The sequence below is a fragment of the Streptomyces sp. NBC_00704 genome (assembly GCF_036226605.1).
Classification (GTDB): Bacteria; Actinomycetota; Actinomycetes; order Streptomycetales; family Streptomycetaceae; genus Streptomyces.
This window is the reverse complement of the sequence record NZ_CP109000.1, coordinates 1490861-1548531: the sequence shown is the minus strand read 5'-3', so window position 1 is coordinate 1548531 and position 57671 is coordinate 1490861. Positions and strand designations below refer to the sequence as shown.

The following is a 57671-nucleotide window of genomic DNA, read 5'->3' as shown; positions in this document are numbered from 1 at the left end:
CCCGAGCTCCTCAACAAGTACGTCGGCGAGACCGAACGCCAGATCCGCCTCGTCTTCCAGCGCGCCCGGGAGAAGGCCTCCGAGGGCACCCCCGTCATCGTCTTCTTCGACGAGATGGAATCCCTCTTCCGCACCCGCGGCTCCGGCGTCAGCTCCGACGTCGAGAACACCATCGTCCCGCAGCTCCTCGCCGAGATCGACGGCGTCGAAGGCCTGCAGAACGTGGTCGTCATCGGCGCCTCCAACCGCGAGGACATGATCGACCCCGCCATCCTGCGCCCCGGCCGCCTCGACGTGAAGATCAAGATCGAGCGCCCGGACGCCGAAGCGGCCAAGGACATCTTCCAGAAGTACCTCACCGAACGCCTCCCCCTGCACTCCGATGACGTGGGCGAACACGGCGGCGACAGGACCACCACCGTCCAGAGCATGATCCAGACGGCAGTGGAACACATGTACGCCGAATCCGAGGAGAACCGCTTCCTGGAGGTCACCTACGCAAACGGCGACAAGGAAGTCCTCTACTTCAAGGACTTCAACTCCGGCGCCATGATCGAGAACATCGTCGGCCGCGCCAAGAAGATGGCCATCAAGGACTTCCTCGACAAGAACCAGAAGGGCCTGCGCGTCTCCCACCTCCTCCAGGCATGCGTGGACGAGTTCAAGGAGAACGAGGACCTCCCCAACACCACCAACCCCGACGACTGGGCCCGCATCTCCGGAAAGAAGGGCGAACGGATCGTCTACATCCGCACCCTCATCACCGGAAAGCAGGGCGCGGACACCGGACGCTCCATCGACACGGTGGCGAACACCGGACAGTACCTGTAAAAACAGGGCGGCTGCGGGTGCCCACCACGGGTACCCGCAGCCGACTGCTTTCCGGGCCACGGCTGGAGCAAGGCAATGACGCAAATGATCTCCCCACCAGCGCAGAGGCGTTCTAGGCTCTTCCGTACCGCCGGGTCGCTAGTTGCGGGGACGGGCACCGCACACGCACCGGAGCACCACCGGTATCTGAGCGGCGCCCACGACCGAGGGTGCCGCCGGGCAAGGAGGGCCGCATGACCGTACGGCGAGTAATGGGCATCGAGACGGAGTACGGCATCTCCGTCCCCGGCCACCCCAACGCCAATGCCATGCTCACCTCGTCCCAGATCGTCAACGCCTACGCGGCGGCGATGCACCGGGCCCGCCGGGCCCGCTGGGACTTCGAGGAGGAGAACCCGCTGCGGGACGCGCGTGGCTTCGACCTCGCCCGCGAGACCGCCGACTCCAGCCAGCTCACCGACGAGGACATCGGCCTCGCCAACGTCATCCTCACCAACGGCGCACGCCTCTACGTCGACCACGCACACCCCGAATACAGCGCCCCCGAGGTCACCAACCCCCGCGACGCCGTCCTGTGGGACAAGGCCGGCGAACGCATCATGGCCGAGGCCGCCGAACGGGCCGCCGCGCTCCCCGGCGCCCAGCCCATCCACCTCTACAAGAACAACACCGACAACAAGGGCGCCTCCTACGGCACCCACGAGAACTACCTGATGAAGCGGGAGACCGCCTTCTCGGACATCGTGCGCCACCTGACGCCCTTCTTCGTCTCCCGCCAGGTCTTCGCCGGCGCGGGCCGCGTGGGCATCGGCCAGGACGGCCACGAACACGGCTTCCAGCTCAGCCAGCGCGCCGACTACTTCGAGGTCGAGGTCGGCCTCGAGACGACGCTGAAACGCCCCATCATCAACACCCGCGACGAACCGCACGCCGACGCCGAGAAGTACCGCCGCCTCCACGTGATCATCGGCGACGCCAACCTCTCCGAGATCAGCACCTACCTCAAGCTCGGCACCACGGCCCTCGTCCTGTCGATGATCGAGGACGGCTTCATCGCCGTCGACCTCGCCGTCGACCAGCCCGTCCGCACCCTCCACCAGGTCTCCCACGACCCCGGCCTCAAGCGCCTGGTCACCCTCCGCAGCGGTCGCACACTCACCGCCGTCCAGCTGCAGATGGAGTACTACGAGCTGTCGCGCAAATACGTCGAGGAACGCTTCGGCGCGGACGCCGACGACCAGACCAAGGACGTCCTCGCCCGCTGGGAGGACACCCTCACGCGCCTCGAGAACGACCCCATGAGCCTCGCCGGCGAACTGGACTGGGTCGCCAAACGCGAGGTCATGGAGGGCTACCGGCGCCGCGACGACCTCGACTGGGACGCCGCCCGCCTCCACCTCGTCGACCTCCAGTACGCCGACGTCAGGGCCGAGAAGGGCATCTACAACCGCCTCGTGGCCCGCGGCCGCATCAAACGCCTCCTGGACGAGTCCGAGGTCGACAGGGCCGTCTCCAAGCCCCCGGAGGACACCCGCGCGTACTTCCGCGGCCGCTGCCTGGAGCAGTACGCCGACGACGTCGCCGCGGCCTCCTGGGACTCCGTGATCTTCGACCTGCCCGGCCGGGACTCGCTCCAGCGCGTCCCAACCCTGGAACCCCTTCGCGGAACGCGAAATCACGTCAAGGAGCTCCTGGACCGCTGCCGCACCGCGGAAGACCTGGTCAGGGTCCTGTCGGGCAGCTGAACCGTGACCCGGACGGAACCTGCCCGACGGGTGGGACGCCTCCCGTCCGGGAATCATCGAGATGGGCCTCGTACGTTGACGCAACTGCGGGGCCGATGTCGGACCGGGCTTGTAGGGTCTGATCATCACCGATCGGCAGGAATGCCGACCTGTCGACCATGTCGGGCGAAAGAGCGGGGTGAGGGTAATGGCGACCAAGGACACCGGCGGCGGCCAGCAGAAGGCGACGCACTCCACGGAGGAGGTCGAGGAGCAGGCCGCGGAGACGCAGGGCTCCGAGGACCTCAAGGAGCGCCACGAGAAGCTGAGCGACGACGTCGACTCGGTTCTTGACGAAATTGACGATGTACTCGAGGAAAATGCCGAGGATTTCGTTCGAAGTTTCGTTCAAAAGGGCGGCGAGTAGCCTTCGAATCGAAGGTTGCGGGGGACTCTGGGTTGGCAAGCGAAGAAGGTGCGAAGCGTTGCTCGCGGTGCAATGAGATCAGGTCGCGAGCAGCCTTCGCCAGCAACAAAGCAGCCCGGGACGGGTTGCAGGCCTATTGCCGTGAGTGCTGGGCGGCCTACCACCAGGCCCGGCAGGTGGCCCAGGGAAGGAATGTGCGGCCCCGCGTGGATACGCCCGAGGGGAACAAGTTCTGCCGCAGCTGCGAGGAGGTCAAGCCGCACCGCGAGTGGCACCGCAACGCCACGGCGTCCGACGGCCTTGCGACCTGCTGCAAGGCTTGCAAAGCCGTCAAGGGGCGGCGTGGGCATCTGAAGCGCCAGTACGGCATGACCGAAGCCGAGCGCGACGCCATGGTCGCCTCCCAGAAGGGGCTCTGCGTGATCTGCCTGAAAGCCCCGGCCGTCCATGTGGATCACTGCCACGAGACGGGTAGGGTCCGAGGCGTACTGTGCTTCAACTGCAATTCGGCCATCGGCAAGTTGGGAGACGACCCCGACGCTGTGCGTCGGGCAGCCGCCTACCTGGAGGGAACTTCGTGGAAGCCAACACTCGTAGCACCGGGCGTCTACCAGCTGCCTTCCTGACGCCTGGGTCCTCGTCCTTCATGGACTTCCTCTCCGAGCACCAGCCGGAGATGCTGCCCGGCAAGCGGCAGCTGCCCCCGACGCAGGGTGTCATCGAGGCTCCGCACGGCACGACGATCGTGGCCGTCACGTTCCCCGGGGGCGTGGTGCTCGCCGGTGACCGGCGCGCCACGATGGGCAACGTCATCGCGCAGCGGGACATCGAGAAGGTGTTCCCGGCCGACGAGTACTCGGCCGTGGGCATCGCCGGCACGGCGGGTCTGGCCGTGGAGATGGTGAAGCTGTTCCAGCTGGAGCTGGAGCACTTCGAGAAGGTCGAGGGGGCGCAGCTCTCGCTGGAGGGCAAGGCGAACCGGTTGTCGGCCATGATCCGGTCGAATCTGGGCATGGCGATGCAGGGTCTGGCGGTGGTGCCGTTGTTCGCCGGTTTCGACGTGGGCCGGGACCGGGGCCGGATCTTCTCGTACGACGTGACGGGCGGCCGGTCGGAGGAGCATCACTTCGCGGCGACGGGTTCGGGTTCGGTGTTCGCGCGGGGGGCGATGAAGAAGCTCTACCGGGACGATCTGTCGGAGGAGCAGGCCACGACGTTGGTGGTGCAGGCCCTGTACGACGCGGCGGACGACGATTCGGCGACGGGTGGTCCCGATGTGGCGCGCCGGATCTTCCCGATCGTCACCGTGATCACCGAGGACGGTTTCCGTCGGCTGACCGACGATGAGTCGTCGGCGATCGCCCGTTCCATCATCGAGCGTCGTCTGGAGCAGCCGGACGGCCCGCGTGCCGCTCTGCTGTAGTCGGCGGGCTTGTTCTTGTCCCAGGTGATCCAGTGACTTCGACAGAAAGGGACGGTTAACCGGTGTCGACGCCGTTCTATGTCTCTCCCCAGCAGGCGATGGCGGATCGCGCGGAGTATGCGCGCAAGGGCATCGCCCGTGGCCGCAGCCTGGTCGTGCTGCAGTATGCCGACGGGATCGTGTTCGTCGGTGAGAATCCGTCCCGTGCCCTGCACAAGTTCAGTGAGATCTATGACCGGATCGGTTTCGCGGCCGCCGGGAAGTACAACGAGTACGAGAATCTGCGGATCGGTGGTGTGCGGTATGCCGATCTGCGGGGTTACACCTATGACCGTGACGATGTGACGGCGCGTGGTCTGGCGAACGTGTATGCGCAGACGCTGGGCACGATCTTCTCCTCGGCGGGTGAGAAGCCGTACGAGGTGGAGCTGGTCGTCGCGGAGGTGGGTGAGACCGCGGACGGTGATCAGATCTACCGGTTGCCGCATGACGGGTCGATCGTGGACGAGCACGGTTCGGTCGCGGTGGGTGGCAATGCGGAGCAGATCAGCAGTTTCCTGGATCAGCGTCATCAGGACGGGATGAGTCTGGCGGACGCGTTGAAGCTGGCCGTTCAGGCGTTGTCGCGGGACACGAACGGTACGCAGCGGGAGATTCCGGCGGAGCGGCTGGAGGTGGCGGTGCTGGACCGTACGCGTCCGCAGCAGCGGAAGTTCAAGCGGATCGTGGGGCGTCAGCTGGGCCGGTTGCTGGAGACGGACGGTGCGTCGACGGAGGCGGAGAGCTCCGACGAGGAGTAGGCGGCGTCGGGGGCCCGTCCTGGTGTCCTGGTCCGTGTGCGTTTCTTGTTCCTGTGTGCCCCGGTCGGGTCGTCGGCCGGGGCACAGGGCGTTCAGGGGGCGCTGGGCGGGGCCGTGGAGGCGCGGACGACGAGGTGGACGGGGATGTCGGTGTCGTCGGGTGTGCGGCCTTCCAGGACGTCGAGGAGGGCTTGCATGCCGCGTTCGCCGAAGAGCTCGGCGTCGAGCCGGACGGTGGTGAGTTCGGGGTCGAGGGCGGTGGCGAGGGCGAGGTCGTCGAGGCCGGTGACGGAGACGTCGTCGGGGATGCGCAGGCCGAGGCGGCGCAGGGCTTTGTAGGCGCCGGCGGCGAGTTTGTCGTCGTCGCAGATGACGGCGGTGGGGCGGGGGCCGGGTGCGGCGAGGGCGTGCTGGGCGGCGGTGCGGGCTTCGTCGATGGAGATGGGTGCGGGTGCGGTGCGCAGGGTGGTGCCGGGGGTGGCGGTGATGCGGGTGGTGAGGGCGTGGGCGCGGACGTCGAAGGTCCAGGAGGGGACGTCCGCGGCGAGGTGGAGGAAGTGGCGGTGGCCGAGGGTGAGGAGGTGGTCGGCGAGTTGGCGGGCGCCGTCGGCGATGTCGAGGTTGACGGTGGCGGCGCCGAGGCTTCCGGCGGGGTCGCTGTCGAGCATGACGAGGGGGAGCTGGTCGCCGCGGAGGGCGGTGAGGGCGTCGGCTGCCATGGAGGAGGCGAGGATGCCGTCCAGGGCGGCCTGGGCGGAGGCGAAGGGGTCGCGGGCGGGGCCGATGCCTTCCGGGGAGGGGTAGAGGACGACGCCGAAGCCGTGTGCGGCGGCGACGCGTGCGGCTCCGGTGTAGACGCCGGCGAAGAATTCGGTGGTGAGGGCGGGGACGACGAGGAGGACGGTGCGGGTGCGGCCGAGGCGGAGGTTGCGGGCGGCGAGGTTGGGGCGGTAGCCGAGGTCGCGGGCGGCGTCGCGTACGCGCTGGGCGGTGGTCTCGGAGACGCGGCCGCGCCATTTGTCGCCGAGGACGAGGGAGACGGCGGCCTGGGAGACGCCGGCGGCCTGGGCGACGTCGCGGCTCGTGGGGCGGGTGCTGCCTCGTGCCACGGTGGGCCTGCGCTTTCGTCTGGACTGGCGAACAGCGCACATGGTACGTATGACCAGACGCGTTATACGTAAAACTTCGGGGTGGCTCACTGCCTCGGGCGAGGTGAGGGGGGCGGGCCATGGCCGCGGGGTACGGGGAGATCCTCAGGACGAGGCATGCGGCCCGGTTGCTGGCGGGCACGCTGGTGGGCCGGTTGCCGAACGCCACGGCCGCGATCGCGATCGTGCTGTTCGTGCGGGCGGAGGGCGGCACGTACAGCCTGGCGGGGGCGCTGGCGGCGGTGTACGGCGTGGCGAACGCCGTGGGGCAGCCGTTGCTGGGGCGGCTGGTCGACGTGTACGGGCAGCCGCGGGTGCAGTTGCCGGCGGCGTCGGCCTCGGCGCTCGCGATGGCGGTGTTCGCGTTCGCGGGCACCGGTTCGCCGCCGGTGGCGTACGGGGCGGTGGCCGCGGCGGGGCTGTTCACGCCGCCGCTGGAGGGCGGGCTGCGCGCTCTGTGGCCGGCGGTGCTGCGGCGGGAGGAGCAGGTGCACACGGCGTATGCGATGGACGCGGTGGCGCAGGAGGTGATGTTCACCGTCGGGCCGTTGCTGGTGACGGTGTGCGTGTCGGTGTGGTCGGCCCAGGTCGCGCTGCTGGTGCTGAACGGGCTGGGGGTGCTGGGCGCGCTGTGGGTGGTCGTGTCGCCGCCTTCGCGCGCGTGGCGGTCGGCTCCGCGTGAGGCGCACTGGCTGGGCGCGCTGCGGTCGCCGGGTCTGCTGGCGCTGCTGGGGGCGTTCCTGTTCGTGGGGGTGGCGCTGGGGTCGATCACGGTGGCGTCGGTTCCGTACGCGGACGGTCACGGCGGGGGCGCGGTGTACGGCTGGCTGATGGCGGCGCTGGGGCTGGGCGCTCTGGTGGGCGGTGTGGTGTACGGGGCGCGGCGGTGGGCGGGGTCGCCGGAGCGGCGGCTGGTGGGTCTGGTGGCCGCCCTGGCGGTGTGTTACCTGCCGTTGATGCTGATGCCGGGCGCGGTGGCGATGGTGGCGCTGACGGCGTTGGCGGGGGTGTTCCTGGCTCCCGCGATCGCGTGTGCGTTCGTCATCGTGGACCGGCACGCGCCGCGGGGGACGGTGACGGAGGCGTTCTCGTGGCTGGTGACGACGTTCACGGTGGGCGCGTCGGTGGGGACGGGTCTGGCGGGTCCGGTCGTGGAGGCCGGGGGCGCGTTGTGGGGGTTCGCGGTGCCGGGTGCGGCGGGGGCCGTGTCGTTGGTGGTTTTGCTGGCCACGGGGCGGGTAATGGGAGTTCCGGCCGGAAGCGGGGTGGTTGCGGCTTCATCGGAAAATGATCCGAACCGTGCTGCCGAACCCCGTTTCAGTTCAGGGGATCGGGCGTAATGTTCACTCATGGACCGCCGCATTTTCGGGCTGGAGAACGAGTACGGCGTCACATGTACGTTCAGGGGACAGCGTCGGCTGTCTCCCGACGAGGTGGCGCGGTACCTCTTCCGCCGTGTCGTGTCATGGGGCCGAAGCAGCAATGTCTTTCTGCGGAACGGCGCCCGCCTCTATCTCGACGTGGGTTCGCATCCGGAATACGCGACACCGGAATGTGACAACGTGACCGAGCTGGTCACCCACGACAAGGCCGGCGAGCGCATTCTCGAGGGACTCCTGGTGGACGCGGAGCGACGCCTGCACGAGGAAGGAATCGCGGGCGACGTCTACCTCTTCAAGAACAACACGGACTCGGCGGGCAACTCCTATGGTTGCCACGAAAACTATCTGGTGGCGCGGCACGGGGAGTTCTCCCGGCTCGCGGACATCCTGATCCCGTTCCTGGTGACCCGGCAGTTGCTGTGCGGGGCGGGCAAGGTGCTGCAGACGCCTCGCGGGGCGGTGTACTGCGTCAGCCAGCGGGCCGAGCACATCTGGGAGGGCGTGTCCTCGGCGACGACGCGCTCGCGGCCCATCATCAACACGCGGGACGAGCCGCACGCGGACGCGGAGCGGTACCGGCGGCTGCACGTCATCGTGGGTGACTCGAACATGTCCGAGACGACGATGCTGCTGAAGGTCGGCGCGACGGATCTGGTGCTGCGCATGATCGAGGCGGGCACGGTGATGCGGGATCTGACGCTGGAGAACCCGATCCGGGCGATCCGCGAGGTCAGTCACGACATCACGGGCCGGCGCAAGGTGCGGCTGGCGAGCGGGCGTGAGGCCTCGGCGCTGGAGGTGCAGCGGGAGTACTACGAGAAGGCCGTGGACTTCGTCGAGCGCCGGGGGATCCGTACCGGCACGGTCGACCAGGTGCTGGAGCTGTGGGGCCGCACGCTGGACGCGATCGAGGCGGAGGATCTCGACCGGATCGGCACCGAGATCGACTGGGTGATGAAGTACCAGCTCATCGAGCGGTACCGGGCCAAGCACAACATGACGATGTCGCATCCGCGGGTGGCGCAGATAGACCTCGCCTACCACGACATCCACCGTCGTCGTGGTCTGTACTACCTGCTGGAGCGCAAGGGGCAGGCGGCGCGGATCTGCAACGACCTGAAGATCTTCGAGGGCAAGTCGGTGCCGCCGCAGACGACTCGGGCGCGGTTGCGCGGTGACTTCATCCGGCGTGCGCAGGAGCAGCGCCGGGACTTCACGGTGGACTGGGTGCATCTGAAGCTGAACGACCAGGCGCAGCGCACGGTGCTGTGCAAGGACCCGTTCCGTTCGGTGGACGACCGGGTGGAGAAGCTGATCGCCGGCATGTGAGCGGGGGTTGCGCGCGCGTGCTCCGCGCGGGCGCGGAACGCAACACGGGCACCGTACGTTTCCCGTACGGTGCCCGTTCCACGTCGTAGAGTTGCGCGCACTCCATCCGAAGATCGACCGATTACGAGGCTTTCATCGTGCGCCGACGCTCCCTCATCCTTGCCGCCGTTCCCGCGGGACTGGTCACGCTGTCCGCGTGCGGTGACGACAAGTCCGATTCGAGCAAGGCGAGCGACAAGGCGTCGCCCTCGGCCTCGGGGCCGTCGGCGCCGCCTCCGCCGAAGATCGTGGACGGTCCGCTGCCGGCGATCACGGCGGGGGTGAAGTTCGGTGAGAAGCCGACGGTGGCGAAGGGTCCGGGCAAGCCGTCGGATCAGCTGGCGGTCAGGACGGCGATCGCGGGCAGCGGGAAGACGGTCGCGGAGAACGACTACATCCAGGCCGACTATCTGGCGCAGGTGTGGGACACGGCGAGGGTCCTCACCAACACCTACGACCACAAGGTGCCGCTGCTGACGCAGCTCGCGCAGGGCAGCACCCTGGAGGGCTGGCGCTATGCGCTGACGGGGAAGAAGGTGGGCAGCCGGGTGGAGTTCGCGGTGCCGCCGGCCTGGGCGTTCGGCAAGCAGGGCAACCCGCAGCTGGAGGTGAAGGGCACGGACACGCTGGTGTTCGTGTTCGACATCAAGGACTCGTTCGGCGCGAAGAGTTCGGCCAAGGGCAAGGACGTGCCGCAGGACACGGCCGGTGTGCCGAAGGTGGGCACGAACACCGACGGCAAGGCGCCCTCGATCGACGTCCCGAAGACGAAGGCGCCGGCGAAGCTGGTGTCGGAGTACGTGATCGAGGGGGACGGGCCCGTGGTCGGGGCGGCCGACACGGTGCTGGTGCAGTACAAGGGCGTCCTGTGGGACACGGGCAAGGAGTTCGACTCGACGTACGGCCGTGGTGCGCTGACGTCGTTCTCGTTGCAGCAGGTGGTCAAGGGCTGGGCGCAGGGACTGACCGGCAAGAAGGTGGGCAGTCGGGTGCTCGTCGTGGTGCCGCCGTCGCTGGGTTACGGCGACAAGCCGCCGAGCGGCAGCGGTATCGAGAAGGACTCCACGATGGTGTTCTCGGTGGACCTCCTCGCGAAGATGTGAGGTCGCCGAAGGTGTAAGACTGTCCGTGTTGTTGCCTTTACGTGAGACGTGCAGGAGCCAGTGACGTGAGCATTGACAAGCCCGAGATCGACTTTCCCGGCGGCGAGCCCCCGGCGGACCTGGAGATCAAGGACATCTGGGAGGGCGACGGCGAGGTTGCGCAGGCCGGTCAGAACGTCACCGTCCACTACGTGGGTGTCGCGTTCAGCACCGGTGAGGAGTTCGACGCCAGCTGGAACCGTGGGACGCCGTTCCGCTTCCCGCTGGGCGGCGGCCGGGTCATCAAGGGCTGGGACCAGGGCGTGCAGGGCATGAAGGTCGGCGGGCGCCGCCAGCTGACCATCCCGGCCCACCTCGCCTACGGCGACCAGAGCCCGACGCCGGCGATCAAGCCCGGTGAGACGCTGATCTTCGTCGTGGACCTGCTCGGCGTCTGACCGGTGCACATGCGGTCCGCGCCGATCGCGGTGTGACCGGTGCCGATCATCCGGGGCCCATGCCTGCCCGGGCATGGGCCCTCGGCTTTTGTCCGGGCACCGCGGGGCGGTACGGTCTCGATCGTAAGCACCATAGGGGAGGCGAAGGGCGTCGATGGCCATTGCCAAGGCCGAGCGGCTGATGAACCTGGCGCTGTGTCTGCTCGGGACGCGCCGGCCGCTCAGCAAGCGTGAGCTGCGCGACTCCATCGAGGCGTACGTCGAGACGTTCCGCGCCGGCGCCGGGGGTACGGGCTCGGACGACTCCTTCAACCGGATGTTCGAGCGCGACAAGGACGATCTGCGCGAGCTGGGCCTGGTCATCGAGACCGTGGAGAGCCTGGACGGCGAGATCGGCTATCTCGCGCGCCGTGACAGCAACCGGCTGCCGCCCATCACCCTCGACGCCGAGGAGGCCGCGGCCCTCGGACTGGCGGCCAAGGTGTGGCAGCAGGCCCGGCTGGCGGGCGCGGCCAGCGGTGCGCTGCAGAAGCTGCGGGCGGCGGGGCTGCCCGAGGACGTGGACCCCTACGAGGCCCATGGCGCGCTGGAGCCGCGGATCCCCGTGCACGAGGCGGCCTTCGAGCCGTTGATGCTGGCCTGCCGGGACCGCCGGCCGGTGGTGTTCGACTACCGCAAGGCCACCGCCGCGCGCCCGGAGCCGCGCCATGTCGAGCCGTGGGCGCTGGAGTGCTGGCGCGGCCACTGGTATCTGGCCGGTTTCGACCGTGACCGGGGCGCCGAGCGGGTGTTCCGGCTGTCGCGGATCACCGGCCGGGTGCGCTCGCGGGGAGCCGCGTTCACCGTGCCGGTTCCCGACGTCGTCACCGTGCGGGAGACGGTCGCGAGCTGGGCGGGGGAGACCGCCGACCGCAGCGCGCTGATCCGGCTGCGGACGGGTTCCGGGTACCCCTTGCGGGCGAAGGCCACCGCGGTGCGGGAACTCGGGGACGGCTGGGACGAGTTGGAGATTCCGTACGGGCACGGCCTGGACGCCTGGCTGGTGGAGTTCGGGCCGGACGTGGTGGTTCTGGAGCCGGCCGAGCTGCGGGCGGACGTCGTGGACCGGCTGCGGGCCGTGGCGAAGGGCTGAGGGGGAGCGAGCAACACAGTGGCAGGCAAACCGGTCAGGCCGGCGAACGCGATCGACCAGACCCGGCGGATGCTCTCCCTGGTGACGTATCTCAGGGAGCGGCCCGGCGCGCGCATCGAGGACGTGGCGCGCGCCTTCGGCATCACCGAGGACGAGCTGGTGTCCGACCTCGACGTGCTGCCCATGTGCGGGACGAGTTTCCGCGGCGGCGATCTCCTCGACATCGACACCGACGGCGAACGGATCTGGTGGCACAATCCGGCGGCGCTGGGCGCGGACGCCGCCGAGCCGCTGCGGCTGGCCGCCGACGAGGCGACGGCGCTGCTGGTGGCGGCCCGCGCCGTGGCCACGCTGCCGGGGCTGCGTGAGGGCGACCGTCAGGCGCTGCTGCGGGCCACGGCGAAGGTGGAGGCCGCGGCCGGCGAGGCGGCGGGGGCGAGTGCGCGGTTGTCGGTGACGTTCGAGTCGGAGGGCGGGGTCTTCGCGGACGTCGACCGGGCGATCTCCGAGCGGCGCAGGCTGTGGATCCGCTACTACTCGCCCGCCCGCGACGAGCTGAGCGAGCGCGAGATCGACCCGATCCGGCTGGTCAGCGTCGGGCACACCTATGTGGAGGCCTGGTGCCGCCGCTCGGAGGCGCGCCGTACGTTCCGGCTGGACCGGGTCGCCGAGATCAAGATCCTCGACGAGCCCTCGGCGCCGCCGGAGATCGAGATGCGGGACCTGTCGGAGGGGCTGGTGCAGCCGGCCGCGGAGGATCCCGAGGTCGTGGTCGAGGTGGGGCCGGGCGGCCGGTGGGTCGCCGAGTACTACCCGCACGACAGCGCCGATGAACTGCCCGAGGGCGGTCTGCGTATTGCCCTGCGTACGCCCGATCCGGCCTCGCTTCGACGGCTGGCCCTGCGGCTGGGCCGTGACGGCCGGATCGTGTCGCCGCCGGAGCTCGCGGACAGCGCCCGCCGGGCCGCCCGCGAGGCGCTGACGGCGTACGACGGGATCGAGGCGGGCGGCGCGCGGGGCGAGCCGGTCGCGGTGCCCGGCGAGAGCCGGTCCGAGGAACGGGAGCAGGGGGAGTCGTGAGCGAGTCGACGGCGTCCGGTGTACGGGGCATCTCGGTGGCTTCGGCGTTCGCGGGGATGCGCAGCGCGGCCCCGGTGCGGTTCAGAGCCGGGTGCCCGGACTGCCGGGGCGCCTTCGAGCTCGCCGCGAGCGCGCTGCGGCTGGCGATCGGCGCGTCGAGCCGCACGACCTTCTACTCGTTCACCTGCCCGGACTGCGGGGCGGCGGTGCGCAAGCCGGCCGGCGAGCGGATCGTGGAGCTGCTGGCCGGGGGCGGGGTCAGGACCCTGCGGCTGCACTCCCCGTAGGGGTCTAGGCTCGCCTCATGTTCTGGGCGATGTGCGCGATTGCGCTGGGTTTTGCAGGTCTCGCCGTCCTGGCGGTGTTCGCCGCGCGGGTCTTCGTCGAGGCGCAGCGGCTGGGGCGGCAGGTCGCCGAGTCCGCGCGCCGTGTCGACCGGGCCGCTCAGGATCTGGAGCGGGCGGCGGTGAGCGCGGCGCGGGCCGTGGACACCTTGTGAGGCCGTGGCGGCGGGATCCCGCGGGCGCACGGGAGCGCGGGACCGCTCCGGCGGGTCACGGGGTCCGTGTGTTTCGGGCCGCTTCGCCCTCCCGCGCCGACAGCAGCGGCAGGTACGCTGCTGGTCGCGGCTCGGAGAACGAGGCCCGGACCGCAGAGCGGGAGTACGCACGGGGATTGCCTGACGTTTACCCCTGAGCGTTACGATCGCTGTCAACACGATCGTTCGGACATGTGTCCGACCGGTCGGACGGCAAACCGCCCCCGCAGCCTCGGTGAGAAGGTAAAGACTTATGTTCGGAAGGCTCGGCGCCCCCGAGATCATTCTCATCCTCGTCGTCGTCATCCTGCTGTTCGGCGCGAAGAAGCTTCCCGACATGGCGCGCTCGCTGGGCAAGTCGGCTCGCATCCTCAAGAGCGAGGCGAAGGCGATGAAGGAGGACGGCGGCAGCACGACCACTCCCGCCGGCCCGCCTCACACCGACGAGCAGACCCCGGCGACACGCACCATCCAGGCCGCTCCCGGCGACGTGACCAGCTCCCGCCCGGTCACGGAGCCGACGGACACGACCAAGCGCTGACGCAGGGCCGGTGACCTCCGGCCCGCCGCACGAGATGGGAACGTGGGTTGCTGAAGTCTGCCCGCAAAGAGGAGAAAGACCCGGAGGGGCGGATGCCCCTCGCGGATCACCTCCGTGAGCTTCGCAACCGGCTCGCGAAGGCGATGCTGGCGATCATGGTCGGCGCGATCGTCGGCGCGATGTACTACCAGGACATCATCAACCTGCTCACGGACCCGATCCAGCAGTCCGTGGGATGCACCAAGCCCTTCACCGAGCTCGCCAAGCAGAGCGACGGGGCCTGCGGCAACATCACCATGTCGGGCCTCATGGGCCCCTTCACGTTGATGATCAAGGTGTCCCTCACCGCCGGTGTGGTGGGCGCGAGCCCGGTCTGGCTGTACCAGCTGTGGGCGTTCGTCGCTCCGGGGCTGCACCGCAGCGAGAAGAAGTACGCCATGGCCTTCGTCGCGGCCGGCTTCCCGCTGTTCATGGCAGGCGCCTGGTTCTCCTACCACGTGCTGCCCACGGCCGCCGACGTGCTGCTGGACTTCACCCCCGACAACGCCGTCAACCTGCTGCCGCTCGACGATCTGCTCGACCTCGTGACCCGCATGGTGATCGTGTTCGGCCTCTCCTTCGAGCTGCCGTTGCTGCTGGTCATGCTCAACCTCACCGGAGTCATCCGCGGCCGTCGGATGCTCGGCTGGTGGCGCGGCATGATCCTCGGGGTCACGATCTTCGCGGCCTTCGCCACGCCCACCGTCGACCCCGTGTCGATGCTGTCGCTCGCGGCGCCGATCGTCGTGCTGTACTTCCTGGCGGTGGGTTTCTCCCTCATGAACGACAGGCGCAAGAGCCGGCGCGAGGCCATGGGACCCGCCGACGACGAGGCGTCCGAGCTGGACCTCACCCCCGAGGACATCGGCGCGGTCGAGACGGTGGCCGCCTCGCGGGCGCTGCCGGAGCAGTCGAGCACGGACCGGGTCAACGGTTATGACGACGTGACCTGACAGACGTCGCCGAACTCGTAGGGTCGTCCTCGTGACCTGCGAGATCACCCTCTTCGTCAATCCCGCCGCGGGCCGCGGCCGGGGCGCCCGGGCGGCGCTGCCGGCCGCTTCCGCGTTGCGGGCGGCCGGCTACCGTGTGCGCACGATCGTCGGGCAGGACGCGGGGGACGCCCTGGCCCGGGCGCGCGCGGCCGTCGCGGACGGCACCGGGGCCCTGATCGCCGTCGGCGGGGACGGGCTGGCCCACCTCGCGCTCCAGGCCGTGGCCGGCACCGACACCCCCCTCGGGCTGGTCGCCGTCGGCACCGGCAACGACTTCGCCCGCGCCCTCGGCCTGCCCGTGCGCGACCCGGCGGCCGCCGCCCACCTGATCGCCGACGCCCTGAAGGCGTCCCGGATCCGCGAGGTCGACCTCGGCCGGGTGGGCGAGCGCTGGTTCGGCACCGTCCTCGCCTCCGGCTTCGACTCCCGCGTCAACGACCGCGGCAACCGCATGCGGTGGCCCGCCGGACGCGCCCGGTACGACCTCGCGATGCTCGCCGAGCTGGCCGCCTTCCGCCCGTTCGCGTACCGGATCACGCTCGACGACGGCGCGGTGCGGGAGGTCGAGGCGACCCTCGTCGCCGTGGGCAACGGCCCCTCCTACGGCGGCGGCATGCGGATCTGCCCCGGTGCCGACCTCGCCGACGGCCTGTTCGACGTCACCGTCGTCGGGGACTGCGGCCGGGCCACCCTGCTGCGGGTCTTCCCGCAGGTCTACCGGGGCACCCACGTCGACCACCCCCGGGTCACCGTGTACCGGGCCGCCCGGGTCGAGATCGCCGCCGAGGGCGTCTCCGGGTACGCGGACGGCGAGCGCCTGGCGGCCCTGCCGCTCACCGCGCGCTGCGTGCCCGGCGCGGTGCGCGTCGTCGGACCCTGAGCCGGGACGGGCCGGCCGGCCCCGCAGCCGGGCGGGAGTGCCCCCGTGAGCTGGGCGTACCCAGGTTTGGACGTACCCGATCCGGATAATGATCGTCCTGTTGTCAGTGCGGCCCGGTACGCTCGAAAGCACGATGACAGAGGATCTCTCACCGGCCGAGCGGTACGCGGCAGCACGTAAGCGCGCTGTCGAGCAGGCCACCGCACTCGCGTCCTTCCGCGAGATGTACGACTTCGGTCTCGACCCCTTCCAGATCGAGGCCTGCCAGGCGCTGGAGGCGGGCAAGGGCGTCCTGGTGGCCGCCCCCACCGGCTCGGGCAAGACGATCGTGGGCGAGTTCGCCGTCCATCTCGCCCTCCAGCAGGGCAAGAAGTGCTTCTACACGACGCCCATCAAGGCGCTGTCGAACCAGAAGTACTCCGATCTGTGCCGCCGCTACGGCAGCGACAAGGTGGGTCTGCTCACCGGCGACAACAGCGTCAACTCCGAGGCGCCGGTGGTCGTGATGACCACCGAGGTGCTGCGGAACATGCTGTACGCCGGTTCGCAGACGCTCCTCGGCCTCGGCCACGTGGTGATGGACGAGGTGCACTACCTCTCCGACCGCTTCCGCGGCGCCGTGTGGGAAGAGGTGATCATCCACCTGCCCGAGTCGGTCACCCTGGTGTCGCTGTCCGCGACCGTGTCCAACGCCGAGGAGTTCGGCGACTGGCTGGACACCGTGCGCGGCGACACCGAGGTGATCGTCTCCGAGCACCGGCCCGTGCCGCTGTTCCAGCACGTGCTCGCCGGGCGGCGGATGTACGACCTGTTCGAGGAGGGCGAGGGCCACCGCAGGGCCGTCAACCCCGACCTCACGCGCCTGGCCCGCATGGAGGCCTCCCGGCCCTCCTACCAGGACCGCAGGCGGGGGCGCAGTCTGCGCGAGGCCGACCGCGAGCGCGAACGCAGACAGCGTTCGCGCGTGTGGACGCCGGGGCGGCCCGAGGTCATCGAGCGGCTCGACGCCGAAGGGCTGCTGCCCGCCATCACGTTCATCTTCAGCCGCGCCGCCTGCGAGGCCGCCGTCCAGCAGTGCCTGTACGCCGGACTGCGGCTCAACGACGAGGAGGCGCGGGCCGAGGTCCGCGCGCTCGTCGAGGAGCGCACGGCGGCCATCCCCCGCGAGGACCTGCACGTCCTCGGCTACTACGAGTGGCTGGAGGGCCTGGAACGCGGCATCGCCGCCCACCACGCGGGCATGCTGCCGACGTTCAAGGAGGTCGTCGAGGAGCTGTTCGTGCGCGGGCTGGTCAAGGCCGTCTTCGCGACCGAGACGCTCGCCCTCGGCATCAACATGCCGGCCCGGTCGGTGGTGCTGGAGAAGCTCGTCAAGTGGAACGGCGAACAGCACGCCGACATCACCCCCGGCGAGTACACCCAGCTCACCGGGCGCGCGGGCCGGCGCGGCATCGACGTCGAGGGGCACGCCGTCGTGCTGTGGCAGCGCGCCATGAACCCCGACCACCTCGCCGGACTCGCGGGCACCCGCACGTACCCGCTGCGCTCCAGCTTCAAGCCGTCGTACAACATGGCGGTCAACCTCGTCCAGCAGTTCGGGCGGCACCGCTCGCGCGAGCTGCTGGAGACGTCGTTCGCCCAGTTCCAGGCCGACCGGTCGGTGGTCGGGATCTCGCGCCAGGTGCAGCGCAACGAGGAGGGCCTGGAGGGCTACAAGGCCTCCATGACCTGCCACCTCGGCGACTTCGAGGAGTACGCGCGGCTGCGCCGCGAACTGAAGGACCGCGAGACGGAACTGGCCAAGCAGGGGGCGGCCCAGCGGCGCGCGGAGGCCGCCGTGGCGCTGGAGAAGCTCAAGCCGGGCGACGTCATCCACGTGCCCACCGGCAAGTACGCGGGCCTGGCGCTGGTCCTCGACCCGGGCCTGCCCGCCGGACGGGCCAACGGGCACCGCGGCTTCGACCACCACGACGGGCCGCGTCCGCTGGTGCTGACCGCGGAACGGCAGGTCAAGCGGCTGGCGTCGATCGACTTCCCGGTGCCGGTCGAGGCGCTGGAGCGGATGCGGATCCCCAAGACGTTCAACGCCCGCTCGCCGCAGTCCCGCCGCGACCTCGCCTCGGCGCTGCGCACCAAGGCCGGGCACATCCCGCCGGAGCGGGCCCGCAAGCAGCGCTCCCAGGCCGCGGACGACCGGGAGATCGCCCGGCTGCGCACCGAGATCCGGGCGCATCCGTGCCACGGCTGCTCGGAGCGCGAGGACCACGCCCGCTGGGCCGAGCGCTATCACCGGCTGCTGCGCGACACCTCGCAGCTGGAGCGGCGCATCGAGGGGCGCACCAACACCATCGCCCGCACCTTCGACCGGATCGTGGCGCTGCTGACCGAGCTGGACTACCTGCGCGGCAACGAGGTCACCGAGCACGGCAAGCGGCTCGCCCGCCTCTACGGCGAACTCGACCTGCTCGCCAGCGAATGCCTGCGCGCGGGCGTCTGGGAGGGGCTCAGCCCGGCCGAACTCGCCGCCTGCGTCTCGGCGTTGGTGTACGAGGCCCGGATGAGCGACGACGCGATGGCGCCCAAGCTGCCCTCGGGCAAGGCGAAGGCCGCGCTCGGCGAGATGGTCCGGATCTGGGGCCGGCTGGACGCGCTGGAGGAGGACTTCCGCATCAGACAGACCGAGGGCGTCGGACAGCGCGAACCCGACCTGGGCTTCGCCTGGTCCGCGTACATGTGGGCCTCGGGCAAGGGACTGGACGAGGTGCTGCGCGAGGCGGAGATGCCGGCCGGCGACTTCGTGCGCTGGTGCAAGCAGGTCATCGACGTCCTCGGGCAGATCGCGGCGGCGGCCCCGGCCGAGAGCACCACGGTCGCGAAAAACGCGCGCAAGGCGGTCGACGCGCTGCTCCGAGGCGTCGTCGCCTACTCGTCGGTGGGCTGAGAGCGGACGCACGGCGGGGACGGGCGGCGGGGAGGGCGGAGGGGACACGCGCAGCACGGCTGCGTCGACGACTTCCCCGCCGAGGGGGCGCCCCCGTCGCTCGCAGGGGGCGCGCTCGAGATACGGCCTCGACGGGCGCGACCGCGTCCCCGACCCGCCGGGGAAGTAGGACACCGGGACGGGGGCGTCTCGTTCGGCGCCCGGGGTGACGCTGCCGCCGGAGCCCCTTCGAGCCGATGACGTCGAGGAAGCCGTCCGCGCGGACCCGCCCGGCCGCGCACTCACCTGCCCGCCAGGCCGCGCACCTGCCCGGCCACGTGTCGCGCGGTGCCCGGCCCGCGGAATCCCGCCGCGCTCGGAACTGACGGCTGCCGCTGGGAAGTTGCCCACCGCTTGTGGTCAGGTCGCGCCTTCGCGACCTCCTCCGCGACCTTCTTCGCCACACGGGCCCGCCGCCGAGCGCTCGCCGACACGGCGGCCATGCGCCCCTTGTCCAGTGCGGTGCCGAGTGCGTGGGGTGTGCCGGGCCTCCCGGCCGCTCAGTGGCACCACGGGGCGGGCGAGGAGGAACTGCCCTTCGCACTACCGGAGTCGAGGGTCCCCTCCTCGGTCGCTCGCCCGTGCGGGTGAATTCCTCGCTGATGGCGTGAGGCCTGCCGCGGCCCGGCTCCGGGAGTCGTGTCGCGCCGACCTGGAGCCGTCGTGCGGCGGTTCCCACGTGTTCGACGGCCTGGACCTGCTGCCCGACGCGAGCAGCGAACCTTTCGCCGGGTTCCATGCCGTGCGCCGAACTCAACGACGATCGTGGTGGGTTGGGCCGAGTGCCGGCGTATGCCGTGGCCGACGCGGTCCTGCGGGTCGTCCGGCTTCAGGCGTTCCGGCCACGGCGGGTCATCGTCGGCCCGCGGTCTCCTCATCCGTTCCGGTGAATTGATTCGCACACCCGTGCGGCGTCACCTGGCGCGTTCGAATCATCGCGGAGCGTGTAAACGAGCGAGGTTACTCCACGTGCGGAAGCGGTTTCAGGCGGTTGCCGAATATGACACGGCGATGATCCTGTCGGACTAAGCTCGCCCGCGGCGCACCGAGTTGAGGCGTATTCGTGCGCTTGTTCCCCAATATCCCGAAGATGCCGACAGATCCCTACAGAGGGTGCCCACATGGTGAGTGTTCAGTCCCCACCCGGTCGCCGAGAACTTCCCTACGCGCGCGTGCTGTTGCTGCCGGCGATACTGATGGCCGCGGCGACCGGAGCCGCCGTCGCCCTGGTGGCGACGCATGCCCGGCTCGCCGTCGGCGTCTGCGGAGCCGTCGCGACGCTCCTGGTGATCGCGGTGGGAGCCGAGTCGGTGCGCCGCGGCCGGCGCCTGAGGGAACTGCGCGCGCAGACCGACCAGCGCATCGCCCACCTGGAACGGCGCGTCGCCGACCACGCGCAGGAGAACCGCCGCCTCGCCACGGAGCACGTGCCGAGCGCCGTGGCCTGGCTGCGCGCCGGGAACTCGCCCCGGGAGGTGATGCGCGACCTCAGTCAGAGCGACCCGGCCTTCCGCGCACTCGACGACGCGCAGCGCGCCGTGGTCCGCACCATCCTCGACATCGTCGACCACGAGGAGTCCCTGCGCGACTCCGCCCAGCGCTCCTTCGTCAGCATCGCCCGCCGCGTCCAGGCCATCGTCCACCAGCAGGCGGCGGAACTGCGGGAGATGGAGGAGGACCACGGACGCAACCCCGAGGTCTTCGACGACCTGCTGCGCATCGACCACGGCACCGCGCTGATCGGCCGGCTCGCCGACTCCATCGGCGTCCTCGGCGGCGGCCGCCCCAGCCGCAACTGGCCGCAGCCCGTCCCGCTGTACAGCGTGCTGCGCGGCGCCATGTCCCGGATCCTGGAGTACCGGCGCATCCAGCTGGACTCCATCGCCAAGGTCAACATCCGCGGCCTGTCCGTCGAGCCGCTCATCCACGCGCTCGCCGAACTCCTCGACAACGCCACCCGCTACTCGCCGCCGAACAGCAAGGTGCACGTCAACGCCGTCGAGGTGCAGACCGGCATCGCCGTCGAGATCGAGGACGCCGGCGTCAGCCTCAGCGAGGAGGCCCGCGCCAAGGCCGAACGCATGCTGGAGCAGGCCATGGCGGGCGTCGACATCCAGGACGTCGGCGGCACCCCCCGCCTGGGCCTCGCGGTCGTCGGACGACTGTGCACGTCGTTCAACCTCCAGGTCTCCCTGCGCACCTCGGCCTACGGCGGCGTCCGTGCCGTCCTCATCGTGCCGAGCGAGATGCAGACCTCCGACCCCGCCCCCGGCTTCGCGCACGGCATCGGCGCCACCGCCGTCCCGCAGATCGACCTGAGCCAGATCGGCGAGGGCCCCAAGCGCCCGCCGAAGAAGCGCCGCCCCACCAACGCGCGCATCCCCGCCGGAGTGTCCCTGACCGACGACGAGGTGCCCGAGGTCACCGAGTGGACCGAGCAGGGCCTGCCGCAGCGCCGCAGCAAGACCACCATCTCCATCGCCCAGCGCTACCGGGAGGCGTACGCCGCCCAGGACGCCGCACGCGAGGGCAAGCCCGACCCGTTCGCGCGGCCCGAGCCGGAGCCGCAGCCCGAGGAGAAGCGGCGCGAGCCGGGGCTGGCCTTCGAGGCCTTCTGGGAGGGCCTGGTGAAGGCGGCCCCGCCCGGAGCGCACCCCACCGACTTCACCCGCAATCCCACCGCATACCTGCACCTGCTCGAAGACAAGGCCGAGACCGAGGCCGACGATGAAGGGGACCTCACGTGATCCAGCAGCGGCAAAACTTCGACTGGCTGCTCAAGGAGCTCTATGACGGGGTTCCCGGCATCGAGATGATCGTCGTGCTCTCGGCCGACGGACTGCGCATCGCCCGCTACGCGGGCGACCCCGACGCCGCCGACCGCGTCGCCGCCGCCTGCGCCGGCCTGCAGAGCCTGGCCGCCGCCGTGGGCCAGGAGATCCACTCCAGCAGCGGCGAGATGGACATGGTCGTCATCGACCTCAGCGGCGGCTACTTCTACATGATGTCGGCCGGCGCCAACGCCTACCTCGCCGTCCTCGCGGACGTGCGCTGCGAGGCCGGCCGGATGAGCGGCATGATGCGCGACCTCGTCGTCCGTATCGGCGCCCATCTGACCAGCCCGCCCCGCCGCAACGGGCAGAGCGTATGACCCCTCCGCAACGCCGCCGGCGACAACCCCTGCCCCAGTCGTCCCCGCCGCCCCCACCGGCCCCGCAGCCCGCGCCGCCCCCGGCCGACGGCCAGGACGGCGGCGAGGGGGAGGGCAAGAACCCCGAGCGGCTGTACATCATCACGGGCGCGGACGGCGAACGCGCGCCCGTCGACCTCGTCACCCTGATCGTGGCGCGCGCCGAGGCGCCCTCGTCGGCGCCGCCGGAACAGTCGGCGGTGCTGCGGATGTGCGCCGCCCCGCTGTCCGTGGCCGAGATCTCGGCCTACCTGCGCCTGCCGTTCAGCGTGGTGACGGTCCTGCTCACCGAGATGCTGGCGGCCGAACTCGTCCAGGCGCGGGCCCCCATCGTCCGGCAGCAGCTCCCCGACCGTTCCCTCCTCGAAGCGGTGATGCATGGACTTCAACGGCTCTGACACGATCCCCGGCCCACGGGCCGAGGACCACCTGCCGCACACCACGACGGCCGCGGCGAAGATCGTCATCGTGGGCGGCTTCGGCGTCGGCAAGACCACCATGGTCGGCTCCGTCAGCGAGATCAGGCCGCTGACCACCGAGGAGACCATGACCCAGGCGGGCATCGGGGTCGACGACGACTACGGCTCCGAGACCAAGACCGCCACCACCGTGGCCATGGACTTCGGCCGCATCCGCATCACCGAGCAGGTCGTCCTCTACCTCTTCGGCACGCCCGGCCAGGAACGCTTCTGGTTCCTGTGGAACGGGCTGTTCGAGGGCGCGCTCGGCGCGGTCGTCCTCGTCGACACCCGCCGCATCGAGGTCAGCTTCGAGGTGATGGGCCGGCTGGAGGAGGGCGGGGTGCCGTTCGTCGTCGCCGTCAACACCTTCCCCGACGGGCCCCGTTACCCCGTCGAGGACCTGCGGGCCGCCCTCGACCTGCCGCCCGAGATCCCCATCGTGGAGTGCGACGTCCGCCGGCGCGCCTCCAGCCGGGACGTCCTGATGACCCTCATGCGCTTCCTGCACTCCCTGGCCCTCAGCCGCAGCCTCACCTGACCCGCACGGCCCCACCGACCACCGGCACCGGATCCGGCACCACACCGGGTCCGGCACAGTTTCGGAGCGACCCCCTGTGACTCCCGAACACCCCACCCCCACCGGCCCGCACGACCTCGCCCTGGACCCGCCGTCCGGCTGCCCCGCCCACCACCGGGGCCCCGGCGGACTGGCCCGCCTCTACGGCCCCGGCGCGGAGGACCTGAACGAACTCTACGAGCGGCTGCGCGAGGAGTACGGCCCCGTCGCGCCGGTCCTGCTCCACGACGACCTGCCGATGTGGATGGTCCTCGGCCACGCCGAGAACCTGCGCATGGCGCGCACGCCCTCGCTCTTCACCAAGGACAGCCGCATCTGGTCGCAACTGCTCCAGGGCAGGGTCCGGCCCGACCACCCGCTCATGCCGCACATCGCCTGGCAGCCCATCTGCGCGCACGCCGAGGGCGAGGAGCACAAGCGGCTGCGGGGCGCGGTCACGGCGGCCATGGCGACCATCGACGACCGCAGTGTGCGCCGCTACATCAACCGCTCCACCCAGCGCCTGGTCAACCGCTTCTGCGAGCTGGGCCGCGCCGACCTGGTCCGCGACTTCGCCGAGCACCTGCCGATGGCCGTGATGTGCCACATCCTCGGCATGCCGGACGAGTACAACGACACGATGGTGCACTCCGCCCGCGACGCGCTCAAGGGCAGCGAGACCGCCGTCGCCAGTCACGAGTACGTCGTCGAGGCGCTGGCCCGGCTGACCGCCCGCCGCCGCGCCGAGCCGGAGGACGACTTCACCAGCCACCTCATCACCCACCCGGCAGGGCTCACCGACGACGAGGTCAGGGAGCATCTGCGCCTGGTCCTGTTCGCCGCCTACGAGAACACGGTCAACCTGCTCTCCAACGTCCTGCGCATGGTCCTCACCGACCCGCGCTTCCTCGCCCGGCTCAACGGCGGGCAGATGACGGTGGCCGAGGCCGTCGAGCAGTCCCTGTGGGACGAGCCCCCGTTCAGCACCATCTTCGGCTACTTCGCCAAGCAGGACACCGAGTTGGGCGGCCAGCGCATCCGCCGGGGCGACGGCCTCTTCTTCGCGCCCGCGCCCGGCAACGTCGACCCCCGGGTGCGCCCCGACCTGTCCGCGCACATGCAGGGCAACCGCTCCCATCTCGCCTTCGGCAGCGGTCCGCACGAGTGCCCCGGCCAGGACATCGGCCGCGCGATCGCCGACGTCGGCGTCGACGCGCTGCTGACGCGACTCCCCGACGTGCAACTCGACTGCCCCGAGGACGAGTTGCGGTGGACGATGTCGATCGCGTCGCGGCACCTCGTCGCGCTGCCGGTGCGCTTCGAGCCCAGGGACCAGCAGGACGTCAAGCACAAGCCGAGCCACGCCCCGATCCCGCCGCAGCGTCTGACGCCTCCGGCGCCCGCGCCCGTGCGGTCCGCCCCGGCAGCGGCCGCCGAGCCGCCGGCCGCTGCGACGCCGACGCCCGTCCACGCGCCGATCCCGACGGCGCCGACGTCCGCGCCCGTGCCCGGCGCCGCGCCCGCGTCACCGTCCGGACCGGACGTCCCGCACCCCGCCGGGCCGGTCCGCCGGCCGAACGCCTGGCGGCGCTTCCTGGCCTGGTGGCGCGGTTACTGAGCCGCTCCCGGCCGCGGCGCGTCCGGCGGCCGCGGGCCGGCGGCCCAACGGTCGTACGCGGTCCAGGCCTCCAGGACGCGCCCGCTGCGCAGCAGGTGCCGCCTGCCCGTGACCGGATCGGTGAACTCCAGCTCCCGCGCCAGCAGTTGCAGCGGCCGCCGGAAGTCGCCGGCCGGTCCGGGACCGGCCACCACGGGGTACAGCGGATCGCCGAGGATCGGCACGCCGAGCGCGTTCATGTGGACGCGCAGCTGATGGGTCTGGCCGGTGGCGGGCAGCAGCCGGTACCGGCCGAGCCCGCGGGCCCCGTGCTCCACCAGCTCGACGCGGCTCACCGCGTTGGGCTCGCCCGCCACCTCGTAGGCGGCCAGGACGCCCCGCTCCTTGACGATCCGGCTGCGCACCGTCCGCGGCAGGGCGAGCGCGGGATCGTACGGCGCGACCGCCTCGTACACCTTGCGCACCCGGCGGTCGCGGAACAGCGTCTGGTACGCGCCGCGGTCCTCGGGACGCACGACGAACAGCACCAGACCGGCGGTGAGCCGGTCGAGCCGGTGCGCGGCGCCCAGCGCGGGCAGGCCCAGTTCGCGCCGCAGCCGGGCCAGCGCGGTCTCGACGACATGGCTGCCGCGCGGGGTGGTCGCCAGGAAGTGCGGCTTGTCGGCGACGACCAGGTGCTCGTCGCGGTACACGATCTCCAGCGGGAACGGCACGGGCGTCTCGGGCGGCAGCTCGCGGTGGTACCAGACGAACGTCCCCGGCGTGTACGCCGTCTCCGCCGTGACCGCCCGTCCGTCGGCGTCGACGACCTGCCCGGCCTCCAGCATCGCGTCCACGACCGGGGCGCGCGCCGCGCCGAGCCGCTCGACCAGGTGCTCGCGCACGGTGGCCCAGGAGCCCTCGCCCGGCAGCCGCACCCGCACCGGGTCGACGCCGTCGCGTTGCGGTAGGGGAGGGGGCGGGGGCGGCGTGCGGCGTCTCATCGGGGTCCAGCGTACGGCGGGGGAAAACCCGTTGACTCCTCGTGAGCCGTCGGCAGGATGCGGATCATGCCCTACACAGTCGGCCCCGTCCTTCCCGCCGGAACCCTCTCGAGCGTGCCGCAGCCCGTGGTCCCCACCGGCGACGGCCTCCTCCTGCGCCCCTGGCGGCCCGACGACGCCCCCGCCGTCCACGACGCCTTCCAGGACCCGGCGATGCACCAGTGGCACGTCCGGGCCGCCGACTCCGTGGAGGAGGTGGCCGGCTGGATCAGGGAGTGGTGTGCGGCCTGGGAGGAGGAGCGCAGCGTCCAGTGGGCCGTCGTCGACGCCGGCGCCGGCGAGCTGCTGGGCCGGGTGGCGCTGCGCAGCATCCTGCTCGACGAGGGCGTCGCGGAGGTCGCGTACTGGACCGCGAGAGCGGCGCGCGGCCGGGGGGTCGCTCCCCGGGCCACGGCCGCCCTGGCCCGCTGGGCCCTCGACGAGGTCGGCTTCCACCGGCTCGAACTGCATCACGCCACCGCCAACGAGGCCTCCTGCCGGGTCGCCGGCAAGGCCGGTTTCACGTTCGAGGGCATCCGGCGCAGCGCCTGCCTCCATCCGGACGGCTGGCACGACATGCACCTCCACGCGCGCGTGCAGGGCGACTGAGCGGGGCGACCGGACGGGTCGGCCGAGCGGCCGTGCAGCGGGTGAGCCTCGCACGCACGGGTGCACGCGCGCGCGTGCGTGCGGGCCGGCGCGGGGCCGGTACGGGTGGGTCGTCCTGCCGGCGTTCGGCGTTCGGCTCGCGGCCGGGGCGGGTCACCGGTGCGCGGGACGCGGGACGTTGGGGAGACGGCCCTCGGGGAGGGCGAGGGCGTTCGGCCGGGACATGGGGGGGGCCGGGGGCCGGCGTACCGTGCGGCGGCCGGGGCGGTCGTGGGCGGGGTGCGCGCCGGCGGGCGCGGGGGTTCGGCAGGCGCGGCGGGCGGCCCGCCGCTGCGGGTGCGGGCCGCCGTCCGCCGGGGTCACGCGGTCGGCGTCGCGCCCTGCCGCTCCTGCTCCTGCTCCTGCTCCGGTTCCTGTTCCTGCTCGACGCGGGCGTTCCACTCGCGCTTGGTGGCCTGCCAGCCGTCCTCGTCGTGGCCGAGCCGCCAGTAGCCGGAGATCGACAGGTCCTCGCGGGGGACCGCCCGCTCGACGCGCAGCAGCTTGCGCAGCTCCTTCACGCAGGCGGCCTCGCCGTGCACGAACGCGTGCAGGCGGCCCTCCGGGAAGGGCAGCGCCCGCACGGCCTCGACGAGCCGTTCGCCGGCCGGCCGCCCGCCGCGGTGCAGCCAGACGACCTCCACGTCGGACTCGATCTTCTGCTCCTCCTCCGGGCCCGCCACCTCGATGAAGGCGTGGGCGAGGGCGCCGGCGGGGAGCGACTCCAGGGCGGCCGCGATGGCGGGCAGGGCGCTCTCGTCGCCGGCCAGCAGATGCCAGTCGGCGGCCGGGTCGGGCGCGTAGGCGCCGCCGGGGCCCATGAAGCGGACCGTCTCGCCGGGCCGCACGCGCGTCGCCCACGGTCCGGCCAGGCCCTCGTCGCCGTGGATCACGAAGTCCAGGGTCAGTTCACGGTGTCCGGCGTCCCAGTGGCGCACGGTGTACGTCCGGGTCACGGGCCAGTGCTCGCGAGGGAACTCGGCGCGGATCCGGTCCAGGTCGAACGGCTCCGGATAGGTGACGCCCTCGGGGCCGAAGAGGAGTTTCACGTAGTGGTCGGTGCACGTGTCCGCGGCGAACCCGGCCAGGCCCTCGCCGCCGAGGACGACGCGCTGCATGTGCGGGGTCAGCCGTTCGGTGCGGACGACCTGCGCGGAGTGAGGCTTGCGCGGCTTCCGTGCCGGACGTTCTGCCATGACGGCCTCCCATGTCGATGTAGTTAGGTTAACCTAAGTTAGCATCGCTTTCGGGGTGCGCCCCCGTTCAGGACGCCAGGGTCGTCAGCAGCCGCTGCAACGATCCACCGAGCCCCCAGCGCTGCGCCAGCGCCTCCAGTGTCGCCCCGTCCCGCGGCGTGCGCGGCAGCGCGGTCGTCACCTCCGGCAGGGGCACGTCGCCGGCGACCTTGACCACCTTCGGCGCGACCGCCACGTACGGCCGGGCCTCGTCCAGCCGCTTGCGCTGCGACGGCGTCAGCCTGGCCCCGCGGTCGTCGACGGCCGCCATGATCCCGGCCAGGTCGCCGAACTCGGCCAGCAGTTTCGCCGCGGTCTTCTCCCCGATCCCCGGCACGCCCGGCAGTCCGTCGCTCGGGTCGCCGCGCAGCAGCGCCAGGTCGGCGTACCCGGGACCGTCGACGCCGTACTTCTCGCGCAGCCACGCCTCGTCCGTGATCTGCAACGTGCCGACGCCCTTGAGCGGGTACAGCACGCGCACCCCGCGCGCGTCGTCCACCAGCTGGTACAGGTCGCGGTCTCCGGTGACGATGTCCACCGGGCCCTTGGCGATTCCGGTGAACGTGCCGATCACGTCGTCCGCCTCGTAGCCCGCGACGCCCACGCGCGCGATGCCGAGCGCGTCCAGGACCGCCTCGATGACCGGCACCTGCGGCGAGAGCGCGTCCGGCACCTCCTCCTCGTCCGGTCCGCCCGCGCGCTCCTCGGCGACGCGGTGCGCCTTGTAGGAGGGGATCAGGTCCACCCGCCACTGGGGCCGCCAGTCGGCGTCCATGCAGGCGACGAGCTCGTCCGGCCGGTGGTCCTTCACCAGCCGGTCGATGAAGTCCAGCAGCCCGCGCACGGCGTTCACCGGAGTGCCGTCCGGCGCCCGCACGGAGTCCGGGACGCCGAAGTAGGCGCGGAAGTAGAGCGAGGCGGTGTCGAGGAGCATCAGTCGTCCGGTCACGCCACGCATCATGCCGCACACGCGCACGCGTGACGGCCGTGTATTCACTCCCGTGGCAGACGTGAACGTCCGGCGCGCCTTCTGTGAACTGAGCCACTGATGCGTTTGCTCCCGGCCGGCCAGGGCAGGGGTCGCCGCGGAGCAGGGCGGGTCACCCCGCCGGCCGTCTGCGGTCGCCCACTGCTCCGGTCCCGTCCCCCACCGAGAGGCACGCGTGTCATCCAGGCTAGAGGCCGAGCATCTGCACAAGGTGTTCGGCAGACGACCGGAGCAGGCCGTCGAACGGCTCCGCGCGGGAGCCGACCGTGCGCAGCTGCGCGCGGAGGGCGCCACGGCCGCCGTCGTCGACGCGTCCTTCACGGTGCGGCCGGGACAGATCTTCGTCGTGATGGGCCTGTCCGGATCCGGCAAGTCCACCCTGCTGCGCATGCTCAACGGGCTGCTGGAGCCGACCGCCGGGCGCGTCCTCTTCGACGGCCAGGACCTCACCGCGCTCAGCGACCGCGAACTGCGCGAGGTCCGCGCGCGGAAGATCAGCATGGTCTTCCAGCACTTCGCGCTCTTCCCGCACCGCACGGTCCTCGACAACGTCGCCTACGGACTGGCCGTCCAGGGCGTCCCGCGCCGCGAGCGCGAGGAACGCGCGGCCGAGGCGCTGCGGCTGTGCGGCCTGGCCGGCTGGGAGACGTCCTGGCCGGACGAGCTGTCCGGCGGCATGCAGCAGCGGGTGGGGCTGGCCCGGGCCCTGGCCACCGACGCCGACCTGCTGCTCATGGACGAGTCGTTCAGCGCGCTCGACCCGCTGATCCGCCGCGACATGCAGGACCAGCTCCTCACCCTCCAGCAGACGCTGAAGAAGACCATCGTCTTCATCACCCACGACCTCAACGAGGCCATGCGCCTGGGCGACCGCATCGCCGTCATGCGCGACGGCCGCATCGTGCAGACGGGCACGGCCGAGGACATCCTGCTGCGCCCCGCGGACGACTACGTCTCCTCCTTCATCCAGGACGTCGACCGCGCGCGGGTGCTGACCGCCTCCGCCGTCATGGACACCGCGGTCCGCGGCGACGAGGCCGACTGCGGCTGCCGGACGGCCGCCCCCGACACCCCGTTCACCGCGCTGTGCGCGCTCAGCGCCCGTCTGCCGCACCCGGTCGCCGTCGTCGACGGCGGGCGGCTCGTCGGCGTCGTGCCGCGGCAGCGCCTGGTGCGCTTCCTGGGCGACGGACAGGACGACGAGGCCGCCTGCGCCGGCCCGCGCGGCACCGGGGAGAAGGTGACCGCCCGTGCCTAGGCTCCACCTCGGCGACTGGGTCGACTCCGGCGTCGACTGGCTCGTCACCCACATGTCCTGGCTCTTCGACGCCGTCAAGGCGGTCGTCGAAGGCATGTACGACGGCCTGGACGCCGTTCTCACCGCCCCCGAACCGCTCCTCCTGGCCGGCATCCTCGCGGTGCTCGCCTGGTGGCTGCGCGGCCTGGTCGCGGGCCTCCTGACCTTCGCCGGGTTCGCCCTGATCGACTCCCTCGCGCTGTGGGACGAGGCCATGTCGACGCTGTCGCTGGTGCTCGTCGCCACGCTGATCGCCCTGGCGGCCGCCGTCCCGCTCGGCATCTGGGCCGCCCGCTCCAGGGCCGTCAGCGCGACCCTGCGCCCGGTGCTGGACCTCCTCCAGACGATGCCGTCGATGGTCCTGCTCATCCCCGCCATCCTGTTCTTCGGCATGGGGGTCCCGGCGGGCGTCGTCGCCACCCTGATCTTCGCGCTCGCCCCCGGCGTGCGGATGACCGAGCTGGGCATCCGCCAGGTGGACGGCGACCTCGTGGAGGCGGCCGAGGCGTTCGGCACCACGCCCCGCGACACCCTGCTGCGCGTGCAGCTGCCGCTCGCCCTGCCGACGATCATGGCGGGCGTCAACCAGGTCATCATGCTGGGCCTGTCGATGGTCGTCATCGCCGGCATGGTCGGCACCGGCGGCCTCGGCGGCGCCGTCAACGAGGCCATCGGCCGGCTCGACATCGGCCTCGGCTTCGAGGCGGGCCTGGGCATCGTCGTCCTCGCCGTCTACCTGGACCGGATGACCGGCGCCCTCGGCACCCGGATCTCCCCGCTCGGCCGCCGCACCGCCGCCAAGGCCCGGGCCACCGTGTGGACGCACCGTCCGCGCCCCGCCGTCGCCGTGGTCGGCGTGGTCGTCCTCGCCCTGGTCGCCGGCGGCATGGGCGTGTTCGGCTCCCCCTCCGGCACCGCCGAGGCATCGGCCTCCGACGTCGGCAAGGGCGAGGAGATCAAGATCGGCTACATCCCGTGGGACGAGGGCATCGCCTCCACCTACCTCTGGAAGGAACTCCTGGAGGAACGCGGCTTCGAGGTCACCGCCGCCCAGTACGCCGCCGGCCCCCTCTACACGGGCGTGGCCACCGGCCAGATCGACTTCCAGACCGACGCCTGGCTGCCCACCACCCACGCCGAGTACTGGAAGAAGTACGGCGACCGGCTCGACGACCTCGGCTCCTGGTACGGCCCCACCTCACTGGAGCTCGCCGTCCCCTCGTACGTCAAGGACGTGAACTCCCTCGCGGACCTGAAGAGCCACGCCTCCGAGTTCGGCGGCAGGATCACCGGCATCGAGCCCAGCGCCGGGATGATGGGCCTGCTCAAGGACAAGGTCATGGGCGCGTACGGCCTCGACGGCGCCTACACGGTCGTCGACGGCTCCACGCCCGCGATGCTCGCCGAGCTCAAGCGCGCGTACGCCGCGAAGAAGCCGATCGCCGTCACGCTGTGGTCGCCGCACTGGGCGTACAGCGACTACGACCTGAAGAAGCTCAAGGACCCCCGGGGCGCCTGGGGCAAGGGCGACGGCGTGCACACCGTGGCGCGGCGGGGCCTCGCCGCCGACCACCCCCAGGTCGGGAAGTGGCTCAAGGACTTCCGGATGACCGAGGCCCAGCTCACCGGTCTGGAGGCGCTGATCCAGAAGGCCGGCAAGGGCAAGGAGCAGGACGCGGTACGGACCTGGCTGAAGGACAACCCCGCGCTCGTCGACCGGTGGGTACCGGTCGCCGGCTCGGGGCAGGAGAGCCGGGCGGCCCGGTGACCTGACAGCACCGCGGCCGTCCGCCGAGGGGCGGGCGCCGGCGCACGGCCTCACGGCCCGCGCCGGGGCCCGCCCCTCGGGCCGTCCGGATCCCCTCCCGCCCCCGTTCGGCGTGCTTTCGCCCAGGAGTCCGGCACGCACGCGTGCCGGGATCCGAGGGGCCCGCGCGCGGGCGGCCCGACGGGAGGAATTCGGCCAACCACGCAGAGCTACACTCATCCCCGAGCCGGTCCGCCGGTGACGCCGGGGACGGGCGGGAACACCGGGGGCCGCTCGCGCATTGAACCGGAGAACGGGAGAGCCGCGCCGCACCCGCCGTTTCCGGGCCCGGAGCGACTGGCGTGAACTGTGGGGTCCCGTGTCACCCCGTGCGTCCTCGATGTGACGGGCACATGAAACGGTTTGCCGAACATGCATAGGGTGCAGAGAACTCAGCAGTGACCTCGGCGCAGGATGTGCCCGAGGACCCGGCGGACACACGGCGTCGACGAGCGAAGGAGGGAGCCGGAGCGATGGGCGACCACAAAGAACAGCCCCTGCGGGTGGGCGCGGCCGTGCGCCGCCGGCGCCGCTCCCTGGAGCTGACCCTCGCCGTCGTGGCCGAGCGCAGCGGCCTGTCGGTGCCCTTCCTGAGCCAGATCGAGAACGACCGCGCGCGGCCCAGCACCGGTTCCCTGGAGAAGGTCGCCGACGCGCTGCGCACCACCGCGGTCGAGCTCCTCGCCGCCGCCGACCCGGCGTGCAGCGTGGACGTCGTGCGGGCCGAGGTCGTCGAGGCCGCCGGACAGCTCCCCGGGCAGACGCCCGACGCGGAGCCCCGCTCCCGTTCCCTGGTGCGCGGGCACCACCAGATGCACGCCTCCGAGTTCACCGGCGACCACGACGCCGGCCGCGAGTTCCAGTACCGCAACGACCAGTTGATGTACGTCGCCGACGGCGCGGTGGAGATCGAGGCGGAGGGCCGCGCCTACCGCCTCGGCCGCGGCGACACCCTCTACCTCACCGGCGGCGTCCGCCACCGCTGGCGGGCGACCGTGGCCGACACCCGCGTGGTCGTCGTCGCCGTGGCCGAGCACATCGAGGCGGTCCGCGACCGGGACCGGGGACGGAAGCGGTAGTGCGGGTCGTCTCCCTGGTGCCGTCGCTCACCGAGGCCGTCGCCGTCACCGTGCCCGGCGCCCTGGTCGGGGCCACCGACTGGTGCAGCCACCCGGCCGGTCTCGACGTCACCCGGATCGGCGGCACGAAGAACCCCGACGTCGAGCGGATCGCCACGCTCGCCCCCGATCTGGTGATCGCCAACGAGGAGGAGAACCGGGAGCCCGACCTGACCGCCCTGCGGGCGGCCGGGCTGCGGGTCCTGGTGACGGAGGTCCGGAACGTCCCGCAGGCCTTCCGCGAGCTGTCGCGGGTCCTCGACGCCTGCGGCGGGCCGTCCCGGCCGGACTGGCTGGCGCGCGCCGAACGGGCCTGGGCGGCGCCGCCGCCGCTCGCCGGGCGCCGTACGGCCGTCGTGCCGATCTGGCGCCGCCCCTGGATGGTCCTGGGCCGGGACACCTTCGCGGGCGACGTGCTGGCCCGTCTCGGCGTCGACCACCTCCACGCCGCTCACGCCGAGCGCTATCCGCGCGTCCCGCTCGCGGACCTGCGGGCGGCCGCGCCGGACCTCGTCGTGCTGCCGGACGAGCCGTACCGCTTCACCGCCGACGACGGCCCCGAGGCCTTTCCGGGAGTGCCGTGCGCGCTGGTCAGCGGACGGCACCTGACGTGGTACGGGCCGTCGCTCGCGGAGGCTCCGCGGGCGCTGGGCGAGGCGCTGCGAGCAGCTCACCGCTGAGCAGCCCGCGCACGGTGTGCCGGGCGGCGACGCCCCAGGCGGCGACCAGCAGCAGGTACAGCGCGCAGGCGAGCACGTCGAAGGCGACCAGCCCGGTGTGCCGGGCCAGCACCGCCGTCCCGGTCACACAGGTGCCGACCGGGAAGGTGAACGCCCACCACGTCATCGTGAACCCCATCCCGTGTCGGCGGGCCCGCGCCACATGGGCGCCGGACAGGCACAGCCACAGCAGGGCGAAGCCCATGACCGGCACCCCGTACAGCACGGCGAGACCGCCGAGCCCCGCGAGGCCGTGGCCGTCCGCCCCCGGCACCACACCGGGAGCGACCTCGGCGAACCTCCCGACGGCGGTCGTGGACTGTCCGAGCGGCCCCAGCACGAGGAACAGGGCCGGGGTGAGCGCGAGGGGCAGCGGCCCGCCGGTCAGCAGCCGCCCGAACACCAGCGGCAGCATGACGAACGTGGCCAGCAGGCTCAGCCCGAACATGGCGAGGCACGCGTACAGCAGCGTCAGCCGCGGCTGCCCGGCCGGCAGGAACGGCGCCAGCGACGGGCCGAGCGCCGCGGACACCATCGGCGCGACCAGCGGCAGCAGCCACACCGGCGTGGCCTGCGAGACCGTCACCCGGTGCCGCACGGCCATCAGGTAGGGCACGGCGACGGCGGCCGCGAGGGCGACGACCGTGCCGACGGTGAACAGCACGGCGTCCACGGCGACCGCGGCGTCGACGCCGATCCAGTCCCGGCCCACGGCGAGCGTGCCGCCGCCGACGGCGAGCAGCGCCATCGCGAGACAGCCGTAGAACGGGGCCGCCGCTGGGTCGAGGAGGTGCGCGCGGGCCTGGTCGCGATGGTGGCGCCAGTGCAGCGCGCGGGCGGCGAGCAGTGCCGCCAGCAGGGCCAGGGAGAGCGCCCAGAATCCCGCGCACAGCGGCCGCAGTCCCGGCGCCCGCACCGGCAGGGCGACGCCCGCGGTCGCGACGATGGCGGTGCCCATGACCGTGGCGTACCAGTTCGGTCCGAGGTGACGGACGGCGTCGGTGCGCGGACGGGGCAGGACGGACGAGGGCTGGGCGACGGTGACCATGCCTCCACGTTCGCCCGGGAACGCGCCCGCGACCAGGGAGGATGTCTCTATGGGGGCATAAGCTGGGCTTATGGGCAGTGTGGAGGAAGAGCGGCTGGACGGCGGTGGCTCGATCGCGCACCGGGTCCCGGACCTGGGCGCGCTGGAGCTGCTGCTGGCGGTGGCCCGGCTCGGCAGCCTGGGCGCGGCCGCGCGGGAGCTGGGCATCACCCAGCCCGCCGCGAGCAGCCGGATCCGCTCCATGGAGCGCCAGTTGGGCGTGGCGCTGGTGGACCGCTCGCCGCGCGGCTCCCGGCTCACCGACGCGGGCGCGCTGGTCACGGACTGGGCCGGGCGGATCGTCGAGGCGGCGCGGGCCTTCGACGCGGGGGCGCGGGCGCTGCGGGACCGGCGGGACTCGCGCCTGCGGGTGGCGGCCAGCATGACGATCGCCGAGTACCTGCTGCCCGGCTGGCTGCTCGCGCTGCACGCCCGACGGCCGGACACGGCGGTGTCGCTGCTCGCGGGCAACTCGGCGGCCGTCGCGGAGCGGTTGCTGGCGGGGGAGGCGGACCTCGGGTTCGTGGAGGGGCTCACGGCGCCGGCCGGACTGGACTCCGCCGTGATCGCGCACGACCGTCTCGTGGTCGTCGTCGCGCCCGGCCACCCGTGGGCCCGCCGCCGCGGGCCGCTGGACGCCGCCGAGCTGGCCTCGACGCCGCTGATCCTGCGGGAGAGGGGGTCGGGCACCCGGCAGGTCCTCGACACGGCCCTGGGCGGTCTGGCCCGCCCGCTCATCGAGCTGTCGTCGACGACGGCCGTGAAGGCGGCGGCGGTGAGCGGGGCCGGCCCGGCGGTGCTGAGCGAACTCGCCGTGGGCGAGGAACTGGCTCGGCGGCGGCTGGTGGCGATACCGGTGGACGGGGTCCCGCTGGCCCGGGACCTGCGCGCCGTGTGGCCCACCGGGCACCGCCCCGCCGGCCCGGCGCGGGAACTCCTGGCCCTGACCCGCGGCTGAGCCCCGGAACGGGGCCCGCGGCTGAGGCTGGGAGCGGAGGCCCGCACCCGCATCCCGGAGCTGAGGCCGGGAGCGCAGGCCCGCAGCCGAGACCGGGAGCGGGGACGGAGCCGGGACCGGCGGTCGGGGGCGCGGCGCCGGGACCGCAGTCCGGGGCGCGGAGCCGGGACCGGCGCGCGAGGCGGGAAGCCGGGACCGGCGCGCGAGGCGGGGAGCCGGGACCGGCGCGCGAGGCGGGGAGGCGGGACCCGCTCTCGGAGCGCGGAGCCGGGCCCCCCAGCCAGGGCCGCCGTCGTCCGGCGTCCGGTGCCGGGCCTCAGGAGGCCGGGGCTGCCTGCCGGGCGGCGGAGCGGGAGGCGGCGGCGGTGACCAGGGCGCGCATCACCCGGACGTCCTCGCCCATCTCCGGATGCCACTGCACCCCGAGCACCCAGCCGTCGGCCGAGGGCAGTTCGACGGCCTCCACGGTGCCGTCCGCCGCGTGCGCCGACGCGACGAGGCCCGCGCCCAGACGGTCCACCGCCTGGTGGTGGTAGGCGGGGACGGAGGCCCGCTCCGGGACCAGAGCGGCGTAGAGCGTGCCCGGGACCGGCTCGACCGGGTGGCGGCCGACGACGCCCACGGCCTCCACGTGCCCGTCGAGGTGCTGGGTCAGGGTGCCGCCGAGGGCGACGTTCAGGAGCTGCATGCCGCGGCAGACGCCGAGCAGCGGCAGCCCGGCCGCCAGCGCCGCGTCGATCAGGGCCAGCTCCCACGCGTCGCGCTCCGGCGCCGGCGGCCCGGTGCGGGGATCGCGCCGCGCGCCGTACCGGCCGGGTTCGACGTCGGGGCCGCCCGCGATCACCAGGGCGTCGACGCGGGCCACGGCCGCCGCCGCGTGGGCGGGCGCGTCCGGCGGAAGCATCGCGGCCAGTCCGCCGGCCCGCTGCACGAGCCGCGGATACCCGGCGGGCAGGAGCGCCGCGTCCAGCTCCCACACGCCCCAGCGCGCGCCCGGCTCCAGATATGTGCTGACGCCGATCAGCGGCCTGCCGCCCGCCGCTTGGCCGGTCCCGGACGCCGTCGCCCGCGCCGTAGTCGTCATGTGCCCCTCCGGCCGTTCAATGGACCGCCTTCATACCATTGCGCGATCCCTTCGTGGGCGCGCCTCAGGTCAGGAAGCCCCGGAGCAGGGCCGCCGTCCCGGCGCAGTGCTCCCGCATCATCTCCCGCGCGCCGTCCGCGTCGCCGTCCAGCACCGCCTCCACCAGAGCCGTGTGCTGGCGCTGGGAGTGCTCCAGATTGCGCACGAGGAGCGGTATGCAGTCCAGCAGGCCGTTCACGGTGGCCCGCACCGACGCGTACTGCGCGGTCAGCGAGGGCGAGCCGCACAGCTCGGCCAGGGTCAGGTGGAGCAGCGTGTCCCGGCGCCGGTACTCGGCCAGCGGGGCGTCCGCCGTGCCGGCCAGGGCCTCGCGCAGCCGCCCCGCCCGCTCGCCGCTCAGACCGTGCGCGGCGCACAGTCCCGCCGCGCCCACCTCCAGCACCTCCCGGAAGCGCAGCACGTCCTCGATGTCCGTCCCCGCGACGCGCCGCCGCAGCTCGTCCTCGCCGCCCGCGTCCGTGCGCGGCAGCACGAACGTGCCGCCGTAGCGGCCCCGGCGGGCCTCGACCAGGCCCTGGTCCTGGAGGACCCTGAGCACCTCGCGCAGCGTCACCCGGCTGACGCCGAGCCGCTCGGCCAGCATCCGCTCGGCCGGCAGCCGTCCGCCCCCCGGCACCAGACCCAGCCGGAGGATCTGAAGGATCTGCTCCAGCGCCTCCTCGAAGCCGTTGCCGGCCCGCACCGGCCGCAGCACCGGGGCCAGCCGGTCGTCCGGTCCGCCGTCAGCACTCAGCGCCATCAGGCCGCGCCCCCTTCCCAAGCAATGGTTCTCGGCAATACCTTATGGCCACCGGCCGCGGGCCGACCCGCAGAAGGCGACAGAAGCAAGGAAAAGCAAGGAAGCCAGCAAGCCAGCAAGCCAGCAAGCCAGCAAGCCAGCAAGCCAGCAAGCCAGGAAGCCAGGAAGCCAGCAAGCCAGCAAGCCAGCAAGCCAGCAAGCCAGGAAGCCAGGAAGCCAGCAAGCCAGCAAGCCAGGAAGCCAGGAAGCCTGAGGAGGCCCTCCCGTGGCAGACCGCACACCCCCGCTCGCCGTCGAGGAACTGCGCGCCCTCGTCGCGGGCGGTGAGATCGACACCGTCGTCCTCGCCTTCCCCGACATGCAGGGGCGGCTCCAGGGCAAGCGGTTCGCCGCCGGCTTCTTCCTCGACGAGGTCCTCCCGCACGGCACCGAGGGCTGCAACTACCTCCTCGCCGTCGACACCGACATGAACACCGTCGACGGCTACGCCATGTCCTCCTGGGACAGCGGCTACGGCGACTTCGCCATGCGTCCCGACCTGTCCACCCTGCGGCGCGTGCCCTGGAACGCCGGCACGGCGATGCTCATCGCCGACCTGGCCTGGCACGACGGCTCGCCCGTGACCGCCGCCCCGCGCCAGATCCTGCGCCGCCAGCTGGAGCGCCTGGCCGGGCACGGCCTCACCGCACAGGTCGGCACCGAGCTGGAGTTCATCGTCTTCAAGGACAGCTACGAGGCCGCCTGGGACGCGAACTACCGGGGCCTCACCCCGGCCAACCAGTACAACGTCGACTACTCGGTGCTCGGCACCGGCCGCGTCGAGCCGCTGCTGCGCCGCATCCGCAACGAGATGGCCGGCGCCGGGCTCACCGTCGAGTCCGCCAAGGGCGAGTGCAACCCCGGCCAGCACGAGATCGCCTTCCGCTACGACGAGGCCCTCGTCACCTGCGACCAGCACGCGATCTACAAGACCGGCGCCAAGGAGATCGCCGCCCAGGAGGGCGTCTCCCTGACCTTCATGGCCAAGTACAACGAGCGCGAGGGCAACTCCTGCCACATCCACCTCTCGCTCACCGACGCCGACGGCGCCAACGTCATGGCCGGCACGGCCGGCGACCCGGACGGCATGTCGCCGACCATGCGCCACTTCCTCGCCGGACAACTCGCCGCCCTGCGCGACTTCTCCTTGCTCTACGCCCCCAACATCAACTCCTACAAGCGGTTCCAGCCCGGCTCCTTCGCCCCGACCGCCGTCGCCTGGGGACACGACAACCGCACCTGCGCGCTGCGGGTCGTCGGCCACGGCCGCTCCATGCGCTTCGAGAACCGGCTGCCGGGCGGCGACGTCAACCCGCACCTCGCCGTCGCCGGACTGATCGCCGCGGGCCTGCACGGCGTCGAGCGGAAACTGGAACTGCCCGAGGCCTGCGCCGGCAACGCCTACACCGCCGACTACGCGCACGTGCCCACCACCCTGCGCGAGGCCGCCGCGCTCTGGGAGAACAGCCCGATCGCACGGGACGCCTTCGGCGAGGAGGTCGTCGCCCACTACCGCAACATGGCACGCGTCGAGCTGGCCGCCTTCGACGCCGCGGTCACCGACTGGGAACTGCGCCGCTCCTTCGAACGCCTGTGAAAGGCCCCGACGTGTCCCACCCGCACCCGCAGTCCACCGGCGAACAGCCCCCGACCGGGCCGCCGTTGCCGCACGAACTGACCGTCCTCGACCCGTCCACCGAGGCCGTCGTCGCCACCGTCGCGGCCGCCTCCCCGGCCGACGTCGACCGCGCCGTCACCCGCGCGGGCGCCGCCCAGGCCCGCTGGGCCGCCGCGGCACCCGCCGACCGGGCCCGGCTGCTGCGCCGCTTCGCCGACGCCGTCGACGCCCACCGGGAGGAACTGGCCCTGCTGGAGGTCCGCGAGGCCGGCCATCTGCTCGGCAACGCCCGCTGGGAGGCCGGCAACGCCCGCGACCTGCTCCTCTACGCGGCCGGCGGCGTGGAACGGCTCCTGGGCCGGCAGATCCCCGCCCCCGGCGGCTGGAACGTCACCTTCCACGAGCCCCTCGGCGTGGTCGGCGTGATCGCCCCCTGGAACTTCCCCATGCCGATCGCCGCCTGGGGCTCCTTCCCCGCCCTCGCCGCGGGCAACGCCGTCGTCCTCAAACCCGCCGAGACCACCCCCCTCACCGCCCTGCGCCTGGCCGGGCTGGCCCTGGAGGCGGGCCTGCCCGAACACCTCTTCCAGGTGCTGCCCGGCCACGGCGCGATCACCGGACGGGCGCTCGTCGACCACCCCGGCGTCGCGAAGATCGTGTTCACCGGCTCCACCCGCACCGGCCGCGAGGTGATGCGGCGCTGCGCAGAACTGATCAAGCCCGTCACCCTCGAACTCGGCGGCAAGAGCCCCAACGTCGTCTTCGCCGACGCCGACCTGAAGGCCGCCGCCGACCCCTTCTCGTTCCTCGACAACTCCGGCCAGGACTGCTGCGCCCGCACCCGCATCCTCGTCCAGGAATCGGTGTACGACGAGGTCGCCGACCACCTCGCGCGCGAACTGGCCGCCGTCGTGGTCGGCGACCCGGCCGACGAGGCCACGCAGATGGGCCCGCTGATCTCCCGTCAGCAGGTGGACCGCGTACGGTCGTTCGTCCCCGACGACGCCGAGGCGCTGCGCGGCGGCGCACCCGAGGGCCCCGGCTTCTGGTTCCCGCCGACCGTCCTCACCGGCGCCGCGCCCGACTCGCCCGCCGCCCGCGAGGAGATCTTCGGCCCCGTGGCCGTCCTGCTCCCCTTCACCGACGAGGCGGACGCGATCCGGCTCGCCAACGACACCCCCTACGGCCTCTCCGGCTCCGTCTGGACCCGGGACGTGGGCCGCGCGCTGCGCGTCTCGCAGGCCGTGCGCGCCGGGAACCTGTCCGTCAACTCCCACTCCAGCGTCCGCTACTGGACCCCCTTCGGCGGCTACAAGCAGTCCGGCGTCGGCCGCGAGCTGGGTCCGGACGCCCTGACCGCCTTCACCGAGACCAAGAACGTCTTCATCAGCACGGAGGGCCCCGCACAGTGACCAGAGAGATCGTCTGCCGCCGGCTCGTCGGCCGCACCGCCGTCGTCACCGGAGCCGGCAGCGGCATCGGCCTCGCCACCGCCCGCCGGCTCGCCGCCGAAGGGGCGCACGTGGTCTGCGGCGACGTCGACGAGACCCGCGGCAGGGCCGCCGCCGAGGAAGCCGGCGGGCTCTTCGTGAAGGTCGACGTCACCGACCCCGAACAGGTCGAGGCGCTGTTCGAGGCCGCTCACGACACCTACGGCAGCGTCGACGTCGCGTTCAACAACGCCGGGATCTCCCCGCCCGACGACGACTCCATCCTGGAGACCGGCCTGGAGGCCTGGAAGCGGGTCCAGGAGGTCAACCTGACCTCCGTCTACCTGTGCTGCAAGGCCGCCATCCCCTACATGCGGCGCCAGGGCAGGGGCTCCATCATCAACACGGCGTCGTTCGTGGCGAGGATGGGCGCGGCGACCTCGCAGATCTCGTACACGGCGTCCAAGGGCGGCGTGCTGGCCATGTCCCGCGAACTCGGCGTGCAGTTCGCGCGGGAGGGCATCCGGGTCAACGCCCTGTGCCCCGGCCCGGTCAACACCCCCCTGTTGCAGGAGCTGTTCGCCAAGGACCCGGAGCGGGCCGCCCGCCGCCTGGTCCACATCCCGGTGGGCCGGTTCGCCGAGGCCGAGGAGATCGCCGCCGCCGTCGCCTTCCTGGCCAGCGACGACTCCTCCTTCGTCAACGCCACCGACTTCCTGGTGGACGGCGGGATCTCCGGCGCCTACGTGACGCCGCTGTAGTCCGCCCGCCGCCGGGTCACAGGAACGTCCGGCCCTCACCACGGTAGGTCGGCACGGTCGCCGTCACCGACTCGCCCTCGACGAGGTGCAGTTCGTCGAACCGCTCGCACAGCTCCCCGGCCTTCGCGTGCCGGAACCACACCTTGTCGCCGATCAGCAGATCGTCGGCGGGGGAGCCGATGAGCGGGGTCTGCACCTCGCCGGGGCCCTCCTGCGGGTCGTACCGCAGTCCCTCGGGCAGATACGGCACGGGCAGCCGGTCGGGCCCGGCGGCGCCGGAGGCGGGATACCCGCCGCCCAGCACGGTCACGATCCCCACCCCGGGCCGCCGCACGACGGGCTGCGCGAACAGCGCGGCCGGACGCCCGCTGAACGACGTGTAGTTGTCGAACAGGCGCGGCACGTACAGCCCCGACCCGGCCGCGATCTCCGTGACGGCGTCCTCGGCCGCCGTGTGCTGCACACTGCCGGTGCCGCCGCCGTTGACGAACTCCAAATCCGGGGCGACGGCCCGCACCGCGCGCACCACCGCGGCGCGCCGCTCGGCGAGCTCACGCCGCGCGGTGGCCTGCATCAGCCGGATCGCCCGGGAGCGCAGGGGCCGCCCCGCGAGGGAGTCGCCCACCCCGGCGATGTGCCCCTCGTACGCCATGATCCCCACGAGCGCGAACCCGGGCCGCCGGGACACCGCCCTCGCCACGTCCGCCACCTGGGCGGGGGAGTGCAGCGGGGAGCGCAGCGCCCCGACCCGCAGCCGCCCGCCGAGCAGCCTCAGCGACGTGTCCAACTCCAGGCAGACGCGGACCACTTCGGTCCCCTCGCCGCGCGCCGCGTCGATCAGATCCAGCTGGGCGACGTCGTCGATCATGACGGTGACCGCCGCGGCCAGCTTGGGATCGGCGGCCAGCTCGGCGAAGCCGGCACGGTCGGCCGACGGATAGGCGAGCAGGACGTCCTCGAAGCCCGAGCGGGCCAGCCACAGGGACTCGGCGAGGGTGAACGACATGATCCCGGCGAAGCCGTCCCTGGCCAGGACGCGCTCCAGGAGCGCCCGGCAGCGCACCGACTTGCTGGCGACGCGGATCGGCTTGCCCCCGGCCCGGCGGACCAGATCGTCGGCGTTGGCGTCGAAGGCCTCCAGGTCCACAAGGGCGAGAGGGGCGTCGAGATGGGCGGTGGCCCGGTCGTAACGGGCCCGGTCGGCGGCGCGCGCAGTCATGGACGCAGCCTGCCAGACAGGATTACCGCAGGGTAGGGGGACGTTCCGGGCAGAAGCCGCCGGCGGCCCGGACGGGTTCCCGTTTGCCGGGCGACAAGCCGTAGAGTGACGCGCACGCACGCAGGGACGGCTCCGGCCGGACGCCAGCGTCGGGATGCCGCTCCGCCCGTGCGGGTATGGCTGCCCGGAACGGACCGCCGCGTCCGCCCGGGCCGCGGGCGACGAGAACGACGGCCCGCGTACTGCAACGACGGCCCGCGGACGAGGAAACGGGGGGTGCATGAGCACGGAAGCACGCCGCGCCTCGGTCCCCCCGCGACCCGACGTGCCGCCCCGGCCGGACGTGCCGCCCCAGCCCGGCGTCCCCCCGCGCCCGGCGACCCCGCCCCGCCCGGCCCGCCCCCCGGCCCAGCCCCCGGCAGTCCCCACGCCTCCCGCGGGCCCCACGCCTCCTGCGGGCCCGGACAGCCCGCTGAACCCGGCAGGTCCGACGAGCCCGCCGCACCCCGCCGGCCCGTCGGACCCGGCGGACGCCGTCGGCGCGGACGGTCGCGCGACGGGCCGCCCCGCGACCGGCGGCCGACCGGAGCGCGAGCCCGCACCGCGTCCGGTCCCCGGCCGGCAGGAACGCCACTTCACGTCCCGGACCGCTCCGGCCGCGGCCGGGCCGGACGCCGCGCCCCGCGAGCCCTCCACCGGTCCGGCGCACCCGCCGACCGCCGAGCCCCGCGCGGACGACGGCGCCCCGGCCGCCTCCGGCACCGCCGGTCCCCCCTCCCGCACCGCCCCCCGCTTCGTCAGGCTGCGGGCCCAGCACACGGACGCCATGACCCCGCCCCCGCCGCCGCCCGCGTCGGCGCGCTTCCCGGACACCCCGCCCCGCCAGGGCCGTCCCGCCCCAGCCGTCCGGAGCGACGAACCCGCAACGCCCGGACGCCCCGAGGAGCGCCCGCCCGCCCCGCGCCCCGGCCCGCCGCACGACTTCCGCCGCCCCCCGCGCCCCACCGGGCCCGCGTCCCGCCCCGCACCCACGGACCCCGCCGACGCCCACCGGCCCTTCGGCGCGCCCGGCCCGCGCGGATCGTCGGCCGTGCCGGGTGCGCCCGAAACGGGTCAGGCGGCTCGCGGCGGTCCCGGAACGAGCGGGGCTCGCCCTCCCGGCTCCGGGGGCTCGCGCCCCGCGGGACCGGACGACGCCCCCGCCCCGAGGCCGGTCGCCGACCACACCGCCGAGCGGGCCTGGTCGCCGCTGCCCCGCGGCTGGGTCCCCGCACCCGCCCCGACCCGCCCCGAGACGCGGACGCAGGACCGCACCCAGGGCCCCTCAGCCGAACCGCGTGACGATTCGCGTCCGGCCCCGGCCTGGTCTCCCGCCCCCGGGTCGCGGACGCAGGACCGGACACAGGGCCCCGACACCGAGCAGAGTGACAGTTCCCGACCTGGCCCCGCCTGGTCTTCCGCCCCCGAGGCGCGGACGCAGGACCGGACACGGGGCCCCGGCGTCGAGTCGCGTGACGATTCGCGGCCGGCCCCGGTCTGGTCTCCCTCCCCTGACGCGCGGACGCAGGACAGGACGCAGGGCCCCGGCGTCGAGTCGCGTGGCGATTCGCGTCCGGCCCCGGCCTGGGCTCCCTCCCCTGACGCGCGGACGCAGGACCGGACACGGGGCCCCGGCGTCGAGTCGCGTGACGATTCGCGGCCGGCCCCGGCCTGGTCTCCCGCCCCCGAGGCGCGGACGCCGGGTCGCACAGCCGAGTCGCGTGACGGCTTCCGTTCCGGCGCTGCCTGGGATCCCGCGGCGCCCGTGCGGCAGCCCGACTTCACCATCGCGCCGCCGCCCGCCCCGGAACCCGCACTGCGGCCCGACCCGGTCGCGGGGCAGGCCGACGGACCCGATCCCGCCCTGTCCTGGAGCGCCCCGATGACCCCCGGCGGCGCCCCCGGCGCCACCCGGCCCGTGGTCACGTTCGCCCGGCCCGAGGGTTACACGCCCCGCATCTCCGGTCTGCGCGCCCCCGGCCTGCGCCTTCTCGGCCGCCGCGGCCGCACGGCCGCGGCCGCCGCCTGCGTCGTCCTCGGGCTGGGCCTCATCGGCGGTGCGGCGACCGGCAGTTGGCTGGTCGGCGGCTCGGGGGAGAACACCGAGAGCAGCGCGTACACGGCCGCGGGCGGCCTGTGGCACAACGTGCCCGTGGACCAGCTCTTCCCGCCCACCGTGGACGGACAGGGCGCGGGCCCCGGCGGCGCCGACCGCACCTGGACGCGGATCGCCGTAGCCCCGGACAGCGGCTGCGCCCGAGCCTTCGACCCGCTGCTCCTCAAGGTGCTCGCCCCGGTCGGCTGCCAACGCCTGCTGCGCGCCACCTACACCGACGCCACCCAGAGCTACGTGACCACCGTCGGCCTGCTGTTCACCACCGCGGACGCCGCCGCGATGCGCGCCCTCGACGCCCGGTTCGCCAAGGAGGGCCTGGCACAGCGGGCGGACCTGATGCCACGCCCGTACGCGGCCAAGGGCACCGCGGCCGCCGGTTTCGGCGACCGGCAGCGCGCCTCGTGGACGGTGTCGGTCCTCACCGACGCGCCCGTCGTCGTCTACGCCGTCTCCGGATGGGCCGACGGCCGCACCGTCGACACCCCGCAGCCCGCTCCCCGGGCCACCGCGACCGGCGCCACCACGGCCCCCGCCCAGGCCGGCCTCGGCAACGAGGCCCAGGGGCTCGCCGACCGCGTCGAGCGCGGCCTGCGCAAGACCGCCGCCACGCCCTCGGAGCAGCCCTCATGAGCACCCCCAGGACCCGTACCCGTACGACCCCTGGCGCCCCGACGGCCCGCACGTCCCGTGCGCCTCGCCCACCCCGCACGGCGCGTACGTCCCGCAGGGCCGGGATCCTGAGTTGCCTCCTCGCCGCCGCCGTCCTCCTAACGCCCGCCTCCACCGCCCACGCCGACGGCATCCGGGCCCAGCAGTGGGCCCTGGACGCCCTGCACATCCAGCAGGTGTGGCAGACCACCAAGGGCCGCGGCATCACCGTCGCCGTCCTGGACACCGGCGTCGAGGCCGACCACCCCGACCTCGCCGGCAACGTCCTGGCCGGCCGGGACATGGTGGGCTTCGGGGCCAGGTCGGGTGAGCGTGCCTGGGCCCGCCACGGCACCGCGATGGCCGGCATCATCGCCGGTCACGGGCATGGCGAGGGGAACGACGACGGAGTGCTCGGCGTCGCGCCCGAGGCGAAGATCCTCCCCGTCCGCGTGATCCTGGAGGACGGCGACCCGCAGCGCACCAAGGCCCGCAACACCCGCGGCAACGCCCTCGCCGAGGGCATCCGCTGGGCCGCCGACCAGGGCGCCGACGTCATCAACCTCTCCCTGGGCGACGACTCGGTCTCCGCCCACCCCGAGCCCGCCGAGGACGAGGCCGTCCAGTACGCCCTGAAGAAGGGGTCGGTCGTCGTGGCCTCGGCCGGCAACGGCGGCGAGAAGGGCGACCACATCTCCTACCCGGCCGCCTACCCGGGCGTCATCGCCGCGACGGCCGTCGACCGCTACGGCACCCGCGCCTCGTTCTCCACCCGCCGCTGGTACGCGACCGTGAGCGCGCCGGGCGTCGACGTCGTCATCGCGGACCCGGACCACAAGTACTACCAGGGCTGGGGGACCAGCGCCGCCTCCGCGTTCGTCTCGGGAGCCGTCGCGCTCGTCAAGGCCGCCCACCCCGGCCTGACCCCGGCGCAGATCAAGAAACTCCTGGAGGACACCGCCCGCAACGCCCCCGCGGGCGGCCGCGACGACTCCCGCGGCTACGGCTTCATCGACCCGGCCGCCGCACTCCGGGCGGCCGGGTCCCTCAGCCCGCAGGGCCTGCAGTCCGCCGCCTACGGCGAGCGGTACTTCGGCTCCGGCCCCGACCGGGCGAAGGCCGGCGACGCCGCCGCCGGCTGGGCCGGTCCGCTCGCGGGCGGCGCGGGCGGGGTGCTGGTGCTGACGGCGGTCGTCCTGTGGCGCGGCCGCCGCGCGCGCGACCGGCGGCCCGGCGCCCCCGGTCCCCACGAGCCGTACGAGCCGTACGAGGCCCTCTAGCGACCCGTGGCGTCCGGCGGTTGTCCGGCCGGCTACCCGTCGGCGGGGGAGACGCCCCCGGACGACGCCGCCGGGGACGGTCCCGCGACCCCCGCAACGGATGCGGACGCCGACGCCGACGCCGTGCCCTCGGCCCGTCCCGTGCTGCCGCCCGCGCTGCCGCCCTCGGCGAAGACCGACACCGCCGCCCTCGCCGCGGCCTCGACCAGCGAGATGCCGTCCGCCTGCGTCGCGTTGCCGTTCGACAGCACGGCCACCGCGTAGTCACGGCCCCCGGCGCTCACCCGGCCGATGCTGTTGACGACCCACAGCCCGGTCGTGCTGCGCGGCAGCCAGCCGTTCTTCAGCGCCCACGCGGACCCGTCGGCCGCGGCCGAGACGCCCCAGTCCTGGCCTGCCGCGATCTTCCCCATCAGCGTCCGCAGATACGACCGCGAGGCCTCGCTCAGTACCGAGCCGTTCCCGAACACCTGCCGCAGCAGCGCCAGTTGGTCGACGGCCGTGGTCCGGGTGAGCCCCCACAGCGCGCCCTCGCCGCCCTCGGTGTCCGTCAGCCCGAGCCGCTCGTTCGCGGCGTCGAGGCCCCCGGCCCCGCCGATGGTCCGCCACAGCACCGACGCGGCGTCGTTGTCACTGGTCTCGATCATGGCCGTCGCGTCCGTCTTCTCGGCCGCCGTGAGACGACGGCCCTCGTCCTGGGCCCGCAGCAGCAGCGCGGCCAGGATGTCCGCCTTGACGACGGACGCCGTGTCGAAGACGCCTCCGCCGTACGCGGCGCGGGCGCCGGAGGCCAGGTCGAGCACGGCCACGGACACGGCCGCGCCCCCGGGCACGGTCACCGCCCCCATGGCCGACGCCAGCAGCGCGTCGCGGTCCTCCCCGGCAGCCGCCGTTTCGGTCCCCACCGCCGCCTCCCCGGTCCCGTCCGCCGACGCCGGCGGCGTCGCGGAGGACGACGATACGGCCGCCCGGCCGCCCGAGTGGTCCGGTGCCGTCACATAGGCCGTGCCGCCGGCCGCGACGCCCAGCACGGCGGCCACGGCGAGCGCGAGGGGCAGGACAGGGCGGCGCCGGGCGGGACGAGCGCGGCGGCCACGACGTGCTCCGCGGGATTCCATGGCCGTGATGCTCGGGGCGACGGCTGTGCGGGCCGTGGGACCCGCGTGAGAGCGAGGTCAGGAGAGCCTGAGAACTCCGTGAACGGCCCCGGCCCCCGGCCCGGCCCCGTCCCCGGCGTCGCGACCCGGGCCCCGCACCGCCTGGCCGACGGGTCCCGATAGGGTCGACGACCGTGGCGAACAAGAACATTCCCGACCCCGGCTTCTCCGACGACGACGGCTCCGCCGACCCCCGGCTGAGCGCGGCGCTCGCCGCCTGGGCCGAGGACCGCACCGCCGTGGGCCCGGTGCTGGCGGCCCTGAAGGGCGCCCGGCTCCTCGTCCCCGTCGTGGCCGTGCTGGGCGAGGTCGAGGAGGACGAGAACGGGCTGCGCCGCGAGAAGACCAGCGACATGGCCGTCCCCACCCTCAAGGCGGGCTCGCGCACCGCGCTGCCCGCCTTCACCTCCACCGACTCCCTCGCCCGCTGGGATCCCGAGGCCCGCCCGGTCGCCGTTCCGCTGCACCAGGCGCTTCAGGCGGCCGCGCACGAGAAGGCCGACACCGTCGTCCTCGACCTGGCCGGGCCGGTGGCCTTCGAACTGACCGGGCCCGCCCTGCTGGCGCTCGCCGAGGGCCGCACCTCCGCCGATCCGCTCGCCGACCCCGCGGTCGTCGCGGCGGTCCGGGCCGCCGTGGCCGCCGAACCGGAGGTCCTCAGCGCCCACCTCGGACCCGGCGAGGCCGACGGCACCCTCGCCCTCGTCCTCGACCCGGCGGTCGTCCCCGCCGAGACGGCACGCGCCGTCGCCCGTCGCCTCGCGGCCGACGAAACGCTGAGGGCCCGCCTGGTGCGCGGCCTCGACCTGGCAGTGCTGCCGGCCGGGACGACGCCCCCGGGCGAGCCCCTGTACGTGAAAAGCGACGACGCGAAGCGCGACGATGCGAAGAGCTGACGTGCCGCGGAGAGCTGACGTGCCGCGGAGAGCCGATCCGCGGGGAACGGCTCAGCCGTAGACCGGGCCCGTGTACTTCTCGCCCGGGCCCTGGCCCGGCTCGTCCGGGACGACCGACGCCTCGCGGAACGCCAGCTGGAGCGACTTCAGGCCGTCGCGCAGCGGGGCGGCGTGGAAGGAGCTGATCTCGGTCGTGGACGCGTCGAGCAGCCCGGCGAGGGCCGTGACCAGCTTGCGGGCCTCGTCCAGGTCCTTGTACGCGTCGCCCTCCTCGGTGAGCCCGAGCTTCACGGCCGCGGCGCTCATCAGGTTGACGGCGACCGTGACGATCACCTCGACGGCGGGAACCTCGGCGATGTCGCGGGTCATCTCGTCGAAGTCGGGGGCGGCGGGCGTCCCGGCGGAGCCGGAGGGGGAGGTGTCACTCATGCAGGACACGATAGGCGCAGGCCGCGCCGGGTCCGGTGGCGAGGCTCGATTGGCCGTTCGCGACGGGGGCTGGTAATCTCGGTGAACGACCGGTCGGACACGCGTGCCCCTCAGCAGGCGGGCCCGGCCCACAAGTGGAGACTCCGAGCTCCCACCCGACCGCCCCTTGGGACGGCGGGTCACCCCGGTCAGGCGGCCCCCATCGTTCCGTACGGACGATGGAGTCGCCCGGTAGCGCGCCCCGCGATCCTTGCGGCGGTGCTCCGGTAGTGCTTGGAGCCCCGCAATGTGATTGTCGGGGCATTTTTTGTGCTTCGACGTGGTTATAAAACTATCGAACACAGACGTTACGCGGCCGTCCGCCAGACTGCCGTGTGGTGCTACCGAGGAGGATCCATCAGCACCGAGCCCCGCATCAACGACCGGATTCGCGTTCCCGAAGTGCGACTTGTCGGTCCCAGTGGCGAGCAGGTCGGCATCGTGCCGCTGGCCAAGGCCCTGGAGCTTGCGCAGGAGTACGACCTCGACCTGGTCGAGGTGGCGGCGAGCGCACGCCCGCCGGTCTGCAAGCTCATGGACTACGGGAAGTTCAAGTACGAGTCGGCCATGAAGGCCCGTGAGGCGCGCAAGAACCAGGCGCACACGGTCATCAAGGAAATGAAGCTCCGGCCGAAGATCGACCCGCACGACTACGACACCAAAAAGGGTCACGTCGTCCGGTTCCTCAAGGCGGGCGACAAGGTCAAGATCACGATCATGTTCCGTGGTCGCGAGCAGTCCCGGCCGGAGCTCGGCTTCCGGCTTCTGCAGCGTCTCGCGTCGGACGTGGAGGACCTCGGCTTCATCGAGTCGAACCCGAAGCAGGACGGCCGGAACATGATCATGGTTCTCGGTCCGCACAAGAAGAAGACCGAGGCCATGGCCGAGGCCCGGCAGGCGCAGGAGGCCCGCAAGGCCGAGGCGAAGGCCAACCCCGGCCGCTCGCAGAACGCCGCGGACGCCGACGCCGTGAACGCCGACGGCGACGTCGACGGCGATGTCGAGGTCGAGGCGGCTGACGCCGAGGCCCCCGCCGAGGCGTGATCCGGGGGACGCGAGTCCCGCGGACATAACCGATACCAGCGACGTTCCACCGTGCCCGGTTTCACGACCGGGCACCGGAACGCCACCGACGAGGAGAGAACGGCGCTATGCCGAAGAACAAGTCGCACAGCGGTGCCAGCAAGCGCTTCAAGATCACCGGCTCCGGCAAGGTGCTCCGCGAGCGCGCCGGCAAGCGCCACCTGCTCGAGCACAAGTCGTCCCGCGTGACGCGCCGCCTCACCGGCAACGCCGAGATGGCCCCGGGCGACGCCGCGAAGATCAAGAAGCTTCTCGGCAAGTGACGTCGGGCGCGAGCGTCGCGCCCGACCTCTGAGACCGGGACCCAATCGTTTCCGGGCCGTGTGAGTCCCACCACGGCCCCGCTACAAGGAGTTAACAAGTGGCACGCGTCAAGCGGGCAGTCAACGCCCACAAGAAGCGCCGGGCGATCCTCGAGGCGGCCTCCGGCTACCGCGGTCAGCGTTCGCGCCTGTACCGCAAGGCCAAGGAGCAGGTCACCCACTCGCTGGTCTACAACTACAACGACCGCAAGAAGCGCAAGGGCGACTTCCGTCAGCTGTGGATCCAGCGCATCAACGCTGCGGCCCGCCAGAACGGCATGACGTACAACCGCCTCATCCAGGGTCTGAAGGCCGCGAACATCGAGGTCGACCGCAAGATCCTCGCCGAGCTGGCCGTGAACGACGCCACCGCGTTCGCCGCGCTGGTCGAGGTCGCGCAGAAGGCCCTCCCCGCGGACGTGAACGCGCCCAAGGCCGCGTGACGCTGCGCCGGCCCTGAGCCGACGTCAGAGAAGGACCCGCAGGTTCCCTCCTGCGGGTCCTTTGCTGCTGACACCCCCCTGACGCCGTCCGTTCGGGTGCGGGCCGCCGGTGGCCGGTCGCAGTTCCCCGCGCCCCCGGGTCGGATCACTCGCACCAGGCGAAAGACCATGGAGTTGTGAAGGTGAAGATGCCCCCCGCCGGCCCCGAGCTGATCTCCCCCCGTTCCCCGCGTGTCTCCGCGGCCCGGCGGCTCGCCCGGCGGAACTTCCGGGGCAAGGAGCGGCTGTTCCTCGCCGAAGGGCCGCAGGCCGTCCGGGAGGCCGCGGCGCACCACGCCGGCGGACAGGCCACCCTCGTCGAGCTGTTCGCCACCGTGGAGGCCGCCGAACGCCACGCCGACGTCCTCGCCGAGGCCCGCTCCGCCGGCACCCGGATCCACCTCGCCGACGAGCAGGTCATCGAGGACGTCTCCACCACCGTCACCCCCCAGGGACTCGTCGGGATCTGCCGGTTCATCGACGTGCCCTTCGAGCGCGTCCTGGCCGCCCGGCCCCGGCTCGTCGCCGTCCTCGCCCACGTCCGCGACCCCGGCAACGCCGGCACCGTCCTGCGGTGCGCCGACGCCGCCGGCGCCGACGCCGTCGTGCTGACCGACGCCTCCGTCGACCTCTACAACCCCAAGGCCGTCCGCGCCTCCGTCGGCTCCCACTTCCACCTGCCCGTCGCCGTCGGCGTCCCCGTCGACAGGGCCGTGGCCGGGCTCCGCGACGCCGGCGTGCGCGTCCTCGCCGCGGACGGCGCGGGAGACGACGACCTCGACGCCGAACTCGACGCCGGCGCCATGGGCGGCCCCACCGCCTGGGTCTTCGGCAACGAGGCGTGGGGACTTCCCGAGGAGACCCGCGCGCTCGCCGACGCCGTCGTGCGCGTCCCGATCCACGGAAAGGCCGAGAGCCTGAACCTCGCGACCGCCGCCGCCGTATGTCTCTACGCGTCGGCCCGTGCACAGCGTGCCTCCGGAGGGTGCCGCTCCGTGACCGACAGCTAGTAGGGTGACGAGTTCGCGGGCCTCTTCCGGGAGGACGGGAGGTGGGGTACGGGGATGAGTGTCGGCACGACCAGGGCACCGGGAGCGGCCGGGCCGGCCGGTGACCTCACGGGACTCGGCATCGACCCCGACGACCTGCCCGACGGGCTCGTCGTCGCCGACGAGAACGGCCGCGTCATCTGCTTCAACGCCGCCGCCCGGCGCATCACCGCCGTCGCCGCCGAGGACGCCCTCGGACAGCGCCTCGACAGGGCCCTGCCGCTGGAGGACCTGGAAGGCCGCCGCTGGTGGCAGCTCACCGACCCCTACGGCGGCCTCGCCATCCGCGTCGGCCAGCCCGAACGCAACCTCCTCCTGCCCGGCGGCCGCGAAGTCCTCGTCTCCGCCCGCTACGTCCGCGACGAGCCCACCGGCCCCGTCCGCCGCGTCGTCGTCTCGGTCCGCGACACCGAGGCCCGCCGCCGCACCGAACGCAGCCACGCCGAGCTGATCGCCACCGTCGCCCACGAACTGCGCTCCCCGCTCACCTCCGTCAAGGGCTTCACCGCCACCCTGCTCGCCAAGTGGTCGCGGTTCACCGACGACCAGAAACGGCTCATGCTGGAGACCGTCGACGCCGACGCGGACCGGGTCACCCGCCTCATCGCCGAACTGCTCGACATCTCGCGCATCGACTCCGGACGGCTGGAGGTGCGCCGTCAGCCCGTGGACATGGGCGCGGCCGTGGGACGGCACATCCAGGCCTACGTCGCCGCCGGACAGCCCGCCGACCGGTTCCTGCTGCGCATCGAGCAGCCGCTGCCCGCCCTGTGGGCCGACCCCGACAAGGTCGACCAGGTCCTCAGCAACCTCCTCGAAAACGCGGTGCGCCACGGCGAGGGAACCGTCACCATTGACGTCACGCCCGCCGCGTCCCCCCGAGAAGGGGAGGACACCGGCACATCGGTCACCGTGAGCGACGAGGGCGCAGGCATCCCGGAGGAGTCCATGAACCGCGTCTTCACCCGCTTCTGGCGGGGCAGCAAGCGCGGCGGCACCGGCCTTGGGCTGTACATCGTCAAGGGCATCGTCGAAGCCCACGGCGGCGCCATCACGGTCGGCCGCGCCCCCGGAGGCGGCGCGGAGTTCCGATTTACGCTGCCCGTGGCGACCCCGGCCTACCTCACCTGAGAGCAGCCGGGCAGCCGCGGGCGCAGCGGTACACCCTCACCCCGTTAGACTCGGCCTTTGGCACCCTTGTGTCCCATGGACGGCCCTCTGACCTCTGCGTGAGTCGATGACGGGGACCTTCAGCCAGACAATCGGAAGCACGGGAAGAGATGTCGGCACCGAATAAGTCGTACGACCCGGTAGAGGTCGAGGCCTTGAAACCGGAAGAGATCGAGCGCATGCGGGACGAGGCGCTCGCCGCCTTCGCCGCCGCGGACTCGCTCGACGCGCTCCAGGAGGCCAAGGTCGCCCACACCGGCGGCACCTCCCCGCTCGCCCTCGCCAACCGCGAGATCGGCGCCCTGCCCCCGCACGCCAAGGCCGCCGCCGGCAAGCTCGTCGGCCAGGCCCGCGGCGCCGTGAACAAGGGCCTCGCCGCCCGCCAGGAGGAGCTGGAGGCCGAGCGCGACGCACGGGTGCTGGTCGAGGAGGCGGTGGACGTCACACTGCCCCACGACCGGATCCCGGCCGGCGCCCGCCACCCGCTCACCACCCTCTCCGAGCGCATCGAGGACGTCTTCGTGGCCATGGGCTACGAGGTCGCCGAGGGCCCGCAGGTCGAGGCCGAGTGGTTCAACTTCGACGCCCTCAACATCGGCCCGGACCACCCGGCCCGCGGCGAGGCCGACACGTTCTTCGTGCAGGGCCCGCAGGGCGGCACCGAGTCCGGCGTCGTGCTGCGCACCCACACCTCGCCGGTCCAGATCCGCTCGCTGCTCGACCGCGAGCTGCCGGTGTACGTGATCTGCCCCGGCCGCGTGTACCGCACCGACGAGCTGGACGCCACGCACACCCCGGTCTTCCACCAGGTCGAGCTGCTCGCCGTGGACGAGGGCCTGACCATGGCCGACCTCAAGGGCACGATGGACCACATGGTCCAGTCGCTGTTCGGCGAGGGCATGAAGACCCGGCTGCGGCCGAACTTCTTCCCGTTCACCGAGCCGTCCGCCGAGATGGACATGGTGTGCTACGTCTGCCGCGGCGAGTCCGTCGGCAACCCCGACCGCCCCTGCCGCACCTGCTCCAGCGAGGGCTGGATCGAGCTGGGCGGCTGCGGCATGGTCAACCCCAAGGTGCTGGCCGCCTGCGGCGTCGACCCCGAGAAGTACAGCGGGTTCGCCTTCGGGTTCGGCATCGAGCGGATGCTGATGTTCCGCCACAACGTCGAAGACATGCGAGACATGGTCGAGGGTGACGTCCGGTTCACCCGGCCGTTCGGGATGGAGATCTGATGCGGGTCCCGCTTTCCTGGCTGCGGGAGTACGTCGACCTGCCGGCCACCGAGACCGGCCGTGACGTGCAGGCCAAGCTGGTGTCGGCCGGCCTCGAGGTCGAGACCGTCGAGCACCTCGGAGCCGACCTCAAGGGCCCGCTGGTCGTGGGTCAGGTGCTCACCGTCGAGGAGCTGGAGGGCTTCAAGAAGCCGATCCGCTTCTGCACCGTCGACGTCGGCACGGCCAACGGCACCGGTGAGCCCCAGGAGATCGTCTGCGGCGCCCGCAACTTCGCCGTGGGCGACAAGGTCGTCGTGGTCCTCCCGGGCGCGGTCCTGCCCGGCGGCTTCGCGATCGCCGCGCGCAAGACGTACGGCAGGACCTCCCACGGCATGATCTGCTCCAGCGACGAGCTGGGCATGGGCGACGACGGCACCAAGGGCATCATCGTGCTGCCGCCGGAGACCGAGGTCGGCAAGGACGCCATCGAGCTCCTCGAACTGGTCGACGAGGTCCTGGACATCGCCGTCACCGCCAACCGCGGCGACTGCCTGTCCATCCGCGGCGTCGCCCGCGAGACCGCCATCGCCTACGGTCTGGCGCTGCGCGACCCGGCGCTGCTCGACGTCCCCGCGCCGAACGCCTTCGGCTACCCGGTGCAGATCTCCGAGCCGATGGGCTGCGACCGCTTCACCGCCCGCACCGTCACCGGCCTGAGCCCCGAGGCACGCTCCCCGATCTGGCTGAAGCGCCGGCTGCAGAAGGTCGGCATGCGCCCGATCTCGCTCGCCGTCGACGTCACCAACTACGTGATGACGGAGCTGGGCCAGCCGCTGCACGCCTACGACCGCAACCTGGTCCAGGGCGCCATCGGCGTGCGCCGGGCCGCCGAGGGCGAGCAGATCGTCACCCTCGACGGCGTCACCCGCAAGCTGCACGCCGAGGACCTGGTCATCACCGACGACCGCGGTCCCATCGGCCTCGCCGGCGTCATGGGCGGCGCCAACACCGAGATCGCCGACCACGACGACCTCGCGAGCCCGACGACCGACGTGGTCATCGAGTCCGCGCACTTCGACGCGGTGTCGATCGCGCGCACGGCCCGTCGCCACAAGCTGTCCTCCGAGGCGTCCCGGCGCTTCGAGCGCGGCGTCGACCCGCAGGCCGCCGCGGCGGCGGCGCAGCGCACCGTGGACCTGCTGGTGCTCCTCGCCGGCGGCACCGCCGACGCGGGCGTCACGGAGATCGTCGCGCCCTCCGCGCCGCACACGATCAGCGTCCCGGCCGACCACCCGGACAAGGTCGCCGGCGTGGTGTACGGCCGCGAGACGGTGGTGCGCCGCCTCCAGGAGATCGGCTGCGACGTGTACGGGCAGGACGAGCTGATCGTCACCGTCCCGTCCTGGCGGCCCGACCTCACCGAGGTCAACGACCTGGCGGAGGAGGTCATCCGGCTGGAGGGCTACGAGAACCTGCCCTCCACGCTGCCCAAGCCGCCCTCGGGCCGCGGGCTCACCCACCGCCAGCGCCTGCACCGGCGCGTCGGTCGCGCGCTGGCCGGGGCGGGCTACGTCGAGGCGCCGAACTACCCGTTCGTCAGCGAGCAGGTCTTCGACCAGCTCGGCCTGGACGCCGACGACCCGGCCCGCCGCGTCGTCCGGCTCACCAACCCGCTCAACGACGAGGAGCCCGCGCTGCGCACGTCGCTGCTGCCGGGCCTGCTCGGCGCGCTGCGGCGCAACGACGGCCGCGGCTCGCACGACCTGGCGCTCTTCGAGACCGGCCTGGTCTTCCTCCCGCGCGAGGAGCAGGGCGTCGCCGGGCACCTGCCCGTCGACCGCCGTCCCACCGACGAGGAGCTGGCGTCGCTGAACGCCGTGCTGCCCGAGCAGCCGCGCCATGTCGCCGTCGTCCTCGCGGGCGCCCGCGAGCAGGCCGGCTGGTGGGGCAAGGGCCGTCCGGCGAACTGGGCCGACGCGGTCGAGGCCGGGCGCACGGTCGCCCGCGAGGCCGGCGTCGACCTGGTCGTCCGCAACGGCCGCTACGGTCCGTGGCACCCCGGGCGCTGCGCCGAGTTCGTCGTGACCGCCGACGGCGCCGAGCGGGTCGTCGGCCACGCGGGCGAACTGCACCCCCGCGTGCTGAAGGCCCTCGGCCTGCCCGCGCGCACCTGCGCCATGGAGCTGGACCTGGACGTCCTGGAGCAGGTCGGCGACGACACGCCCCGGGCGCCGGGCATCTCCACGTTCCCGGTGGCCACCCAGGACGTCGCCCTCGTCGTCGACCGGCTCGTGCCGCACGCCGACGTCGAGGCCGCGCTGCGCGAGGGCGCGGGCGAACTGCTGGAGGACATCCGGCTGTTCGACGTCTACGAGAACGCGGAGCAGCTCGGCGAGGCGAAGAAGTCGCTGGCGTACGCGCTGCGCTTCCGCGCGGGGGACCGGACGCTGACCGTCGACGAGGCGTCGGCCGCGCGTGATGCGGCGGTGGCCCTGGCGGGGGAGCGGACCGGAGCGGCCCTGCGGGGCTGAGCCCGGGGTTCTGCGCAGTTCCCCGCGCCCCTGAGGGCTGGGGGCTGCGCCCCTGCGCCCCTTGCGGCCGGCCTCGGTCGTGTCCCGGCTGCCGGCCGGTGGGGGCTGGTCGCGCAGTTCCCCGCGCCCCTTGGAGGGCTGGGGGCTGCGCCCCCTGCGCCCCTTGCCCCCGGCCTCGGTCGTGTCCCGGCTGCCGGCCGGTGGGGGCTGGTCGCGCAGTTCCCCGCGCCCCTGAGGGGGCTGGGGTTCTGCGCTGGGCTTGGGGTCTCTTGTCGGAGGGGTCGGGTGCGACACCCTAGGGGCGCGGGGAACTGCGCGACCGGCCACGGTGGACCCGCGCATGTCCACGGCCGGTCCGGACATGTCCACGTACCCGAGACCTCACCCTTCGCCGGAGGCGGAGCGCGGCACCGGGCCGTCGCTTTTGGAGGGGGAGCCGACGGCCCGGCGAACCTCTTGCGAGGCGCTCCAGTCAACCGGGCACGGGTGCGTCGTGGCAGCGTGCACGGCCCGTAGGCATGGGCTTTGCGTTCACACCCCGTGTGAAGTCGGACCCACTAGTCTGACGGCACGAGGCACGGCACCGGGGGGCACCCATGCAGCCCAACACTCTGCTCGACGCGATCCTCGACGAGGCGGGCGTCTCGCACGCGGGCCTCGCCGCCCACGTCAACCAGGCCGGACGGGCCCGCGGCCTCGCCCTGCGGTACGAGCACACGGCGGTGGCCCGCTGGCTGAAGGGCCAGCGCCCGCG

53 protein-coding genes (2 of these 53 running past the window's edge) are annotated in these 57671 nt (G+C 72.9%); 43 read left to right on the top strand and 10 right to left on the bottom strand.

Going from position 1 to position 57671, the window contains the following annotated elements:
• From arc to prcA, 6 genes are all read left to right on the top strand, one after another.
• A protein-coding gene (gene arc / locus OG802_RS06855) for a proteasome ATPase (protein ID WP_329408181.1) crosses the window boundary here: on the top strand, positions 1-831 show its 3' end. 936 nt of this gene lie to the left of the window's left edge; the window shows 831 of its 1767 coding nt (coding positions 937-1767); its start codon lies off the left edge, out of view; its stop codon occupies positions 829-831.
• A gap of 233 nt (positions 832-1064) precedes the next feature.
• On the top strand, positions 1065-2576 hold the full coding sequence (gene dop, locus OG802_RS06850) for a depupylase/deamidase Dop (RefSeq protein WP_443055191.1): 1512 nt from the start codon (positions 1065-1067) through the stop codon (positions 2574-2576).
• A 187-nt stretch (positions 2577-2763) separates the two neighbouring features.
• A complete protein-coding gene (locus OG802_RS06845) occupies positions 2764-2982 on the top strand; it encodes a ubiquitin-like protein Pup (RefSeq protein WP_190148692.1) in 219 nt (72 codons plus the stop codon).
• Between the two features lie 32 nt (positions 2983-3014).
• Positions 3015-3608 (top strand): endonuclease VII domain-containing protein, encoded by a 594-nt coding sequence (locus OG802_RS06840; RefSeq protein ID WP_329408178.1) that lies wholly within the window; start codon positions 3015-3017, stop codon positions 3606-3608.
• On the top strand, positions 3560-4405 hold the full coding sequence (prcB, locus tag OG802_RS06835; RefSeq protein WP_329408176.1) for a proteasome subunit beta: 846 nt from the start codon (positions 3560-3562) through the stop codon (positions 4403-4405). Before OG802_RS06840 ends, prcB begins: the two co-directional genes overlap by 49 nt.
• A gap of 62 nt (positions 4406-4467) precedes the next feature.
• On the top strand, positions 4468-5205 hold the full coding sequence (gene prcA / locus OG802_RS06830) for a proteasome subunit alpha (protein ID WP_329408174.1): 738 nt from the start codon (positions 4468-4470) through the stop codon (positions 5203-5205).
• Between the two features lie 92 nt (positions 5206-5297).
• On the opposite strand, the gene OG802_RS06825 is transcribed toward prcA, so the two are convergent.
• Positions 5298-6314 carry a LacI family DNA-binding transcriptional regulator gene (locus tag OG802_RS06825; protein WP_329408172.1) on the bottom strand — a complete coding sequence of 339 codons (1017 nt, stop codon included), beginning with the start codon at positions 6312-6314 and terminating at the stop codon, positions 5298-5300.
• A 119-nt stretch (positions 6315-6433) separates the two neighbouring features.
• Here OG802_RS06825 and OG802_RS06820 point away from each other — a divergent pair, with 119 nt between their 5' ends.
• From OG802_RS06820 to OG802_RS06740, 17 genes are all read left to right on the top strand, one after another.
• Complete coding sequence (locus tag OG802_RS06820; protein WP_329408170.1) at positions 6434-7693, top strand: MFS transporter; 1260 nt, start codon at positions 6434-6436, stop codon at positions 7691-7693.
• Between the two features lie 9 nt (positions 7694-7702).
• Entirely contained in the window at positions 7703-9064 is a 1362-nt protein-coding gene (gene pafA, locus OG802_RS06815) for a Pup--protein ligase (RefSeq protein ID WP_069771814.1), read from the top strand.
• 137 nt (positions 9065-9201) lie between these two features.
• Positions 9202-10206, top strand: a complete 1005-nt coding sequence (locus OG802_RS06810) for an FKBP-type peptidyl-prolyl cis-trans isomerase (protein ID WP_329408166.1) — start codon at positions 9202-9204, stop codon at positions 10204-10206.
• A gap of 65 nt (positions 10207-10271) precedes the next feature.
• Entirely contained in the window at positions 10272-10643 is a 372-nt protein-coding gene (locus OG802_RS06805; RefSeq protein ID WP_329408164.1) for an FKBP-type peptidyl-prolyl cis-trans isomerase, read from the top strand.
• Positions 10644-10797: 154 nt separating this feature from the next.
• Entirely contained in the window at positions 10798-11775 is a 978-nt protein-coding gene (locus OG802_RS06800; RefSeq protein ID WP_329408162.1) for a helix-turn-helix transcriptional regulator, read from the top strand.
• An 18-nt stretch (positions 11776-11793) separates the two neighbouring features.
• Positions 11794-12855 (top strand): helix-turn-helix transcriptional regulator, encoded by a 1062-nt coding sequence (locus OG802_RS06795; protein ID WP_329408160.1) that lies wholly within the window; start codon positions 11794-11796, stop codon positions 12853-12855.
• Positions 12852-13142: a hypothetical protein gene (locus OG802_RS06790; RefSeq protein ID WP_329408158.1), complete on the top strand. Its 291-nt coding sequence runs from the start codon at positions 12852-12854 to the stop codon at positions 13140-13142. Before OG802_RS06795 ends, OG802_RS06790 begins: the two co-directional genes overlap by 4 nt.
• A 17-nt stretch (positions 13143-13159) precedes the next feature.
• Positions 13160-13354 carry a hypothetical protein gene (locus tag OG802_RS06785; RefSeq protein ID WP_329408156.1) on the top strand — a complete coding sequence of 65 codons (195 nt, stop codon included), beginning with the start codon at positions 13160-13162 and terminating at the stop codon, positions 13352-13354.
• 292 nt (positions 13355-13646) lie between these two features.
• Positions 13647-13934: a Sec-independent protein translocase subunit TatA gene (tatA, locus tag OG802_RS06780; RefSeq protein ID WP_329408154.1), complete on the top strand. Its 288-nt coding sequence runs from the start codon at positions 13647-13649 to the stop codon at positions 13932-13934.
• 47 nt (positions 13935-13981) lie between these two features.
• The gene (gene tatC / locus OG802_RS06775; RefSeq protein ID WP_329408152.1) at positions 13982-14926 is read left to right on the top strand and encodes a twin-arginine translocase subunit TatC; all 945 of its coding nucleotides are present in this window, start codon (positions 13982-13984) and stop codon (positions 14924-14926) included.
• 31 nt (positions 14927-14957) lie between these two features.
• On the top strand, positions 14958-15848 hold the full coding sequence (locus OG802_RS06770) for a diacylglycerol kinase (protein ID WP_329408150.1): 891 nt from the start codon (positions 14958-14960) through the stop codon (positions 15846-15848).
• Between the two features lie 88 nt (positions 15849-15936).
• Positions 15937-18789 (top strand): DEAD/DEAH box helicase, encoded by a 2853-nt coding sequence (locus OG802_RS06765; protein WP_329408148.1) that lies wholly within the window; start codon positions 15937-15939, stop codon positions 18787-18789.
• 1211 nt (positions 18790-20000) lie between these two features.
• Positions 20001-21575: a sensor histidine kinase gene (locus OG802_RS06760; RefSeq protein WP_329408146.1), complete on the top strand. Its 1575-nt coding sequence runs from the start codon at positions 20001-20003 to the stop codon at positions 21573-21575.
• Positions 21572-21979 (top strand): roadblock/LC7 domain-containing protein, encoded by a 408-nt coding sequence (locus OG802_RS06755; RefSeq protein WP_256909876.1) that lies wholly within the window; start codon positions 21572-21574, stop codon positions 21977-21979. Before OG802_RS06760 ends, OG802_RS06755 begins: the two co-directional genes overlap by 4 nt.
• Positions 21976-22416, top strand: a complete 441-nt coding sequence (locus OG802_RS06750) for a DUF742 domain-containing protein (RefSeq protein WP_329408143.1) — start codon at positions 21976-21978, stop codon at positions 22414-22416. Before OG802_RS06755 ends, OG802_RS06750 begins: the two co-directional genes overlap by 4 nt.
• Positions 22397-23017 carry a GTP-binding protein gene (locus OG802_RS06745; protein WP_190148710.1) on the top strand — a complete coding sequence of 207 codons (621 nt, stop codon included), beginning with the start codon at positions 22397-22399 and terminating at the stop codon, positions 23015-23017. The genes OG802_RS06750 and OG802_RS06745 overlap by 20 nt, the downstream gene beginning before the upstream one ends.
• A gap of 76 nt (positions 23018-23093) precedes the next feature.
• The gene (locus OG802_RS06740; RefSeq protein WP_329408137.1) at positions 23094-24653 is read left to right on the top strand and encodes a cytochrome P450; all 1560 of its coding nucleotides are present in this window, start codon (positions 23094-23096) and stop codon (positions 24651-24653) included.
• On the opposite strand, the gene OG802_RS06735 is transcribed toward OG802_RS06740, so the two are convergent.
• The gene (locus tag OG802_RS06735; RefSeq protein WP_329408135.1) at positions 24647-25636 is read right to left on the bottom strand and encodes an RluA family pseudouridine synthase; all 990 of its coding nucleotides are present in this window, start codon (positions 25634-25636) and stop codon (positions 24647-24649) included. The two genes, OG802_RS06740 and OG802_RS06735, sit on opposite strands and share 7 nt — an antisense overlap.
• Before the next feature lie 66 nt (positions 25637-25702).
• On the opposite strand from OG802_RS06735, the gene OG802_RS06730 reads away from it, so the two are divergent.
• Positions 25703-26284, top strand: a complete 582-nt coding sequence (locus OG802_RS06730; RefSeq protein WP_329408133.1) for a GNAT family N-acetyltransferase — start codon at positions 25703-25705, stop codon at positions 26282-26284.
• A gap of 359 nt (positions 26285-26643) precedes the next feature.
• Here the strand turns inward: OG802_RS06730 and OG802_RS06725 are convergent, their stop codons facing one another.
• Complete coding sequence (locus tag OG802_RS06725) at positions 26644-27519, bottom strand: siderophore-interacting protein (protein ID WP_329408131.1); 876 nt, start codon at positions 27517-27519, stop codon at positions 26644-26646.
• A gap of 67 nt (positions 27520-27586) precedes the next feature.
• Positions 27587-28516, bottom strand: coding sequence for a 5'-3' exonuclease (locus OG802_RS06720; RefSeq protein ID WP_329416973.1), 930 nt, complete (start codon positions 28514-28516; stop codon positions 27587-27589).
• A 205-nt stretch (positions 28517-28721) separates the two neighbouring features.
• Between OG802_RS06720 and OG802_RS06715 the strand changes: the two genes are divergently transcribed.
• The 4 genes from OG802_RS06715 to OG802_RS06700 all read left to right on the top strand — a co-directional run bounded on the left by OG802_RS06715 (position 28722) and on the right by OG802_RS06700 (position 33448).
• Positions 28722-29804 carry a quaternary amine ABC transporter ATP-binding protein gene (locus tag OG802_RS06715; RefSeq protein ID WP_329408129.1) on the top strand — a complete coding sequence of 361 codons (1083 nt, stop codon included), beginning with the start codon at positions 28722-28724 and terminating at the stop codon, positions 29802-29804.
• Positions 29797-31611, top strand: coding sequence for an ABC transporter permease/substrate binding protein (locus OG802_RS06710; RefSeq protein WP_329408127.1), 1815 nt, complete (start codon positions 29797-29799; stop codon positions 31609-31611). The genes OG802_RS06715 and OG802_RS06710 overlap by 8 nt, the downstream gene beginning before the upstream one ends.
• A 512-nt stretch (positions 31612-32123) precedes the next feature.
• Positions 32124-32729: a helix-turn-helix domain-containing protein gene (locus OG802_RS06705; protein ID WP_329408125.1), complete on the top strand. Its 606-nt coding sequence runs from the start codon at positions 32124-32126 to the stop codon at positions 32727-32729.
• Positions 32729-33448 (top strand): helical backbone metal receptor, encoded by a 720-nt coding sequence (locus OG802_RS06700; RefSeq protein WP_329408123.1) that lies wholly within the window; start codon positions 32729-32731, stop codon positions 33446-33448. Before OG802_RS06705 ends, OG802_RS06700 begins: the two co-directional genes overlap by 1 nt.
• On the opposite strand, the gene OG802_RS06695 is transcribed toward OG802_RS06700, so the two are convergent.
• A complete protein-coding gene (locus OG802_RS06695) occupies positions 33360-34535 on the bottom strand; it encodes a TDT family transporter (RefSeq protein WP_329408121.1) in 1176 nt (391 codons plus the stop codon). The two genes, OG802_RS06700 and OG802_RS06695, sit on opposite strands and share 89 nt — an antisense overlap.
• A 70-nt stretch (positions 34536-34605) precedes the next feature.
• Here OG802_RS06695 and OG802_RS06690 point away from each other — a divergent pair, with 70 nt between their 5' ends.
• Complete coding sequence (locus tag OG802_RS06690) at positions 34606-35532, top strand: LysR family transcriptional regulator (RefSeq protein WP_329408119.1); 927 nt, start codon at positions 34606-34608, stop codon at positions 35530-35532.
• A 316-nt stretch (positions 35533-35848) separates the two neighbouring features.
• Here the strand turns inward: OG802_RS06690 and OG802_RS06685 are convergent, their stop codons facing one another.
• Positions 35849-36616: a gamma-glutamyl-gamma-aminobutyrate hydrolase family protein gene (locus OG802_RS06685; protein ID WP_329408116.1), complete on the bottom strand. Its 768-nt coding sequence runs from the start codon at positions 36614-36616 to the stop codon at positions 35849-35851.
• Positions 36617-36680: 64 nt separating this feature from the next.
• Entirely contained in the window at positions 36681-37415 is a 735-nt protein-coding gene (locus tag OG802_RS06680) for a FadR/GntR family transcriptional regulator (protein ID WP_329408114.1), read from the bottom strand.
• Between the two features lie 265 nt (positions 37416-37680).
• On the opposite strand from OG802_RS06680, the gene OG802_RS06675 reads away from it, so the two are divergent.
• From OG802_RS06675 to OG802_RS06665, 3 genes are all read left to right on the top strand, one after another.
• Positions 37681-39051 (top strand): glutamine synthetase family protein, encoded by a 1371-nt coding sequence (locus tag OG802_RS06675; protein WP_329408112.1) that lies wholly within the window; start codon positions 37681-37683, stop codon positions 39049-39051.
• 65 nt (positions 39052-39116) lie between these two features.
• Positions 39117-40484 (top strand): aldehyde dehydrogenase family protein, encoded by a 1368-nt coding sequence (locus tag OG802_RS06670; RefSeq protein WP_329416972.1) that lies wholly within the window; start codon positions 39117-39119, stop codon positions 40482-40484.
• Positions 40481-41263, top strand: a complete 783-nt coding sequence (locus tag OG802_RS06665; protein WP_329408110.1) for a 3-oxoacyl-ACP reductase — start codon at positions 40481-40483, stop codon at positions 41261-41263. The genes OG802_RS06670 and OG802_RS06665 overlap by 4 nt, the downstream gene beginning before the upstream one ends.
• A 16-nt stretch (positions 41264-41279) precedes the next feature.
• Here the strand turns inward: OG802_RS06665 and OG802_RS06660 are convergent, their stop codons facing one another.
• Positions 41280-42482, bottom strand: a complete 1203-nt coding sequence (locus OG802_RS06660; RefSeq protein WP_329408108.1) for an amino acid deaminase/aldolase — start codon at positions 42480-42482, stop codon at positions 41280-41282.
• A 1921-nt stretch (positions 42483-44403) separates the two neighbouring features.
• Here OG802_RS06660 and OG802_RS06655 point away from each other — a divergent pair.
• Both OG802_RS06655 and mycP read left to right on the top strand, forming a co-directional pair.
• Positions 44404-45267: a hypothetical protein gene (locus OG802_RS06655; protein ID WP_329416971.1), complete on the top strand. Its 864-nt coding sequence runs from the start codon at positions 44404-44406 to the stop codon at positions 45265-45267.
• Complete coding sequence (mycP, locus tag OG802_RS06650) at positions 45264-46565, top strand: type VII secretion-associated serine protease mycosin (protein WP_329408106.1); 1302 nt, start codon at positions 45264-45266, stop codon at positions 46563-46565. Before OG802_RS06655 ends, mycP begins: the two co-directional genes overlap by 4 nt.
• A 32-nt stretch (positions 46566-46597) precedes the next feature.
• Here the strand turns inward: mycP and OG802_RS06645 are convergent, their stop codons facing one another.
• On the bottom strand, positions 46598-47683 hold the full coding sequence (locus OG802_RS06645) for a serine hydrolase (RefSeq protein ID WP_329408104.1): 1086 nt from the start codon (positions 47681-47683) through the stop codon (positions 46598-46600).
• A 173-nt stretch (positions 47684-47856) separates the two neighbouring features.
• On the opposite strand from OG802_RS06645, the gene OG802_RS06640 reads away from it, so the two are divergent.
• Positions 47857-48618 (top strand): SseB family protein, encoded by a 762-nt coding sequence (locus OG802_RS06640; RefSeq protein ID WP_329408102.1) that lies wholly within the window; start codon positions 47857-47859, stop codon positions 48616-48618.
• A 51-nt stretch (positions 48619-48669) separates the two neighbouring features.
• On the opposite strand, the gene OG802_RS06635 is transcribed toward OG802_RS06640, so the two are convergent.
• Positions 48670-49047, bottom strand: a complete 378-nt coding sequence (locus OG802_RS06635; RefSeq protein ID WP_329408100.1) for a DUF1844 domain-containing protein — start codon at positions 49045-49047, stop codon at positions 48670-48672.
• 372 nt (positions 49048-49419) lie between these two features.
• On the opposite strand from OG802_RS06635, the gene infC reads away from it, so the two are divergent.
• The 8 genes from infC to OG802_RS06595 all read left to right on the top strand — a co-directional run.
• Entirely contained in the window at positions 49420-50130 is a 711-nt protein-coding gene (gene infC / locus OG802_RS06630; protein ID WP_329416969.1) for a translation initiation factor IF-3, read from the top strand.
• Positions 50131-50237: 107 nt separating this feature from the next.
• Entirely contained in the window at positions 50238-50432 is a 195-nt protein-coding gene (rpmI, locus tag OG802_RS06625) for a 50S ribosomal protein L35 (protein WP_003977225.1), read from the top strand.
• 98 nt (positions 50433-50530) lie between these two features.
• Positions 50531-50914 (top strand): 50S ribosomal protein L20, encoded by a 384-nt coding sequence (rplT, locus tag OG802_RS06620; protein WP_057580434.1) that lies wholly within the window; start codon positions 50531-50533, stop codon positions 50912-50914.
• Positions 50915-51102: 188 nt separating this feature from the next.
• The gene (locus tag OG802_RS06615) at positions 51103-51963 is read left to right on the top strand and encodes a TrmH family RNA methyltransferase (protein ID WP_329416967.1); all 861 of its coding nucleotides are present in this window, start codon (positions 51103-51105) and stop codon (positions 51961-51963) included.
• 54 nt (positions 51964-52017) lie between these two features.
• Positions 52018-53133: a sensor histidine kinase gene (locus tag OG802_RS06610; RefSeq protein WP_329408097.1), complete on the top strand. Its 1116-nt coding sequence runs from the start codon at positions 52018-52020 to the stop codon at positions 53131-53133.
• Positions 53134-53282: 149 nt separating this feature from the next.
• Positions 53283-54404 carry a phenylalanine--tRNA ligase subunit alpha gene (gene pheS / locus OG802_RS06605; RefSeq protein WP_329408095.1) on the top strand — a complete coding sequence of 374 codons (1122 nt, stop codon included), beginning with the start codon at positions 53283-53285 and terminating at the stop codon, positions 54402-54404.
• Entirely contained in the window at positions 54404-56917 is a 2514-nt protein-coding gene (gene pheT, locus OG802_RS06600; RefSeq protein ID WP_329408093.1) for a phenylalanine--tRNA ligase subunit beta, read from the top strand. Before pheS ends, pheT begins: the two co-directional genes overlap by 1 nt.
• A 596-nt stretch (positions 56918-57513) precedes the next feature.
• Positions 57514-57671: the beginning of a transcriptional regulator gene (locus OG802_RS06595; protein WP_329408091.1), read on the top strand. The gene runs 1183 nt beyond the window's last position; only the first 158 of its 1341 coding nucleotides appear in the window; its start codon is at positions 57514-57516; its stop codon lies off the right edge, out of view.

Excerpts from the sequence above, each read along its gene's own strand:
- OG802_RS06705 (WP_329408125.1), top strand. The coding sequence starts at position 32,124 with ATGGGCGACCACAAAGAACAGCCCCTGCGGGTGGGCGCGGCCGTGCGC.
- pafA (WP_069771814.1), top strand. The coding sequence starts at position 7,703 with ATGGACCGCCGCATTTTCGGGCTGGAGAACGAGTACGGCGTCACATGT.
- OG802_RS06720 (WP_329416973.1), bottom strand. The coding sequence starts at position 28,516 with ATGCGTGGCGTGACCGGACGACTGATGCTCCTCGACACCGCCTCGCTC.
- OG802_RS06635 (WP_329408100.1), bottom strand. The coding sequence starts at position 49,047 with ATGAGTGACACCTCCCCCTCCGGCTCCGCCGGGACGCCCGCCGCCCCC.
- OG802_RS06745 (WP_190148710.1), top strand. The coding sequence starts at position 22,397 with ATGGACTTCAACGGCTCTGACACGATCCCCGGCCCACGGGCCGAGGAC.
- OG802_RS06750 (WP_329408143.1), top strand. The coding sequence starts at position 21,976 with ATGACCCCTCCGCAACGCCGCCGGCGACAACCCCTGCCCCAGTCGTCC.
- OG802_RS06845 (WP_190148692.1), top strand. The coding sequence starts at position 2,764 with ATGGCGACCAAGGACACCGGCGGCGGCCAGCAGAAGGCGACGCACTCC.
- OG802_RS06820 (WP_329408170.1), top strand. The coding sequence starts at position 6,434 with ATGGCCGCGGGGTACGGGGAGATCCTCAGGACGAGGCATGCGGCCCGG.
- OG802_RS06615 (WP_329416967.1), top strand. The coding sequence starts at position 51,103 with ATGCCCCCCGCCGGCCCCGAGCTGATCTCCCCCCGTTCCCCGCGTGTC.
- OG802_RS06695 (WP_329408121.1), bottom strand. The coding sequence starts at position 34,535 with ATGGTCACCGTCGCCCAGCCCTCGTCCGTCCTGCCCCGTCCGCGCACC.
- pheS (WP_329408095.1), top strand. The coding sequence starts at position 53,283 with ATGTCGGCACCGAATAAGTCGTACGACCCGGTAGAGGTCGAGGCCTTG.
- OG802_RS06685 (WP_329408116.1), bottom strand. The coding sequence starts at position 36,616 with ATGACGACTACGGCGCGGGCGACGGCGTCCGGGACCGGCCAAGCGGCG.
- OG802_RS06765 (WP_329408148.1), top strand. The coding sequence starts at position 15,937 with ATGATCGTCCTGTTGTCAGTGCGGCCCGGTACGCTCGAAAGCACGATG.
- OG802_RS06680 (WP_329408114.1), bottom strand. The coding sequence starts at position 37,415 with ATGGCGCTGAGTGCTGACGGCGGACCGGACGACCGGCTGGCCCCGGTG.
- OG802_RS06690 (WP_329408119.1), top strand. The coding sequence starts at position 34,606 with ATGGGCAGTGTGGAGGAAGAGCGGCTGGACGGCGGTGGCTCGATCGCG.
- OG802_RS06735 (WP_329408135.1), bottom strand. The coding sequence starts at position 25,636 with ATGAGACGCCGCACGCCGCCCCCGCCCCCTCCCCTACCGCAACGCGAC.
- OG802_RS06655 (WP_329416971.1), top strand. The coding sequence starts at position 44,404 with ATGACCCCCGGCGGCGCCCCCGGCGCCACCCGGCCCGTGGTCACGTTC.
- OG802_RS06800 (WP_329408162.1), top strand. The coding sequence starts at position 10,798 with ATGGCCATTGCCAAGGCCGAGCGGCTGATGAACCTGGCGCTGTGTCTG.
- OG802_RS06785 (WP_329408156.1), top strand. The coding sequence starts at position 13,160 with ATGTTCTGGGCGATGTGCGCGATTGCGCTGGGTTTTGCAGGTCTCGCC.
- OG802_RS06725 (WP_329408131.1), bottom strand. The coding sequence starts at position 27,519 with ATGGCAGAACGTCCGGCACGGAAGCCGCGCAAGCCTCACTCCGCGCAG.
- tatA (WP_329408154.1), top strand. The coding sequence starts at position 13,647 with ATGTTCGGAAGGCTCGGCGCCCCCGAGATCATTCTCATCCTCGTCGTC.
- OG802_RS06730 (WP_329408133.1), top strand. The coding sequence starts at position 25,703 with ATGCCCTACACAGTCGGCCCCGTCCTTCCCGCCGGAACCCTCTCGAGC.
- dop (WP_443055191.1), top strand. The coding sequence starts at position 1,065 with ATGACCGTACGGCGAGTAATGGGCATCGAGACGGAGTACGGCATCTCC.
- rpmI (WP_003977225.1), top strand. The coding sequence starts at position 50,238 with ATGCCGAAGAACAAGTCGCACAGCGGTGCCAGCAAGCGCTTCAAGATC.
- OG802_RS06610 (WP_329408097.1), top strand. The coding sequence starts at position 52,018 with ATGAGTGTCGGCACGACCAGGGCACCGGGAGCGGCCGGGCCGGCCGGT.
- pheT (WP_329408093.1), top strand. The coding sequence starts at position 54,404 with ATGCGGGTCCCGCTTTCCTGGCTGCGGGAGTACGTCGACCTGCCGGCC.
- OG802_RS06645 (WP_329408104.1), bottom strand. The coding sequence starts at position 47,683 with ATGGAATCCCGCGGAGCACGTCGTGGCCGCCGCGCTCGTCCCGCCCGG.
- OG802_RS06660 (WP_329408108.1), bottom strand. The coding sequence starts at position 42,482 with ATGACTGCGCGCGCCGCCGACCGGGCCCGTTACGACCGGGCCACCGCC.
- mycP (WP_329408106.1), top strand. The coding sequence starts at position 45,264 with ATGAGCACCCCCAGGACCCGTACCCGTACGACCCCTGGCGCCCCGACG.